Source organism: candidate division KSB1 bacterium, from assembly GCA_034506335.1.
Taxonomy (GTDB): domain Bacteria; phylum Zhuqueibacterota; class Zhuqueibacteria; order JANLFK01; family Oleimicrobiaceae; genus Oleimicrobium.
In genome coordinates this window covers 1-41662 of record JAPDPR010000033.1, presented here as the reverse complement: position 1 = coordinate 41662, position 41662 = coordinate 1, and the positions used below count along the sequence as shown (strand labels likewise).

26 protein-coding genes are annotated in these 41662 nt (G+C 59.7%); 3 read left to right on the top strand and 23 right to left on the bottom strand.

The annotated features are described in order from the left end of the window. The 3 genes from ONB25_10315 to ONB25_10305 form a co-directional block, all read right to left on the bottom strand. Positions 1 to 1579, bottom strand: a 1579-nt coding sequence (locus ONB25_10315; protein MDZ7393273.1) for a right-handed parallel beta-helix repeat-containing protein, incomplete at its 3' end; no start/stop codon positions are given. Positions 1580 to 1710: 131 nt separating this feature from the next. Beyond that, positions 1711 to 2205 carry a hypothetical protein gene (locus tag ONB25_10310; GenBank protein MDZ7393272.1) on the bottom strand — a complete coding sequence of 165 codons (495 nt, stop codon included), beginning with the start codon at positions 2203 to 2205 and terminating at the stop codon, positions 1711 to 1713. Beyond that, positions 2202 to 2846 (bottom strand): sigma-70 family RNA polymerase sigma factor, encoded by a 645-nt coding sequence (locus tag ONB25_10305; GenBank protein ID MDZ7393271.1) that lies wholly within the window; start codon positions 2844 to 2846, stop codon positions 2202 to 2204. The genes ONB25_10310 and ONB25_10305 overlap by 4 nt, the downstream gene beginning before the upstream one ends. A gap of 67 nt (positions 2847 to 2913) precedes the next feature. Here ONB25_10305 and ONB25_10300 point away from each other — a divergent pair, with 67 nt between their 5' ends. Then, positions 2914 to 3246: a hypothetical protein gene (locus tag ONB25_10300; GenBank protein MDZ7393270.1), complete on the top strand. Its 333-nt coding sequence runs from the start codon at positions 2914 to 2916 to the stop codon at positions 3244 to 3246. A gap of 75 nt (positions 3247 to 3321) precedes the next feature. On the opposite strand, the gene ONB25_10295 is transcribed toward ONB25_10300, so the two are convergent. From ONB25_10295 to ONB25_10270, 6 genes are all read right to left on the bottom strand, one after another. After that, positions 3322 to 5427 carry a sodium:solute symporter family protein gene (locus tag ONB25_10295; protein ID MDZ7393269.1) on the bottom strand — a complete coding sequence of 702 codons (2106 nt, stop codon included), beginning with the start codon at positions 5425 to 5427 and terminating at the stop codon, positions 3322 to 3324. A 444-nt stretch (positions 5428 to 5871) separates the two neighbouring features. Continuing rightward, positions 5872 to 6078, bottom strand: a complete 207-nt coding sequence (locus ONB25_10290) for a nucleotidyltransferase (protein ID MDZ7393268.1) — start codon at positions 6076 to 6078, stop codon at positions 5872 to 5874. Positions 6079 to 6378: 300 nt separating this feature from the next. Continuing rightward, a complete protein-coding gene (locus tag ONB25_10285) occupies positions 6379 to 6651 on the bottom strand; it encodes a hypothetical protein (protein MDZ7393267.1) in 273 nt (90 codons plus the stop codon). A 139-nt stretch (positions 6652 to 6790) separates the two neighbouring features. Then, positions 6791 to 10027: a S41 family peptidase gene (locus ONB25_10280; protein ID MDZ7393266.1), complete on the bottom strand. Its 3237-nt coding sequence runs from the start codon at positions 10025 to 10027 to the stop codon at positions 6791 to 6793. A gap of 320 nt (positions 10028 to 10347) precedes the next feature. Further along, positions 10348 to 11961 carry a D-aminoacylase gene (locus ONB25_10275; protein ID MDZ7393265.1) on the bottom strand — a complete coding sequence of 538 codons (1614 nt, stop codon included), beginning with the start codon at positions 11959 to 11961 and terminating at the stop codon, positions 10348 to 10350. Between the two features lie 33 nt (positions 11962 to 11994). Beyond that, entirely contained in the window at positions 11995 to 12741 is a 747-nt protein-coding gene (locus ONB25_10270) for a M48 family metallopeptidase (GenBank protein MDZ7393264.1), read from the bottom strand. A 351-nt stretch (positions 12742 to 13092) separates the two neighbouring features. Between ONB25_10270 and bfr the strand changes: the two genes are divergently transcribed. Beyond that, positions 13093 to 13560, top strand: coding sequence for a bacterioferritin (bfr, locus tag ONB25_10265; protein MDZ7393263.1), 468 nt, complete (start codon positions 13093 to 13095; stop codon positions 13558 to 13560). Between the two features lie 107 nt (positions 13561 to 13667). Further along, positions 13668 to 14909 carry a hypothetical protein gene (locus tag ONB25_10260; GenBank protein MDZ7393262.1) on the top strand — a complete coding sequence of 414 codons (1242 nt, stop codon included), beginning with the start codon at positions 13668 to 13670 and terminating at the stop codon, positions 14907 to 14909. A 305-nt stretch (positions 14910 to 15214) separates the two neighbouring features. Here the strand turns inward: ONB25_10260 and ONB25_10255 are convergent, their stop codons facing one another. The 14 genes from ONB25_10255 to ONB25_10190 all read right to left on the bottom strand — a co-directional run bounded on the left by ONB25_10255 (position 15215) and on the right by ONB25_10190 (position 41265). Beyond that, a complete protein-coding gene (locus tag ONB25_10255; GenBank protein MDZ7393261.1) occupies positions 15215 to 16567 on the bottom strand; it encodes an amino acid permease in 1353 nt (450 codons plus the stop codon). Between the two features lie 50 nt (positions 16568 to 16617). Beyond that, the gene (locus ONB25_10250; protein ID MDZ7393260.1) at positions 16618 to 19068 is read right to left on the bottom strand and encodes a DUF4968 domain-containing protein; all 2451 of its coding nucleotides are present in this window, start codon (positions 19066 to 19068) and stop codon (positions 16618 to 16620) included. A gap of 148 nt (positions 19069 to 19216) precedes the next feature. Then, positions 19217 to 20014: an energy transducer TonB gene (locus ONB25_10245; protein ID MDZ7393259.1), complete on the bottom strand. Its 798-nt coding sequence runs from the start codon at positions 20012 to 20014 to the stop codon at positions 19217 to 19219. After that, a complete protein-coding gene (locus ONB25_10240; protein MDZ7393258.1) occupies positions 19974 to 21197 on the bottom strand; it encodes a penicillin-binding protein in 1224 nt (407 codons plus the stop codon). The genes ONB25_10245 and ONB25_10240 overlap by 41 nt, the downstream gene beginning before the upstream one ends. Positions 21198 to 21235: 38 nt before the next feature. After that, on the bottom strand, positions 21236 to 22078 hold the full coding sequence (locus ONB25_10235; protein ID MDZ7393257.1) for an ABC transporter permease subunit: 843 nt from the start codon (positions 22076 to 22078) through the stop codon (positions 21236 to 21238). A gap of 4 nt (positions 22079 to 22082) precedes the next feature. Next, positions 22083 to 22970 (bottom strand): sugar ABC transporter permease, encoded by an 888-nt coding sequence (locus ONB25_10230; GenBank protein MDZ7393256.1) that lies wholly within the window; start codon positions 22968 to 22970, stop codon positions 22083 to 22085. Between the two features lie 4 nt (positions 22971 to 22974). Further along, the gene (locus ONB25_10225) at positions 22975 to 24201 is read right to left on the bottom strand and encodes an extracellular solute-binding protein (protein ID MDZ7393255.1); all 1227 of its coding nucleotides are present in this window, start codon (positions 24199 to 24201) and stop codon (positions 22975 to 22977) included. Between the two features lie 15 nt (positions 24202 to 24216). After that, positions 24217 to 26040 (bottom strand): sodium:solute symporter, encoded by a 1824-nt coding sequence (locus ONB25_10220; GenBank protein ID MDZ7393254.1) that lies wholly within the window; start codon positions 26038 to 26040, stop codon positions 24217 to 24219. A gap of 51 nt (positions 26041 to 26091) precedes the next feature. Further along, entirely contained in the window at positions 26092 to 28731 is a 2640-nt protein-coding gene (locus tag ONB25_10215) for an alpha/beta hydrolase-fold protein (GenBank protein MDZ7393253.1), read from the bottom strand. Beyond that, positions 28728 to 31781, bottom strand: coding sequence for an alpha-amylase family glycosyl hydrolase (locus tag ONB25_10210; GenBank protein ID MDZ7393252.1), 3054 nt, complete (start codon positions 31779 to 31781; stop codon positions 28728 to 28730). The genes ONB25_10215 and ONB25_10210 overlap by 4 nt, the downstream gene beginning before the upstream one ends. 111 nt (positions 31782 to 31892) lie before the next feature. After that, positions 31893 to 34721, bottom strand: a complete 2829-nt coding sequence (locus ONB25_10205) for a T9SS type A sorting domain-containing protein (GenBank protein ID MDZ7393251.1) — start codon at positions 34719 to 34721, stop codon at positions 31893 to 31895. 211 nt (positions 34722 to 34932) lie between these two features. Then, positions 34933 to 35943 (bottom strand): PorV/PorQ family protein, encoded by a 1011-nt coding sequence (locus ONB25_10200; protein ID MDZ7393250.1) that lies wholly within the window; start codon positions 35941 to 35943, stop codon positions 34933 to 34935. Positions 35944 to 35957: 14 nt separating this feature from the next. Further along, a complete protein-coding gene (locus ONB25_10195) occupies positions 35958 to 38753 on the bottom strand; it encodes a hypothetical protein (protein ID MDZ7393249.1) in 2796 nt (931 codons plus the stop codon). 46 nt (positions 38754 to 38799) lie between these two features. Further along, positions 38800 to 41265, bottom strand: coding sequence for a TonB-dependent receptor (locus ONB25_10190; protein MDZ7393248.1), 2466 nt, complete (start codon positions 41263 to 41265; stop codon positions 38800 to 38802). Between the last annotated feature and the right edge of the window lie 397 nt (positions 41266 to 41662).

Here is a 41662-nt window from a genome sequence, read left to right as displayed (position 1 = left end):
CGCCCATCACCCCAAACAAGCCGGGGCCAAGCAGGTGGTGGATAAAGTTGTAGCGCACCACCGTGCCACGCCAGGTATAATCTCGTCCCGAATAGATCGCCCCCGCGTCGCCGGTCTCTTTCACCACATCGAAGATTTCGTTATACTCGATCAGATGTTCGTTCCCCGAAAAGTAGATGGCCTCGTGGGGAGCGTCGTGGATCAAGTTGTGGGACACCACGTTGCCCACGCCCTCCACCTTCACCGCGGGGCGATAGGTTAGGTTGATCCTGCTAAAGCGGTAGATGTGGTTATTGGTGGCAAAATGGTTGGCAGGGACCAGCGCCATCCTATCCCCGCCCGTCAAGTAGATTCCCCCATCGCCTGTATCATGGATATCGCAGCTTTGTACGCCGTGGCGCGCGCCACCGGAGATGACCACTGCGGTGGTGCCGATGTTGCGCATCACGCAGCCGGCTACGAGGTTATCGTGCCCACCCTCGATGCGCACCGCCTCGCCCCGGGTACACTCGAAAACAAGCCCTTCCAGTGACACAAACGCCGTCCCGTTTAAGCGTACCATCTCCTCGGCGAGCGTGGAGACCCATAGGTCTCCCGGGCGAAGTTCATCCGGCGGCCAGAAGTAGAGCACCCCCCTATCTGCGTCAATGTAGTACTCGCCAGGTGTGTCAAGCTCTTCCAGGACACTGAGGAAATAGAAGGGCTGCTCTTTGGTGTAGCCGTAGTGGTAGTGGGGTTCGCTCGGGTAAATCTCATGGAGCACCGTATCGATGTGGCCTATGGGAAAGTAGGCATCGGCCCAGTCCCAGGACCAGAAGCCGTGCATCCAAATCTCCTGCGGCTGGTGCCAGCGGGAGGGACGGTTCCCTGGGTAGACGAAGCGGCCGTAGTGGCGGCCACGAGGCAGTCCATCCTTGGGCGTGTGCGCCACGCCCTCATAGATGAGGCGGGGCCCGTGCTGCGGCACTTCGACGATCCGCAACCAGCCCTCATTCGGATAGCGGGCCACCTCCATCCGCTGTCCCCGGAAGAAGAGCTCCGACGGGGCCGGTACTACCGGGAGTCCCAACCCCGAGCGCTGGCGTCTCCCCACCTCGGTTATTCCGTGCGCCCGGAGGTCGATTTCCACCACCTTGGCACGCGCATCCGCCCCCAGGCAGGCCGCGACCTGCGAGTCTTGAACAGGGCGCCATTCCCTCAGGTTTCTTCCCCCTACCAGGCGCGCGGTATCTCCCGGATAGCTTCTCCACACCACGCGCCCTGTCGCGCAGCCGGAATCCTTCGCTGTCAACTCAAAAGTCTTGGTCAAGCAGTAGTCGCCCCCGCGCAAAAATATGGTGACCCCTCCGGCGGGAGCCTTTCCTCCTTGGCGTAGCGTCCGCACCTCTTCACGGGCCCGCTCCAGCGTCGCAAAAGGCCCATCGTCCCCCGCACGGGATGCCTGCGCCCTGCGTCCAGACCAGGAATCGTTCCCCTCAGGCGACACATACAGCGCCAACGGCTGGCTCACCCGCTCATGACATCCGACCATCAGCATCCCCCACACAAACCAGACAAGACGACAGAACCCTCTGCGCATGGCACCTCCGCACGTGGCGTGCTCCCGACGGCACGGCCATCGAATGGCCTCCTACTACCTTCAGCGTAAATGGTACGCAATTGGTGGGCAAAAAGCAACCACTTTCTTTGCGGGACAGAACGACCCCGGCCTCACCGAGGCCGGAGCCGCTGCGCGAGGAAGTGGTCAAACACGGCGATGCACAGCAGAAGGAAACCGACACTTGCCAGGAACAGAGGCGACAACGCGGGAAAACTCGGCAGGGCTAACCGCTCCAAGGAGTCGACGACTCGGAGAACGCCCAGCCATAGGGGGGAAAAGGCTCGCCGCAAGAGCGCGAAAACGCCAAAATAGATCAGCACCCCGATCCCTGCGGCTGCATAGCTCGCAATTCCCCCAATGGTGGCAACCTGGACGAGCCAGTCTCGACGGCGCTGCGCCCGCACCCGGGCCGCAACCCTTTGCGCAAAGTGCGCACGCAGCACGACTTCCGGGGGACGAGCCAGAGTCTGCCACAGCTGGACATAACTCCTTGCCTCCCGCGCGCATTCCTCGCAGCGCCTCACGTGCTCGCCCACCTCCCCAGTCTGCGGGGCGCCGTCCTCTATCCACTGCTGAAGTTGCCAATCAGTGGGGTGACCCTTCATAGTTCCTCCCGCCCGTAGCGGCTCAGCAGCCTTTCCTTCAGTCTCCGTCTGGCGCGAAAAAGATAGCTTTTCACCGTCCCCTGCGGGAAACCCATCACTCGCCCAATCTCCTCGTAGCTCATCTCCTCCACATGGTACAAGGTCAGAATGGTCCGGTAAGGCAATGGCAAGGCCATAATCTCCTGCTCCAGGTGCGCGGCAAGATCCTGTCTGGTGGCGGTCTCTTCCGGGGAGGGCAAATGCCCGGGGAGCTCATCCAGCGACACATTGTCCTCTCCGTCCAGCCCATACACGTCCGGCCGCTTCTTCTGCAACCAGTTCAGGCAGGTGTTGTATGCGATCTGTGCGATCCAGGTCGATAACTTGCATTCGCCGCGAAAGTGCGGCAGGTGCCGGTACACGCGCAGGAAGACCTCCTGACACAAGTCCGCGCGGTCATCCGGCTCCTTCACCAAACGAAACACGATGTGCCCCACCAGTCCCTGGAAGCGCTCCACCAGCAGGCGGAAAGCATCCCAGTCGCCAGCCAGGACCGAAGAAAGCAGCTCTTTTTCGCTTGTGACGCTCTGCCTCCTCCTCACACCCTGTTTGACCGACAGCCCCTGAGGATGTTGCACGGCCGAGCCGGCGTGCTGCAACATTTTTGCCCCTTGCCAGTCTGATGGAATGTGTGGCTAAGCAGGCGTTCCAAACAGGGAGGAAACGCACATGGAATACCTCGTGCCAATGGTCGTCTCTGTGGCCTTCTTTGCCAGCATCGCTTGGATTGTGAAGGTGCTGGCCGAAAACAAGACTCGCCGGGTAGCTATTGAAAAGGGTCAGACTGGTGAGGATGTTGCTCGCCTCTTTCGCAGCGAGGCAGCAGCAAGCTCAGCGCTGAAGTGGGGCTTGGTGCTCATTGGTGCCGGCCTCGGCTTGGTCATCGGGCTGTTCATCGTGCCTGAGAACGTGCGACCAATGGTGACCTCAAGCCTCAGCCTCATCTTGGCGGGGGTCGGGCTTGTCATCTACTACGTGCTTGCGAAGAAAGGGCACGTGTAGCTTTTTCACGCGACCCGGGCGGACGCCAGCCGCGCAAGCCCCGGCTGGCGTCTGCCCTCGACCGACCGCCACCACTCAGGCCCCTATCCTCATCACCAGCAGATAGAGCCCAATAATCGCTCCCACCAAAAGCCAGCAGATGACAAAACCCCAAATGTCTTGTTTGGTGGGCCTCCAGAACTCCCAATTGGTGCCCGGGAAGAGCTTATTGCGCTCCACAATCTCCGGATGCTCGATGGCTTCGCGCACCCGCCGGGCATCCTCTTCCAGGTTCGCCACTGCCGGCGTGTGCACGCAGGCGTAGAACTCGCGCAAGACTTTCTCGGAGTTCGGCTTGGTGACAAGGCTGACCAAGAAAAGAACCACAAATGGAAAGATGATGTCGAAAACAAAGGAGAGTGTGGCCAACTGCGGCTTGGACAGACTGCGCAAGTCCACACCCAAGAGCGAGATCAGGTACAACTGCACGCGAAAGATCCCTTGCCCCACCAGCGGCGAGTTGGGGTCATCGGGATTCTGTCGCACCACCGTTTCGTAAAAGATGCCCACCGGCGGACTGACCTTCTGCTTTTCGATGACTTCTCCCACTTGTTGGGCCCGACCCGCCTCCACGTCCTCGGTCACCGCCTTGACCCGCATGGTCTCCACGCGTTCGTAGGTCTGCACCGTCAGGCGCGGATTGGTGCGGTTGTCGTTTATGGCAGGCACCACATTGGGCACCACCACCGTGAGGATGATGGACAACAGCATCTGCACCACCACTGCTTTGGTGGTCAGGCGCCGCCAGAAATAGACCAACCACAGGGCCGGCCCGATGATCGTCCCCACCGAGAGCACGTACTTGAACACGACGAAGATGTCGTCAACCATGCGCGCAAAGTAGATGGTCGACCCCAGCACGACAAAGATGACAATGCGGCCGACCACTACCTGCAGCTTCTCGGTTGCGCGGGGTACCAGGGGAAGGAAGATGTTCTTGGTGAAAGCGGCCGACCATTCCAGGCTACTGGCGCTGATGGAGGACATGTTCGCCGCCATGATGGAGGCAATCATGAGCCCAACAAAGCCGACGCCGAGGAGGTCGCGGGTCATGTGCCCCCAGATGTTCGTGGGGTCAGAAAGCTGTCCTCGGTACAATCCCACGGCGATGAGCCCGGTGAGCGCCCAGCCGATCATGGCAAAGCGCTTAATGAAGGCACCGGTGACCATGCCCATCCGCGCCGAAAAATCGTCCTTGGGCGAGCCGCCGTAGGTGAAGTTCCGCGGCGGCAAAATGATGAGGTTGATCGTGACCATTGCCAACACGAAGTACCACGTGTACTCGCTGGTGGCCGCGCTGCCAAAGATTTCAAACATATAGTCCGGGACCCGCGCGTGCAGACCCCGGAACCCGCCAAGAGCATGCAGACCCACCGGCAGCAACATAAATGACAGAATCAAGATCATCATGCTCTGGATCACGTCGTTGAGCACGGCGGCAAAGAGTCCACCCAGCACGGTGTAGCTGCCGACGATCAACGCGTAGATGACGAAGAAGACATCCAGGTCCAAATAGGAGATGTAGGCGTGCAGTTCTTTGCGCTTCATCTTCTCCTGCAAGACAGCCAGGCGCTCTTTCTCCTGATCACTCAGCTCGCCATAGCTTTGCTTCTGCTGCAGGGTCTGGAGCTCGTTGAACTCAGCAACACTCTGGCGCTCCTGGACGGTGTACTCGCTCTCCGGCTTGACCATCATCGCTTGCAGTGTCTTGCCGGTGAGGAGATAGCCGATGGAGCCGCCGTAGATGGCGCTCAAGAGGACGTAGAGGGCAAAAAGCCCTGCAAGGAATTTACTCTCAAAACGATGCAGGTAAATATCTCCGGGGCCCACGTACCGCGCTCGCCTCTGTAGAACCGATACAAACCAGTAGAACGGGGTGAACAGCAGGGGCAGATTCTGGAACCACATGCCCGAAAGACCCTGGCGGTAGATCTCGCGCGCCACGCCGGCCGCCTGATCGGCGCTGGTGATGGTGCCAAAGTGCATGGCGGTGGTCAAGAACTTGCCAAAGCTGCGGCCTCCCTGATAGAAATCGCGGGTATCCTTGACCCGGCGTCGTGTCCAGGTCCCAATGAAGACCATGGTGGCAAAGTACACGAGAATGATTGCCCAGTCGATGAGGTGCAGTCCGAGAAGATTCACGCATGCTCCTCCTGTCTTTAGATCCAGTCGATCCGCGTTACAGTCCTGCTCTCTTCACTTCGCTGGCCGCCCTCGTGCGCCCGGAGTTCGCAGGCGCGTGGAAAAGCAGCTCAGCTCATCACCTTATGCACTCCAACTCCCTTGTTGAACCCCTCCCCCACTGTTCGTGGCTGGCAAGCACCATCGCCCCACAAGAGTTCCTCCACATGGCAGATAGACCTCCCGTCTACCGCGTCTTCCCCTCCCTTAGCTTCCTGAGCACGCGCAGGTCCTCTCTGTCTTGCGGGCGCTCTGCTGCTTCCTTCATCCGGATCAAGTCATCAAGGCTGGCAAAGTTCTCGGCTGTATCACCGATGCGTTCGACAACTCGCCTCTTTCACACCCCCTCGAACGTTACACCTGCCACAAATGGATGAATCTCAGTTTCCAGCACGTATTGACGGATCAACACTTCGTCAAAAGATCGTCAACGCGCAGATGGCTTACATCATGGCCGACCTCTTCGAGGGCTGCAAGGGTCCGGCGGGCGCTTTCCGGCGTCGGGTCAACAAAAAGATCTACGTCCAAAGTAGCGCGGGCATAGACGTGGACGGGAAAAGCCGTAGCCCCGACTACCACGTAACGCACTTCATGAGCGCTTAACGACTTCAACAGGCTTTCGATGTCCGCGCCTCAACAACACCTCGGCAATCTCTCGCGACCTGCGCACCATCATCTCGAAACGCTACTGGGTGGTCAGAGACCGCTGATAGGCCAGTTCAAACTCCAGTTCCGCGTCCGCGTCACGAGTCTCCAGTTCAAGCACGGCGCACCTGTGGCAGTCGCTCCAAATGCTGCTCGGTCACGCCCTCGCAACCAGCCAGCAGCGGCTCGTCGGGTGCAGCGCCGTGTTGGACCGCCGGTCACCGATTTCACTCTCCCGGCGACGGACTCGTCGCGATGGACGCCAACCTAGTCGACAAGAGGCCGGGCTTTGAGTAGGGCACTCACCGTCATGACCGTCGTGATCAGGACCACGAAGGACGCGTACCTGCCGGCCCAGATCATAGGGCCAACAGTTGACAAGAACGACGGGAAAACCGCCGTCCCAGCCGCCATTAGAAGCAAGAACATGCCCACTCTTTGGAAAACAGGTGCCTGCCCACCCTTGACGCGCAGCGCAACAAAGCCTCCTGTGGCGAGCACGACAGCCGTGGCCACGAATATCCGCCAGACGGTTGCCATGATTCTCACCTCCCTTCTCCGAGCCTGCGCAGCGCGGCCCTCGCGTATGCCCACTGTGTCAGAGCAACACCTCGAATGAGCCCTTAGAAGCCAGGTCTGATCAACCCTTAGGTTACCAAGGCCCAGGTCATCGGCTTCTCTACCTCTTCGGATACGGCGGCTTCTCCGGGAAGACAAACGGCTCGGCCTTGATCTTCTCCAACAGGAATGCAATGGCTGTCTCGAGTTGCTTATCATGGCCGGCCATTTCTGAAGCAGGGTCATTCTCCACAAGGATGTCCGGATCTGCGCCGTGGTTCTCTACCCACCACTGACCTTCCCGCCCGTAGAAGGCGTTGTTCGACTGGTGCACTAGCCCGTTGTCGATGGTAGTCTGCCCATTGACGATGCCCACCAGACCACCCCAGGACGGCGTCCCGATCACTGTGCCCAACTTGCGCGCTTTGAAATGCTGCACAAAGGCCTCGCCATCCGACCCGTTGTACTCGTTGGTGAGCACCACGAGGTGGGCATTGGAAACGCTGCCTGGATAACGGAAGGGGACCATTTCCTTCAGACAGTTGTAGGCCACCATCTTTCGTTCCAGTTTATCGATGAGGAAATACTCGGTCCAGCCCCCGCCGTTGCCGCGCACGTCGATAATGAGCCCCTTTTTATAGCGGAAAGCACGCCAGAACTTGTCAAATTGCGCCGTGTTGGCCGAGCCCATCGCAGTGATGTGCATGTAGCCGATCTCACCCCCACTGGCAGCAAGCACCTTCTTGATGTTGTCAGCCAGCCAGCGATTGTAGCGCAAACTGCTCTCTGAGCGCACCGGTTCCACCTCGTAGGTGGCGGCCCCCTCTCTGGCGGGCCTGGAGTTGACCGTCACTTTGACCTTCTGCCCCTGCATCACCTGGAGGTACTGGTAAGGATTCTCCGGCACACGGACCTCTGTGCCGTTGATCGCGATGAGAAAGTCGCCTTCCTTGATCTTGATATCCGGCCGCACCAGCGGGCCTTTCAGGTCGCGGTCATAGTCGGTGGGACCATAGATGCGGGCAAACCGGTAGTAACCGCTAGCGGTGGGTTCCAGATCCGCCCCCAGCAGGCCGGTAAAGGTGGGGTCTTCCGGCATCTGCCTGGGGCCCATGTCGCCTCCTGAGATGTAGGTATGCGACACGCACAACTCGCCCACCATCTGGGAAAGGAGCCAATTCAGGTCCTCGCGCGACCGGAGCTGCGGCAAGTATCCCCGATAATAGTCCCCCATGCGTTTCCAGTCGTGGCCATGCATGCCGGGGTCGTAGAAAAAGTCACGATACCAGCGCCAGGTGTCGTTGAAAATCTGCTCCCACTCTTGGTGAGGCACGACGCGATAGGCCATTTGCTCCAGGTTGAGCTTCTGGCCGAGGTCCTTTGCCGAAAAGACCTTGGCCACGGTGCTCACATAGTACTCTTTGCCGGCCCTCACCAACATGTGCTCTCCGTGGGCCGAGAGGCGCCAATCACTCACCTTCTTGTCAAGTACCACCTCCTTGGCCGCGCCAACATCGAAGATGTGCAATTGCCAGCGCGCCTCACCCTTGGGCGTGAAGATCTGATCGTACTCCTCCTCGCCAAAGCCCTCGCTGGACACCCAGGTCACATACCCTTTACCCCCTTTCAGGTAGAAGTAATTGCCGGCAGCCAAGGGCACCGAAAAAATGCGCTCAGCCATCCCGTCCAAATCAATGCGAAATTGCTTTTCGCCCTTCGCCTCACCACCGCCTCCCTTCTCAAAGGGCGGCTTTTGCCCCGCCTTCAGTTGCACGACCATCACTTTCACGGGGTTGGGAATCACATGGTTGTCCTCGAACACATCCATGCGCACGTCGAAATTGCGGTAGGAGAGGAAGTACAAGTACTCGCCGTCCGCGTCGAAGGAAGGATTCAGGCAATCGTAGAAGTCGTCCGTCACGGGGAAACTTTTCTTCTGGTCGAGGCTGTAAAGGAAAATCTTGCTGTTGCGGTTGTACTGGACGAAGGAGTAAGCAATCCATTTGCTATCTGGGGACCACGCATAGTCGCTGATCTCCCAATAGAACTCGTCGTTCTTGAGCTGGTTGGAGCAGGCGATCTTGGTGAGCTGCCCAGTCTGTACGTCCACGTAGTAGAGGCAAAAGTCCTTGGTGCCGAACAGGATCTTGCCCCCGTCTGGCGACCATTCCAAGTGGTACAGGGTGGTGCGCAGGCCATTGGTAAGCTGCTTCCACGGCCCTTCCTTGTCCAAGTCAACCAGGTAGAGCTCGTACTCGCCCGAGCGATCGGAGAAAAATGCCAGCCTCTTGCCATCGGGTGACAGTTGCGGATAGCGCTCCCGGCTTCCAGGGGTATTGGTCACATTGCGAGGCGAAGCGCCCTCCTCTACCGGCACCAGGAACACATCGCCACGTGCCTCCAACACCGCGGTCTTGCCGTCGTCGCTAATGGACATTGAGTGGATATAGTCTCTGGGGTTGATGGTCCGTTCCGCCAGCTGCCAGCTGTCACTCGGAATCTGGACGTCCACCCGCTTGCTCTTGCCAGAAGACAGGTCAAGGACATAGAGATACCCGGCGTGCACATAGACTATGGAACGCCCATCCGTGGACGGCATCTGTACGTCAACGTCTGTGTAGTTGGTCACTTGTACGATCTTGCCGGTGGCAAAGTCGTAGCGGTAGATGTTGGCAATGCCTCTCTCGCCCTGGTCTGAGACATAGTACATGGCCTCGCCAACCCACATGGGGTACGCGTTCTTGCCCACGTAGGTGGTGAGCCGCTTGAACTCCTTGCTACCAAAGTCGTAGAGCCAGATATCAGGGTACTGGCCGCCTTTGTAGCGCTTCCAGTAGTACTCTTCCCGGCCACGCGGGTTGTACACCATCTTCTTGCCGTCCGGAGAAAACGAGCAGAGTATCCCTCTGGGAACCGGCAACTTCTCCGGGTACCCGCCTTCCACTGGCACGGCAAAGAGCTTGACGATCGGGCGGAAGGTGTTCTCAAAGCCAGCCCTGTAGACCACCTTCTTGCCATCAGGGGTCCAGGTGACCACCTGGGCCGGGCCACGGTAGGTGAGTCGTCGGGGCGGGCCACCGTCCACAGGCATCACATAAACATTGGTTCCCGAATGATAGCTGGCCGAGAAGGCGATCTGCGTCCCATCCGGCGAGATCTTGGCAGCGAATTCGTTGCCCGGATGGCTCGTCAACCGTACTGCCAGCCCGCCGGTAACCGGCACGGTCCACAAGTCACCCTCAAAAGTGAAGACGATCCGGTCGCCCCGAATGTCGGGGTACTGCATGAAGCGGCCTTCGATGGCGGCAAAGGCAACGGCCCAGCCAACCAGCATCATAACAACTGCGCCCCTCTTCATAGCACTCCTCCGATTGATCAATTCCTGATGTAGACCCTAAGCTTTCCTCTTCCTCAAGCGCCTTACCGGGGCAGCCGTGCGGGTTTCTCTGACTCGCCGCTTCTTTTCTTCTTTCCAAGCGCTGCCCACCGCGTTTGGCTTAGCCAACCGTCCTCCAGCCCGCACAGTCGGTCACGGGCATATGGAGTTGGACGCCTGGTGTCATGAGCCCCTACACTCACGGGCTCCCTAAACCCTCATCTGCAGGATGAACGGCCCTCCCTGCAAGCTGTGGTCCCCTCGTTCTCACCCGAGCCGGTAGTGCCCTCCCCGCAGGTACCTTATCGCGCCAACCGCCCTTTGCCATACAGCACATGTCCGGCATCGCGGATGAACACTTGCCCATCGCGGGCGGCAATTTTCCCGTTGACCACCACGTAGCGAATCCCCTGCGGATACTGATGCGGCTCGGCAAAGGTGGCGCAATCCCTTACCTCCTCTGGGCTAAAGATCACCAGATCAGCCCAGTACCCTTTTTTGATAGCGCCCCGTCCTGTAAAGCCCATGGCTTGGGCCGGGAGGCTGGTCATCTTTGCGATGGCCTCGGGCAAGCTGAGAACCCCCCGCTCCCGCACGTAGGTGCCTAGCACGCGGGGAAAGGTCCCGTAGGCACGAGGATGCGGCGACCCCTCGCCCGGCACCGCTATGCCCCCGTCCGAAGCGATCATGGTGTACGGAAGTTTCATCAGTGCAGTGACGTCCTCCTCTGCCATCTGGAAAAAGATCGCGCTGGGTTGGTCGTCGCGTTCCAGCTCGATGATGAGCGCCGCGGCGTTTTCCACTGTGGGCGCCTGTCCTCGTAGTTTCAGAATCTCCGCCAAGTTCTTGCCTTCATATTCCGGATGGTTCTTGGCGCGCGCGATCAAGATAGTGGCCACCTTGTCAATGCCTCGAGGGGAGGTCAGACGCTTCTGAATCAGCGCCTGCTTGATGCGCTGATACGTGGCAGGGTCTTGCAGGCGCTGGACAAACGCCTCATGGCCGCCGTCGACCGCCCAACCCGGGAAGCTGCTGGAAAAGCCGGAGCTAGTGGCGGTATACGGGTACTGGTCCAAATAGACGCTCATCCCCTCTGCGCGGGCGGCTTCCACCGGCTGGGTGATGAGCTGGTACTCCCCCCACACCGCTTCGTCGGCCAGCTTGATGTGGGAGATTTGCACTGGCACGCCCGCCTCGCGACCGATGCGCAACGCCTCTTCGATGGCCTGGCGAATTCCTTGGCCCTGGTCACGCAGGTGCGTAGCGTAGATGCCGCCATACGGTTTGACCGCGCGCGCCAGCTCGATGAGCTCCTCGGTGGTGGAATACCGCCCAGGCACGTAGGCCAAGCCAGTGCTCAAGCCGATAGCTCCGGCACGCATCTCCTGCTCCACCAGCGCCTTCATCATCGCCAACGCTTCAGGCGTCACCACCTTGTCGCTGTCGCCCAGCACCAAGTGGCGGATCGTGTTGTGGCCAACGAAGGAAGCAAAGTTGATGGCGATCCCTCTGCGCTCCAGGGTGCGGAAGAGCTCAGCCAGGGGGTATTCCGAGTCGCCGCAGTTCCCGCCCACCACGGTGGTGACCCCCTGCAGGAGGTAGTTGAGCACATCGGGGTGCTCCGCGATCTGGCGGTCAGTGTGGGTGTGGACGTCAATGAAGCCAGGGGCGACGTATAGGCCAGTGGCATCGATCACCCGCTCCGCGTAGGGACGTTCGATCTCGCCCACAACGGCGACGCGTCCGCCGATCACCCCGATGTCGGCGCGCAGCGGAGGCCCGCCTGTGCCGTCCACAATCGTCCCCCCGGTCACGATCAAGCTGTAGCGCCTGCTCAGAAGGGTGCAGGAGAGAGTCGTCATCGCCAGCGCGAATACGATCGCTGTCAGAGCAAGCAAGCGCTGCCTGTTGCCCATGTACAGACCTCCAGCAAACGATTCAGCATAGCGTCAACATTCGATAAACAACGCTTCAGGATAGCCCAGCCAGTGGTTGACGGAGGCAAGGTGCCGCCGGAGCTGGCGGTAGTTAGGACAGTACTTTGCCACCAGTGCCCAGAACCTGAAGGAGTGGTTTGGCTCTCGCAGGTGCGCCAGTTCATGCACCAACAAATAGTCGGCCAATTCCGGTGGCAAAAGCATGATGCGCCAATTAAAGTTCAGGCTCCCCCGGCGCGAGCAACTCCCCCACAGGGAATGCTGGTTCTTGACGGAGAGCCGCCCCGGCGAAAGGCCCATGAGCGCCGCCCAATACCCAATGCGGGCGCGCAAGAGCCGCCTGGCCATCGCCTTGTACCACCCCACTACGCAGCCACACACGATTGGCGCACTAAGCTCGCTGGCCGATACCACCACCTGTCCCTCCGCGCAGTGCCACCGCGGTGACAGCCCAGGCGCACCCTGCAGGTGTAGACGAAACACCTGCCCCCACAGTGGGAGCGCTGCCCCTTCTTCCAACCGGAAAGGGGGCTTGGCCAATTGCCGTTCGCGCAGTAAGCAGAGGCGGTGCAGAATCCACTCCTGATGCCTGTAGATGAGATTACGCGTTTCCTCGGTGGACAGGCCACGGGGCACACTCACGACCACGGTCCCATCGTTCCGCACGGAAAGACGAAAGTGCCTTGCGCGCCGCTGGCGTCGCATCCGGCAGCGAACCGCATGCCCGGCAAGGTGCAGTATGTACAGGTCTTCCTCCACGCCTCAATTGTCGCTTGAACCGACTGCTCGCGCAAACGCCCTATAGTCTACTGAATTGTAACGAAAAACGCAACACAAAAATCTTCCTTTGGCCCATCTTTCCCACTCCTGGAGCACGGCACCCCCGGAACCGAACATCTGCGAAGATGGCTCTGCCCTTCGGATGTACCTTTCCTCTTGGGGTAAGCGATGCCATATTTGTTCACCATGGGCCACAAATCTCTTGACCATTTGCGAACTATTTGCTAATATTTGCCAGCCAAACTGTACTTGCCAGCATTCCGGACTAACTCAAGAGAATGCGGGTACGGCACGAGCTCACGTTTCGGACGCAAGCAGGGAGGATTTGCCATGAAAGGCGACGAAAAGATGATTGCCAGTCTCAACGCGCGGCTCGCCGAGGAGCTCACCGCGATCAGCCAGTACATGGTGCACTCGGAGATGAACGATGACTGGGGCTACCAGAAACTGCATGAGGCAATAGAGAAGCGGGCCATCGAGGAGATGCGGCATGCGGAAAAACTCATTGGCCGCATCCTTTTCCTGGAAGGCACGCCTATCGTCAGCAAGCTCAACCCCATGCACATCGGTGCAGAGGTGGAAAAGCAACACCAGAACGACTGGCAGGCGGAAAAAGGTGCCATCGACGGCTACCGGGAGAGCATCAAGCTGGCAGGCGACATTGGGGATTTCGGAACGCGCGAGTTGCTGGAGTCCATCCTCAAGGACGAGGAGGCGCACATCGATTGGATTGAGAGTCAATTGGACCAAATCAAGCAAGTTGGCATCGAAAATTACCTGGCGGACAAGATCGGCTGAGACTCTACGCCGCTTTTTAATGTGGTGCTAGCTTTTTCGCCGCGGGGTGACAGCACATTTCTCCTCTGTCACCCCGTCTCTTTTGGACCGACGCTGTTGGAGGGCACATGGGAAGAAGGCGAATATTGGTTCTTCTTGTTGTGGCGCTGGGTGCAACGACGATTCTTGCCCCTGGACACGCGTGCACCACGGCAGTGGTCTCCGGCAAAGCCACCCCGGACGGCAGGCCCTTGCTGTTCAAGCATCGCGACAGCGACGCCCAAGAGAGTCGCCTTGTCTACCTCACCGACGGACGCTACCCGTACATCGGCCTGGTGAACGCCGGCGACAGCTCAGGTGCCGAGGTATGGGTCGGCTGCAACAGCGCGGGCTTTGCCATCATGAACTCGGCTTCCTACAACCTCAATGTGGGCGATACCACCAAGCTCAAGGACCAGGAGGGGGTGCTCATGAAGCGGGCCCTCCAGAGTTGCGCCACCGTGGATGACTTTGAACAGCTCCTTCGCACGTTGCCCAAACCGCTCGGAGTGGAAGCCAATTTCGGCGTCATTGACGCACAAGGCGGGGCAGCCTATTTTGAAACCGGCAACTATGGCTTTCGCAAGTTCGACGCCACCGACCCGGCGGTGGCCCCGTTCGGCTATTTGATTCGCACTAACTACTCGTTCACCGGTGAGCGCAAGCAGGACTATGGTCTCATCCGCTACACCGCCGCAGAGCAGCTTTTCTACAAAGCCGCCCTCAGCAACCAGCTTACCGTTGAGTTCTTGACCAAGACCGTGAGCCGCTGCCTGCGCCATGGGCTGACCGGGGTGGATCTGAGCAAAGACCTTCCGGAGACCGACGACCAGCCGACGTTTGTCAGTTTCGCCGATTTCATCCCTAGGTTTAGCTCTTCCGCTTCGGTGGTCGTTCAGGGGGTGAAGCCTGGAGAACCGGTGGCGCTCACCACGATGTGGACGATGCTGGGCTTTCCCCTCTGCGCAGTGGCCGTCCCCGTCTGGGTGGCGGCAGGACCGGATTTGCCCAAAGTGCTTGTTGCGGACGCCAAGGGCAAGGCGCCGCTATCAACGGCAGCGTTGACGTTGAAGGGACGCTGCTTCCCATTCACCAGGGACTCTGGGCGCAACTACTTGGACTTGGCGGCGGTGATGAACAGGCGGGGAACAGGCATCTTGCAGCGTGTGCTGCCGGTGGAGGAGAGTATAGCGGAAAGGGTACGGCGCAGCGTCCAGCAGTGGGAGCAGAAGGGGTTTGATGCCAAGGAGGCGCAGACACTGTATCGCTGGATTGATGCCACTGTGACTGCGGCCTATCGCCGGGAGTTCGGGCTCATTCTCCAAGACTGAGGCGCCACGGCCGCGGAGTCGAGGCCCAATCCGCAACAGCGTTGTACTTTTGGTGATGGGCTTGGCCCCTGAAGTGCGCCGGCGCCGGACCCGTGGTTAGGAGCCGAATGGCTACCTGGGAATCCCAGAACGCGCCGGTGGTGTTGCGCTCCGGAGTGCATCGGCTTCATGCGATGCAAGCCGACTTCCCCACCCCGCAACGCATAAAGGCGTTGCACTCCAGCCGCCCCCCCGAGGGGCAGGGCGCGTCTCCACCCGGCAGTGCATAAAGGCACTGCACTCCGGCCGCCCCGTTGCGGTCGCCCCTAAGGTGGTCCTTGGCGCTCCAGTTTCTGCCACGGATCGCGCCAGAGCCTGTTTATCCTCCGCAGCACCACAAACACAGGATAACCCGCGATACAGACCACCATGCCCGCCAGTGCAGTCCACGGCTGGGTCACGGCCACGGCGCCCGGGACGATGAGCATGCACAAGATAAAAACTACCGGAAGCACTGGGTAGCCCGGCACCTGGTAAGCGGCAGTGCCTCCTCTCCGGCGCAGCACGAACAGCGTCGATGCCACCACCGCGATGGTCAGGCAATCCAGGAACATGATGTAGCCCACCATCTTCTCGAACGTAGCCAGGAAGGCGATGGAAAGCAGGATGGTGGCCACAAAGAAGGTGAGGGTAAACTCTTGCACCTGCGTCCGCTGATTGACGCGCATGAAAATCGGCGGGAGCACGCCGTCGGCGGCCATGGCATAGTAGGCACGCGGGATCTGCATGAGGGTGACGTTGAGAAAGCCGAGGGCCGAAAGGACAATCGCCAAGGAGATGAACAGATGGCCCACTTCGCCAAAACAGCGCCGGGCCACTTCTGCCGCCACCAACTCTGCACCCGCCACCCCAGCTATTCCCAGCACCCGCACATAGGCGCCATTCAGCAAAAGGTAGCAGGCGAGGATGATCGCGATGCCCCAGAATATCCCCCTGGGCATGGTAGCGCGTGAGCTCTTGATGTCCGCGCCAAAGTTGATGGTGCACTGGTAGCCTCCATATGCGTAGAGAACCGAGATGAGACCAGTGCCAAGAGCAAGCGCCCAAGGTCTATCACCTGCGCCCGGTAGAGTACTCTGCTCCACCGCTCCCCTAAACCTGATTGCCGCTACTACGATTGCCGCTACCACGAGGAGCTTCAGCACTGTCAGCACATCCTGCGCCCACGCCCCAGTTCTAATGCCCGCGTAGTTGATGGCAAAAAGTACCAGAATGAGGCCGGCGGCAGTGAGTTGGGTGGCCTGGGGCGTACGCAAGTGAGCCGGCAGGAGAATGGGACAAAGGTACTCGGCCGCAGTGGTGGCCACGGCTGCAGCACCGACCCCGTTCACGAACAGCACGTTGATCCAGTTGAGCATGAAAGCCAGCCAGGAGCCATGGCATTCGGCCACCACCTTGTAGTAAGAACCCGCCTTCGGAAAGCGAGAACCTATCTCCGCGAACGTCAAAGCGCCGAGCAGACTGATGAGCCCTCCGGCCGTCCACGTGGCAAAAAAGAGCCGTGGCGTCTTGGTAGCGGCAGCGACCATGGGCGGCGTGCGAAAGATCCCCACGCCAATGACCAGGCTGACGACGATCATCGTGGTGTCAAATGTGTTCAACTTCGCCTTTATGCTCATGGCCGCCCTCTGCTGAAAACTCAGCCACTCTGATTCCGTGCCAAGGGAGCTTAGCGCAGCTCAACTCTTATCTCCTTACTGCTCTCCGGCACCTTGACCCACGCGATCTGTCGGCTCGCCTCGTAGCACCAGCCGCGCTCCGAAGCCTGCAAGGCGTCTGTGTTGTCCACTTGCGGCAGGAGCTGCCCCTGGAGCATCACCCGGCGCGGCGCTGCCTGAGAACCGTTCACTCTGAGTAGGAGATGCCTGCGCGGCGGCTGGTAGGTACCACGCCTTGGCCCCAAAACCAGGCGCATGGCCTGACGGTCCTCTGTCACCGCGACCACGCGCACAGCGAATTCACCTTCTTGGTATGCGAACCCATCGCCTGCATCTTCGTACACCGAGTCGACAAAGGCACCTTGTGCAGGGTACAGACTAAGGATCAGCGGCGCCGAGGGCTTCTCACCCACATAGTTCACCGGCTCCTGCATCGGGATGAGCGACCCTGCGCGCACAAACAAGGGTATTCTCTCCAGAGGTGCTTCCACCATCATGCGCACCGGACCCCGGTGAGTCCGATTGGTGTAAAAGTCGTACCAGTCGCCCTCCGGCAGATGGACCCAGCGCATGCGTGCCCCCTCGTGGAGCACGGGTGCCGCCAGGAGGGCGTCGCCCAGGAGGAATTCGTCATCTAGCTCCCAGGTCGCCGGGTCCTGCTGAAACTCCATTACCAGCGGCCTCATGACCGGCAGGCCGGTCAGCGAAGCCTCGCGAAACACATTGTAGAGGTACGGCAAGAGCTCATAACGGAGACAGATGGCCTGCCGGTTGAGCTCCTCAAAGTTTTCGCCAAAGGCCCAGGGCTCTTGATCGCGGGTACCATGGGAGGTGTGGTTACGGCACAGCGGCGTGAGCGCACCCAACTGGAGAAAGCGCGTGAACAGCTCGGGGCTCGGGCTCCCTTCGAAGCCGCCGATGTCGAAGCCGACAAACGGCACACCGGACAGCCCCAAGCCCAGGCACATGCTGAGCGCCAGGCGCAGGTGCTCCCAGTTGGCCACGTTGTCACCCGTCCACACGGCAGCATAGCGCTGCACGCCAGCAAATCCTGCCCGGGTGAGAACAAACGGGCGCCGGTCCGGACGCAGCGCACGTACCCCTTCATAGGTCCCGCGCGCCATGTCCAGACCATAGACGTTGTGGACCACCGGGTGATCCACCATCTGCCCATTGTGGGTATGCTGGACAATGTCCGGGAAGGTGCCACCCCACACACCAGGCTCGTTCATGTCGTTCCAAAAACCAGCCACTCCGTCTCTGACCAACCCCGCATAGAGTCCTCCCCACCATCTGCGCGTCTCGGGCCGGGTAAAGTCCGGAAAGTAACAGTCCCCAGGCCACACCTGACTGATGTGCAGGCTCCCATCTGGCAGGCGGCAGAAGTGATCGCCTGCCAACCCCTGCGCACACACCCAGTAGTTGGGGTCAACTTTGATGCCCGGGTCGATGATGACCACCACTTTGAAGCCCATTGCCTCAAGATCCCCCAGGAGCCGCCCGGGATCAGGGAAGCGAGTGGAGTCCCAGGTGAAACAGCGGTATCCATCCATGTAGTGGATGTCCAGGTAGAGGGCGTCGCAGGGGATACCCTTCTGCCGGAAGGTCTGCGCCAGCGTGCGCACCTCTGCCTCTGGATAGTAGCTCCAGCGGCACTGCTGGTAGCCCAAAGCCCACAGGGGTGGCAGAGGCATGCGCCCCACCAGCTCGGTATAGCGAGCAAGCACTTTCTTGATGCTAGGCCCGTAGAAAAAGTAGTAGTCCAGCTCACCACCGTCTGCACCAAAGGAGTAGTACGCCTGGGTCCCTGCGGCAAACTTGAACGTGCTGCGATGGGTATTGTGGAAAAAGATCCCGTAGGCGCTGCCGCGGCGCAGGGCGATGAAAAAGGGATGGGACTGGTAGAGCGGGTCGGTGGCGGCATTGTAGCCTGGGTAGTCGGTGTTCCACATAACCCAGGCGCGGCCGCGCTTGTTCAGGCGCCCGGTCTTTTCCCCCAGGCCGTAGTAGAGCTCATCCTGGGGCATCTTCTTGAAGCACTGCACGCGCGGGCCATCCCAAGCCATGCCCATCGCCCCCTCCTCAGTGCACACCTCCTTGCCATCACTCGTGTAGAACGCCACGCGACACGGCCTGCGCCGGACACGAACCTCCAGCTCCTCGGTGTGCAGGGCAATCTGCTCCGCATCCTCCGTCATGGTACAGATGACTCGGGGCCACTCGTTCCGAACCACGGCGTAGGAAAACTCTGGCGCACACTCGCCGGTGGGAGCAAGCCGCACGCGCACGAGGTCCCGGGCAAGCACCGAGATTTCCACCCGTGGGCCGCCGCAGTCGAGGGTTAGCCGGTTGTCCCGCCACTCGCTGGCGCGCACATCGCCCACGCTGCGGTAACCGCCAGCAGCCAGGTGCGAAGCAGTAAGGGCACACGCAGAGACTATGGCACAAAGCCGCTTGATCATCGAGGACTTCCTCCATGCAATCAGACACTACATGTTGCCTCTTTGGAACCTATGAAGAGGAGAAGCCCCTGGTCCTGCCTGACCGGGGGAGACCATCGTCCGAGGGAGCAGACATCGCTTGGGCGCAATGGCTAGCTTAAGGGCCTCCCTACCTTCGTTCTCCAGCTACTTGCACGAGTACCGTGGTCCCTGCGGGTACTCCTTGGACAAAAGCAGGAAAGAAGGGGCTGCGATATACCGCCTCTACCACCGCCTGGTCAATCAGTGGCTCCAGTGGTGCAACCACTCGGCAGTCGACCACACGCCCCTTGGCATCGACGGTCGCCTCCACGCCCACCGTCCCGGACCAGCTCTGCGCCCCGCGTGTCAGCTTCATCCGACGGCGGATGGCGGCAACACCACCCACCGGCACGCATGGGAAGACGCGGTTATCCTCCTTGAGCAGCGCCCCCATCTCCGCATCCACCACCGTCAGCTCGCCGGCAGCCCAGCGGTGACGTAGCATAGTCAGCCAGCCATCGAAGGCGCTCAGCGTGGCGTCCCGCTTTGCCCGGTCCCTCACACCAGTCGCGCGCCACCGGCCAAAATGCAACGCAGTGCAGGCAGTGTTGACCAATCCGGTCCGCACACCGCACTGGTACAGCAGCTGGTAGTCGTCGAGATAGATGAACGTGCTGTCCTGAAAGAGCATCTCTTGCAGGAGTGCGAAGGCCCCCATGTAGTCGCCCATTAGCATCATGTTGCCGACGGCGCGGTGAAACGTCTCCAGGCGCGCCTGATGATCCGCCTTTGCGTGCAGGTGCCGCGCCGAGGAGCACGCCGCAAACGTCAGCGTGCAGGCCAAAGCGACCAGGGCCAGATTCGCGACCGCGGCGCCGGGCTGGGATTTCCACCGTCTGCCTGGCTCATCGGCGCGCCCCAGGAGACGGCAAGAGCAACTCTTCATGGAACAAGTCCTCCGGGCTGATGACCTGGAGCACACAGTCGTGCAGTGGGTCCAGCTCGGACGCTGCAGACGAATCAACACCTGCCGCGGTCTCGAGCCCGCTCTCTTCTGCAGCCGCCATGACGGCTTGCGCCCGGGCAGAATCTGCACAGGCGACGGCTAAGACCCTGCCCTCTCGCCTGGCCAGCACAAGGAGCGGCCCTTCGCCCCCTGTGCGCGAGGAAAGGACCCTCTGCGCCTCTAAGTCGAGCGTGAGCAAAAGGGGTTGGCCCGACAGAAGCCTCCCCTCTCCGAGACGCCTCCGCAGGTAGCGCAGCAGCACGTCCTTGAAACAGTCCCCACCCCCAGCCAGGCCGCGCCTGAGGGCCTGTTGCCCCTCAGGATTCAACTCGACCGCTGCCTCCAGTGCGGCCTGGTATTCCTCGGCAGTGATCACCCCGTTATTGCGCATGAGATGGAGCACCCGCCGCTGATGCCCCATGACCTTTTCATAGCGCAGAAACGGGTTGCGGTACTTGGGGTTCGGCAGCATACCAGCCAACATCGCCGCCTCGGGCAAGGTGATGGCGCTGGCCGGCTTGGCGAAGTAGTAGCGCGCCGCTGCCTCCGCCCCGTACACGCCCTCACCCCACTCGACCACGTTGAGGTACAGTTCCAAAATGCGGTGCTTGGTCAGGACCTTTTCTATTCGCCGCGCAAGGACAATCTCCCGAAGCTTACGAGTGATGGTCTTCTCCTTGGTCAGGAAGGCATTCTTGGCCAGCTGCTGGGTGATGGTGCTTGCGCCGCGTGCCCATCTCCGGACCTTCCAGTCCCTGACCAAGGCCTCCTTGATCATCTCCGGGCGAATGCCTTCGTGCTGAAAAAAGGTGTCGTCCTCACTGGTGATCACCGCCTTGATGAGCCACGGAGAGATGCTGCCAAGCGGTCGCCAGATGCGGCTCACCCCACCGGTCACCGAAAAGATAAACCTACCCCCTGCGTCGCGCACCTCGGTAGCCAACGGAGGACGGTAAGCGCGAATCGTTTCCGCATCGGGTAGGTCATGGAGCAGCCACCACAAGGCGCCAGCGACCGCGCCTGCGACCACGACGCACGTTACCAGCAGGGCCACCAGGCAGCGCCACCACCACTTTGCGCCTGTGGAGCGTTGGGCGACAACGTCCTCCTGAGGTTCACACATCGAGTCGTAAACCCTTGCCCCGTGCAGCCATTGTTTCCCTAACCCTTCACGCTCCCCAACGTCAACCCCGACACAAGCCACCTGCTCAAGAAGAGGAACAGCGCCACGACCGGGATGCTCACCAGAATGGCGCCCGCCGAATAGAGCCCCCAGGCCACCTCCATATTGGACTGAAACATCTTCAGGCCAAGGGGCAGAGTAAAGAGCTCCTGGTCCTGAATGAGCACATTCGCCACTAAGTATTCGGACCACGCGGTCATGAACGAAAAGAGCGCCGTGATGACCAAGGCCGGTGCGGCCAGAGGGAGGACGATTTGCCAAAAAGTCCGGAACGGAGAGCAGCCGTCGATGGCTGCAGCCTCCTCCAAGCTGAACGGGATGGTGTCGTAGTAGCCTTTCATCTGCCAGGTGGTGAAAGGCAAGGCTGTGGCCGAGTAGGCAATGATCAGCGCCCAGTAGGAATCGTAGGCCCTCAGTTTGATCAGCATGATGAAGAGCGGCAGCAGGAGCATCGTCACGGGGAACATCTGCGTCATAATGAGCCCCACCATGGCCTGATCGCGACCGGCAAACCGGTAGCGCGAAAACGCATACCCTGCGGCAGCAGCAAGGCCCACGCCTGCCAGGGTGACCACCGCCGAAACCAGGCTGCTGTTAGCCATCCAGCGCAGAAACGGCTCCTCGAGCAGCAAGCGTCGATAGGACTCAAGCGTCGCATCCGCAGGGATGATGGCCAGCGACTTGCTGAGCAACCGGTCCCCTGGTCGCAAGGAGACCGAAAACACGCAAAGAATCGGATAAAGCGCAAAAAGAGCAAACAAGCTCAGCACCACATAGCTGACCGCCTTGCCGAGGGGCGACAGTGTGCGTGGCCCGCGCATCGGATCAGTACACCGCCTCCGTCGCTTTCGTCCGCCTGATAAAGCTCCAGCTAAAGGCCAGCAAAATGGCAAAGATGACCATGGAGAAAGCCGCCGCATAGCCCATGCGGAAATACGTGAACCCCGCCTTGTACACCCAGGAGACGAGGATGTGCGTCTTGTCCGAGGGCTCGCCCCCATTGCTCACCAGCCAGACAACGTTAAAGTTGTTGAACGTCCATATCACGCCCAAGGTCACCGCCGGTACCATCACCGGTTTGAGCAGCGGCACGGTGATGTGCCGCAGGCGATGCCACCACGAGCTGCCATCTATGGCCGCCGCCTCGTACAGCTCGTCCGGTATACTCTGGAGGCCACCCAAGGCGACCACCATCATGAACGGGAAGCCCAGCCAGATGTTGGTGAGCAGGCATGCAGCGAATGCGCCCCACTCGGTGGAAAGCCAAGGGATCTTCACGCCGAAGGCGCGCTCGAGAAGCAAACTTATGGCACCATACTCCGCATTGAACATGCCGCGCCAGGTCAAAGCGGTAATGTATTGCGGCACCGCCCAGGGGAGGATAAGGATGGTGCGAAAGACCGACCTGCCGCGCAGATCCTTGTCCAGGATCAACGCCAAGAACACGCCGATGACCACGTGGCAGACCACGTTGAGCACCGTCCAGAGGCAGGTCTTGGCGAGGAAGTACCAGAAGAGGCGGTCGCCCAGCACAGAAGCATAGTTGCCCAACCCCTTGAGGCGCCAGTCTCGGAAGTGGATCAAGTTCATGTTGGAGAAGGAGATGACCACGTTGTAGATAAACGGATAGGCGATCACCGCCGCCATGACCACCAAAGCGGGGAGTACGTACACGTACGCGAGACGGTTGACGTGCTTCTCGTAGGCGGCCATGACCTTACTCCTTCCCCTCCCGGATCAGGCGGAGCGCGCGCTGTTGCATCTCCGCCGCGGCACGTTCCGGCGACACCGCCCCGGTGAAGAGGCCCTGATAGCTGGGCCGCATAGCATCCCAGATCATGCGCAGCTCGGTGACCACCGGCATGGGGCGCCCTACCAGGAGCTGATCCAGAGAGTGCTGCAAGAGCTCATTGTCGCGCACCACTGGATGGGTAGAAGCATCGACCCGCGAGGGGATTGTCCCCGCAACCTTGCTGAACTCCAGCTCCACCTCCGTGGAGGTGAGAAACCGCATCAGCTCCACCGCCATCTGCAGGCGTTCGCCCTTGAGATTTGCGTTGAGCGAATAACCCAGCGGCGACACCATGGGGGTTGGCCACAAACCCGTCTCATCGATCATCGGGATGCGCGCTAAGCCGATATCGATGCCGCTCTCGATGTAGGTACCCCACGACCAGGGCCCGTTGATAATCATCGCAGAAAGCCCATCCTTGAACAGCGCATTGGCAATCTCATAGTCGCACTCCACCGGGATGATGCGATGTACATGCGCCAGTTCATAGATCAGCCTGCCCGCCTTGATCACCGCCGGGGTGTCCAGGGTGGGCTGGTTCTGCTCATCCATGATCCAGCCGCCATAGCCTCCAATGAACGGTACCACGAAGAAGGGCTCCGTGTAGTTCCAGGCCAGGGCGTAACGGTCCGGCCTCCCATCGCCATTCTCGTCTCGACAGAACCGCCGGCCGAACTCGATCAACTCCCTCATGGTCTTGGGCGGCTCCTTGACAAGAGCCTTGTTGTAGACCAGGCAGAGGTGATTGCCCAGCCGGTCGGCCACCTGGTAAAGGTGGCCACGGTACCAGGTATTAGCGACGATGGGCGCAGTCAAGAAGCTGTCCAGGAACGCCTGGCTGACCAACGGCTCGATGGGCTGAATCACCCCCAGCTCGACAAGCGGGCCCACGTTGTCGCTAGCACCATGCAGCAGAGCTGGCCCGCTCCCTCCTAAGGCGGAAATGATAAAGTTGGTGCGGCACTCCTCTGGCCCATAGAAAAGCTGCCCGAACTGCCAACCCGGGTGGCGTTCAGCGAAGCGAGCCAACTGGGCAGCCAAGACCTGCCGCTCCACCGGCCGCAACGAGGTCCACACCATGATGCGCCGCTCGTTGCGGGAGCAGCTCACCATTAGGACGGCAAGGACAGCTATGAGCAGCCTGTGCACCATACGCAGATTGGCCGACTAGCTCGTGTGCGCCCCCTGAGCCCTCGCCTCTTTGCCCAGATGGCGGAACCAGTTGAAGTACAGTCCCAGGGAGAGCACCACCAACAGCACCGCACCGTAAACAAATTGGTCCCAGCGACGCATGATGAGCATCATCCAGAGCAGGAACAGCACAAGTTGCCACGGCACGGCCATGAAGGTAGACGCGATGTCGCGGCGGTGCTCGCCGCGCAGTTCCTCGCGCGCCTGCGGAGGGAGCACCGACCGCACCGGGGCCCACCATCCGAACGGGCGCGTGATGCGGTAGAAGTTAGCCAGCACCTCCCGGTCTGTGGGCTTGGTCAAGAAAGTACCAACGACCGTTCCCACAAGAGAGCTACCGGTGGCGATGCTGAAGGCAACGTACTCGGGAACGTCAGGCAGCAACAGGCGCTGTAGAATTGCCGCCACCATACCCGCTAACGTGCCAGCAGCAAAGCCGTAGCCGTTCATCCGCCACCAGTACCAGCGCAGCAGAACCGGAAGGAATAACCCCGCGCTGATGCTCATTGTGATCCATCCCCAAATCTGGTTGATGTTCCTTACCACAACGCTGAACAGAAGCCCGATGAGCACCACGACGACCGACGCCACACGCCCGTGGATCATGAGGGCGCGCTGGCTGGCCTTGGGGTTGATGAAAGCCTGGTAGATGTCTTTGACCCAGTAAGCGGCGCCGGCATTCACGGTGGAGTCGAAGGTCGACATCGCTGCAGCCATGAGGCCTGCAACCATCAATCCGCGCACGCCGGTGTGCGTGAGATCCCGCACCACGACGGGGATGACGGTTTCCGGGTCGGTGATGAGCTGGTGGCTCGCGCTGTAGGAGATGCCCAACACCGCAATAGCGGCGATAAAGACCCAGCGGAACGACAGGAGGAATATCCAGAAAAGGCTCAGCAATCCTGCCTCGCGATCGCTGCGCGCCGCAAAGTAGCGCTGCACGATGAACCCACTACCTCCGCCGCACCCCTCGATGGTCACTTTGATGAGGTAGAAAAGAATGCTTATGCCAAACAGGTTGTAGATGGAGTAAGCTGAGTCGGCGGGAAAATCTACTTTCCACCTGGGGATCGCACTGGTCCATGTGGCGCGACTGGCCTCAATGGCCTGAAAGCCGCCGTCCTTGAGGGGTACGGAGATGGAGAAAACCTCTGGCAGCGACACCCGAAACGAGAGGATCGCAGTGTAAGCAATCACCACAAAGATGAGGACCCCCTGGAACAGGTCGGTCCACACCACGCCGTACAGCCCGCTGGCCACGGTGTAGATCATCGCCAGGACAATCATCAGCGTGGCGGCCCAGAATTCCGAGGACATGCCGAGAAATGGAGGGATGCCGAGAAAGGTGCCGATGAACTTGCCCGAGCCTACGGCAAAGTAGGTGAGCATGGCAATGGTCATGACGAGGGTCGAAATGGCGGCCACCAGGCGGGCCACGTCGCCCTGGCGGCCATTGCCGAAGCGGAAGCGCATCCACTCGGCCATGGTCATCACCTGCGCACGCCTTTGCCATTTGCCCGTGAAGATCATGAGAAAGGCCATGAGCAGGGTAACCCCGCCGCGAATTTCAACAAACAGGCCGCTGACGCCAAGGGCGAAGACCCAGGCGGTGTTGATCATCGTACCACTCACATCAAGACAGGAGGCCATGCCCGACGACCCCAAGAGCCACCACGGCAATCGCCGATTACCCAAAAAGTAGGAGTCGATGCCTGCAGAGGCCCGCCGTTGCAGCACTAGCCCAATGACGACCATGGCGATGAGATAGATGCCAACCACTCCGTAGTCAACCAAGCTCATCGTGTCTCCTCCGTTGCTTCTCCTTTCCGTTCCGGTCCGGTGCAAAACATTCTACCGCGCCAGCACTACCTTGGTGGTTGATACGCTTGGGCCCGCACGAACACGGATGAGATAAACGCCGCTGGGCACACGGTAGCCGCGGCTATCTGTGCCGTCCCAGGTGATGGCGTGACCCCTCTGGGCGCTCCCCTCGATGTCTATTTGCCTGACCTTTCTGCCCCGGAGGTCAAAGACGCCCGCCCTGAGTGGACCCCCGACGTATCCTGCACAAAGGATCACCACCGAGTCATTGAATGGATTTGGGTACGCGGAGACGGCGAACTCGGCCACCTGAACACCATTGTCCTCCACTGCCGTCCCGTTCCAGAATGGATTGAATTCGAAGACATCACGGGATGTGAAGGGCTTTTTGGTTTTCAGCACAAAAACATCTCCAGGCCTCGGGGGCTCGTCCCGGGGCAAGCCCGCGAAAGTGATCGCCCAGGTCAATTGGGGTCTGCCCTCGGCCTCGCGGGCAATCAGGAAAAGCTCGTCGCCCGCGGAAATCGTGGCATCGGCATCAGGGTCATTGTAAATGAACTCCACCGGACTATCGGTGATAACTTCGCGCACCCAAAACATAGTCGGTAGCGGCTCGGCTCCCCATAGATCGCTGGAAAGGGCCACGAGTTCATCGCAGACGGCGATCTCATAGTCAGCTGGCCACGGAACGCCGGAGAGCACCTCGGTACCCAGGTCCACAACGGGCAGGTAAACACGATACCGCAAGGTCGACGCGCCCACGACCCAACCGGTGCTGTCCTCATTCACCTCGGGGGCTGGCAGATCGCTGACCACCAGCCGCAAACCGTCAAACAATGGACCTTCGCATGTGCCGTCCACCTGGGTAGCTCCGCCTACCAGCTGAACGCCATCGCCCACCCTCCACACGTCGTAGCGTGTCGGACGCTCTTGGAAGGTCACGCGGTACAAAGCGTCCCTGACGTCTTCGTGGGAAACAACGTGCACCGCAACACTCCCGGAACCATTGCCTGCCACGTGCCTCACTGCGCCCGGACTTAGCTCAGTGCGTTCATTCTCTACCGCAAAAAGGCTCGATGTATCCGTAACCGTGACTGTGCCATCAAAGCAGCTCACCAAAAGGCGGTACCGTGTACTGTTCTCGTAGGCAGTGGTTTGCCATTGAAACGCCTCGTTCCCACTTCGTCGTTCGAACAGAGGGTACCAGTGGCGTCCATCGTCAGATGAGTATGCACCGCTCACAAGGAGCAGGTCGCCGTCAGCGTCCTCCGCGCTCCAGGCAATGAGCTTGGTCCCGGAGATCACCTCTCCTTCGGCCGGACCCCATACCACCAGATCCGGCGCGCCATTGCCAGGGTTATCCACGGTGAACTTCCCAGGGGTCTCTGCCAGTCCGACGAGAGAATCGGCCACGACCATCACGCGTAACCGGTAGCGCGTGCCATCTGGGACCTCGGCCGTATTCCACAGAAACGACGTGTCTGCCGAGGACATGGCCAAGAGGGATTGCCAATGGGTGCCGTTGTCGCGGCTAAAGGACACCAACGTCAAGCCCCCGTGCAGAGGTCGACCAGGAGACCACATGACCACAGTCTGCCCGTGTACGCGATCGCCGGGTGCAGGGAGCACCAAGCGCAGGGGGATGTTCGTCGCCGGGTTTTGGAACTTTTGCCAATGGAGCGGAAGCGTGACGCGCATATGCTCATCGGCAAAGTACCAGTTGTGTTCGGCATTGGGGCTGAGACGTATCTCCTCGAACTGGTTCTCCAGCCCCCGTGAGCGAAGCACCTCGACCATATGCTGGGCACGTCGAAGATTGCCCGCCTGTTCGCTGCCGGCACTGTGAATGAGAAACTGGCAGGTAGCCAACAGCACAAGCCGTTGCTCAGAGGCATCGCGCACGAGGTTGCAGGGGTTGTAACTCAACATGACCTGTACGTTCCGCGGCCTACCGAAGGCAGGGTCAAACAGCGATGAGCCCAGCCAGGTCTGGTCATCCAGGGTGCCCGGTGTGCGCGGATCGTCAAGGTCGAGCCACATCAGCGTCCCATCGTAGGATCCCGCCGAGCAGAAGAGCTCCGGATGCCTGGTGATTAGCATCATCGCAGTGTAGCCGCCAAGCGAGAAGCCGTCCACGCCGCGTTGCGTTCGGCTAGGAATTGTCCGATAGTGGCCGTCGATGTAGGGTATCACGTCCTGCACGAGAAAGTCTTCGAAACGGCCCGTGCCGATGCCAGCTTTGCCGCCAGCGGAGCTGACTTGCACGAAGTTGACCCCCAAGCCTGGCACAGTGTTGTCGTCGGATGCGAGGCCAGGCATGACCAATATCATCTTGCCGATCCTTCCCTCGGCGTAAAGCTGGTCTGCCACATCCTGGATGTTTCTGCCTCTCCGGCTGCTGTCCTCCTCGCGATTCACCCACTCCCGCTCGTGACCCCGAAACAGGTACACAACCGGGTAGTACTCATGTTCGGCGCCATAACCCGGAGGAAGGTAGACGTTCATGTTCTTGTAGATGCCAAGGGCCGAGCTGAAAAAGGTGATGCGCTCCACCCTCCCTTTCACCTGAGCGGGTGCGGCACGTAGGCCGAAGATGAGGAGACAGCCGACCAGAGGCAAGAGTTTGCCCACTGTTTCTCTGCCGATGGGGCTTGTTCGCCACGAGCTCATCGCACCCGTAGTACCTTCCGCACGTGAACCTCTCCAGCCGCTATCAGGCGCACAAAGTAGATGCCGCTGGGAGCCTGCGCGCCACCCTCGTCGGCGCCATCCCAGCACACTTCCTGCTCACCTGCTTGCTGGAGGCAGTCCACCAGCGTTTTCACCTTTCTGCCGCACACGTCGAGCACGTCCACCCGCACCGTGCCGTCCACAGGCAACCTGTAATGCAACACGGTAGCGCCGTTGAAGGGGTTCGGATAGTTCTGGGCGAGCTCCGCCCTGCGCAAGTCCTGTTCCAGGGTAAGCCGCGGCACTGCGACTGTGAGCTCCGGAAGCTGGAGTGGCTGCTCAAAAGTGCTAATGGTGAACACCGCCACCCCGTAGGGCGACAGACTCACCTGCAGAGTATCCAGCAGAGCGCCCGGCATCAACGCCGACCCGCCGTAGTAGAGATCGTTCAGGAAGTACGAAGCCGAAAGGCTAAAGTCCTGGCTAAACTCAGCCCATGAGGCAGGCTGTACCGCCACCGCACACGAGATCGGCGTCCCGGAAAAGTTCATGATTACCACGCCATTTTGGTCCTTCCAGGGGCGGCCAAAGGCGTAAACCTCCGGGGCAGTCGTAGACAACCGCACTTGCACAGAGCGGTCTGCGCCATCGATGCGGTAGTCGCCGTTGGTGTCTTCAAACTGGCGACTGAACGCGGGGAATTGGGCCCGGATGTGCGCCAGCTTTTGGTAGTGCCGGGCCAGCACCTGGCCCGCGGGATTCTGCCAGTTCACTGTGGAGCGCACCCTATAGTCTCGACTGCCGGACATCCCATAGCCCATGCCCACTTCCTGCCCCTGGTAAAGCAGCGGCAGCCCAGTCGCCAAGAAAATGGCTGTCGCAACGGGGACCGTCTTTTCGATGCTGTTGTAACGGTAGGCAACCCGGTCTTCGTCCTGATTTTCGAGAAAACGCAAGAAAAGCGAGTTGGGACCTGGGCGGTATCCGCCGTTGTACAGACGAGCGTCAAGCGTGGCAATGGCCGGGAAACGGTCGACGGCACCGCTGAGGATCCAATCGTAACCCACGTCCATCCCGCCGCCCAGGTCGGCATATTGCACCTCGGAGCCGCTGCCCGTGCCGTTCGTCTCGCCGAGGATCATGATATCGGCCTTGGCAGCCCGGAGAGCCCGCCGCAAGGGCTCGTCGAATGCACTACGCCCGTAGCGACGATGTGGCCCCCAATAGACATCAAGGCGAAAGCCATCGATGTCGTACGTGCGCAGCCAGTAGGTGTACACTTCCAGCATGTACCGCCTCGCCTCCTCGTCGGCCCAGTTCCAGTTGAGCAAGGCATCCGAGAAGCCGGAGTAGTACACGATCCCATCGGCGGACACACTCTGCCCAAGACCGTTGTCATCGTGGGGGATGATGGTGTGTTGGTAGAAATCGTAGTACCTGCTGAATCGCTTCTTGGTGCGCACGTCCAATGCAAATGGGTGTGACCTGCTGGTGTGGTTGGGGGTGACGTCCAGAATCACCCGTATCCCTAACTCATGGGCTCTCCGTACAAAGTATCGAAAATCGTCCTCAGTGCCGTACACCGGCTCAATGCGGTAGAAATCGACGATGTTGTACCCGATGTTGGTCCCTTGGTCAAGGGTACCTTCTACATCCATGACCGGCAGCACCCAGATGACATTGAAACCCATGCGTCGCACATGGTCCAAATTGTCTGCCGCGGCGCGCAAGGTCCCCTGTGGTGTAAATGAGCGCACGAACATGCAGTAGACCCGTCCGTGTGTCACCCAGCTGGGAACAGTCGACAGCGCTGGGATCACCACTTGCGAGTCGTTGAGCACAGTGAAAAAGTTGACTGTGGAGTTGGCATGTCCATCTGGGTCAGTTGCGGTCAGTTTCAGGGAATAATCGCCAGGGATCGGCGGAATGTCCAGATCGAACGTCGAATCGGTGCGCCCCTCCACGCCCGCCAATGTCGCGGGATTGGTGTCCTGGCAGGACCACAGATAACTCACGGGCGCCCCCTGGGGGTCGTTGCCCCTGCCTGCCACGCGCACCTTGCGCCCCACCTGGGCGAATACTATCTCTGGCTGCGGCACCTGCGGCAATGGGTAGCGAAGACGCAGGGTATCCGAGTTCGCGGTCAAGCCTGCCGTGTCTGTGACAGAAGCGACAAACTGGTTCTCCCCAGAGCGGAGGTTCACCGTCCATTGGTATTCGCCGGAGGCAGAGGGTTGAAACACCAGGGGGTGGCTGCCGATCTGATAGAGCGTGACCGACCGCGCCGCGACTCCCGGGGCAGTGCGCCAGCGTATGGTACGGGCTGCGGCCCAACAGCTGTCTGTGGATGGCGTCTCGAAGTACACCGCACCAGCTATATAAGTAAACGAAGTAGAATCACATGCTACACTGCCATCCCTGGTTCGCACAGTCACTAACACCGTATGCACCCCGCTCCCAAGCGAAGGCAGGGAACAGCGCAGCAGAGAGAGTCCCTCAACCATTTTCCCCGTAAAGTCGCTCCACACGCGCCCGTCGACGGTCACCGTAGATTGGTCAGCAAGAAGGGAGTCCCCTTCGCTCACGCATATGGCCGCAACAATGGTGGGCGCCTGACCACTCAAGACCGCACCCTCGGGCGGCCACAGCTCAAACACCATGGCCGGCTGCACGGGAAGAACGGAGTTGTTGTTGTCGGCATAGTTGATGCGTCGATTGAGAGGATCGGTGAACCATTGCCACTGTGCGCCCGATGGATCATAGTGCTCGTGGAACTTGTACTGCTGCGTGGTTCCTACGGTCAGGGCGATTCTCTTCACGTAGAAACCCAAGGAGTCCACGTATTCCATTTGGGAAGGCGCATTGGGGTAGATGCGACCATTGCTATTGGGGCCCCAATTGTTGAACGTTCCAGGCACAAAGGCCCGCACCACCCTCGCCGAAGTGGGGTAGTGGCGGAACGTAACGTTGACAATGCCCTGAGCCTCCACTTGCTGGGCGTAGAACGCCAAAGCGAACAAAAAGCCTATGGATCTCTTTGCCCTTTTCACGCCCGCTTCCGGTGAAATCCTCACCGCGCATGGTGCCATTGCGAAGAGGGGAGAAAGCAGCGAGGCTTTCTCCCCTCAGGTACCTCTACTTCTGTGCTGAGCAGCGGCCCCTTACCGCACCAACACCATCTTGGCCGTCCTCACCACCTGGCCCGCCTCCATCCGACACACATACACCCCACTCACCACCTGACGCCCCACCTCATCCCGACCATCCCACCTCACACGGTACACCCCTGGCACCTGCTCCTCATCCACCAATGTCGCTACCCGCACCCCCAACAGATTGTACACCTCCACCCGCACACGACCACCACGCACCACCTGGTACCGTACCTCCGTCTCCGGATTAAACGGATTCGGATAGTTCCCTAACCGATACTCCCTCGGCACCTCCCGGCTCACCACCTCCACCCCCGTCCGCGGCCGCTGATTGTCATAATCCCACGCACTGTAAAACACCGGATCGATGCTCCCAAACTGCGACGCAATCATGGACGCAGGCACACTGTCATCGATGTTCTCAATGTGGTTATTCCCATAACCACCCTCATTGTCTCCTCCGCCTACCCCAAACTTGAACTCCTGACCCACCACATCATTCGAATCCGGCGAATAAAAACACACCAACGTGTACACCGTGTCCCCCGCCACCAGGTCACCATGCGTCCCATCATCGTACATCCGATGCGCAGGATCCGCCATCAACCCCGCTCCCCAGGTGCCCCATCCTCCCGTGGCCGGCCCGTTCATCGCCACCCCCCACGCCACCACCTGATCCGGCGACGTCACATGCAACGTCCCCTGAATGTCACGCAACGTGCTCCCCGCCCTCACCTGGTACACCGCAGGACGCGCATCACACGTAAACGTCACCGTCACCGGCCGCGCCACCACCGCCGTGTTCCGGAACAACGGCATCCGGTGGATGTCCGACTTGCTCGCCACCACATCCTCTATCGTAATCGCCCCCCCACCAACCGGATCCTGCACCCGCCGCTCCGCCTCCCCCACCGTCTCACCCGCATAGTAAAAGTTATAGTATATCTCCCGATACTCCACCCCGTGCTTCACCTTGTAGTACTGGTAGTCCAACTTCCCCCCAATGGTCGTCACCACCGTGTCCGTGGCCGTGTACCGCGACGTAAACCCTATCCGCCGCATCTGCTTGGTCCGTACCCCCGCCGCCGTCCCAAAATACCCCGACCGCACCAACAACGTGTCCCCATGCGCAAAACCAAAATTCGCTATCGCCTGCCCCAAATCCGCAACCCACGTCACCACCACCTGATCCCGATGCTCCACCGCTCGAGGCCGCTTGTTGTCAAACCAAAACCAGTGCACCGTCGTGTCTACCCCACTCACATCCACATGATTCTGCAAACTCGGATTGTACACCAAATTGCCCCAATCCTCATCCAACGCCGCCCCCGCTCGATGCACCACCACCTTAAACTCTAACCCCTTGCCCGCATACTGATCCGGCACATGCACCGCCCCACTGTAAAAATACCCCCCACTGTACTGCCGCGACCCCATGTTCACATGGTCACTCTCCCGCACCAACGGGTACGTCCGTCCCCACGACAGCTCCCCCGTCTGTCCCCAATCCACAGTGTTCGAACCCCGCAACCCTATCACCTGCGCCCCAGGATTGAAATCCTCCCACCCCTGCACATTCACCCGCACCCACACCACAAAACTGTTCGGCTCATCCACCCACGGCCGCGCATACTGCTCCGCTCCCCACAACCACCCATTCACAAACTGCAACGGCAACGTCGTGTCCGCATTGCCCACCACCAACACCCGGTTCCCCGTCGCCACATCCCCCTCCCATCCCTGGTGCTCCCACTCCGCCCCCGCATACACCGTGTCGTGCGCATTCGTGTAAAACTTAAACTCCACCCGCTCCCCAGGCGTAAACTCCGCAGTCCCCTTCCAATAATCCCCACCCACATTCTGCAAAAACACCGGCGACGCCCCACTCCACGTCAACGGTCCCCCACTCCCTCGCACCTGCACCGTCGAACTCGCCCCCAACGTGTCCGGCACCGTCGCCGTGTTCGCTAAGAACGTAACCCGGACCTTCGACGGCGGAAATGCGGCACGATAACGTGCCCTCGCGGCCTGCACGTTGGCAAGGAGATCTGCTAATCCGTCGCCGTAGACTACCGCGTAGGTCAGCACCGCTGAGTCGCCAGGGGCAATGGTATAAGCACCGGCGTTCACGTTGTAGATGGCTCCGTCCGTGCCGAACGTCAGAGGGCCATCAAAGCCGGTCTCGCTCAGCATCTTGAATCGTGTGGAATCGTGCGCCTGGTCCGAATTGGGATCCGGCGAATAGTCGTGCCAGTCGAGAATCTTATAGGAGTAAGGATCCCCAGAAACCAGTGCAACACCCAGGTGGGGCAATTCCGTACCGCGGTAGTTGTAAGCGATCTGGTGGGTGGCATTCCACTCGCACGTGCCGTCATAGCCCGCGGAAATCATCGGCACTACCGTTGCGGCAAGGTAGAGCTTCATGGCTTCGGCGGCCATGTTGACCACAGCAAATCGCGCCAAGAAAAACTTGTCATTATTCCACCCATACAGGTGCACCCGCACATGCACATTGGGCGGAAGGTTGGAGTAGCTGTTATCAGCCACCGTGTAGAGCTCGACGTCGGCCTTGGTGGGCGTCGCCAGCTTATACGCGTTGATGACTTTGTTCGCGTCCTGAATGTAGTCGTAGACCGCGTCCTTCGAGAGACCAGCCGACATACTGATGCGGCCTACGTGGCGGGTACCCGAGTTGCTGGGGGCATAAAGTCGAATCTGACCCGCGTTGGTCAGATACATGCCCACCGCGCCGGTCTCTCCTCTGGCCTGTGCAAACAACTGAGACCCAATGCCCAGCACAGAAGCCAGAGCGACCACGAAAACGACAAGCTTCTTCATAGGCACCTCCCTCCTTCAATGCTCCGTTTGCCTCAATCCGCCCTGACAGCCCTTCCGCCTCAGCACTCTGCCCCTCTGGTCCCCCGAATCCCCTCAAGTTCCCCCTTACCGCTTTGTGCATCACCTCCTTTTGCCCTAATTCGTCGAAACGTGACCAGCAGTCCCTGTGCTCCTGGCCCGCGTTCGAGAGCCATGCTGTAAGAACCTTGACTTAGAACTCCAAACCCACGGAAAACCGTTGGACGTCCTCGAGAAGATCGAAGAAAGAGTAGGCATAGTCAATCCGCACCGAAGAACGAGCCAATGGAAGTCGCACCCCCGCGCCAAGGGTCCAGTTCTCCTGGTCATAGTTGTATCGGTACCCTGCCCGCAGGAAAGCGATCTGCCGAATCCCGACCTCTGTGCCGAAGTTAAGGCGTTCGTTGTTATCATTCGGGTGGGCCGCATCCACTGCCGCACGAACGGCCAAGAAGGGCGAGCGGTACACGTCGAAAGCGATGCCCACTTGGAAATGCAAAGGCAAAGGATACGTCTCGGTTTTCAGTCGGGCGGGGGTCAGGCGGTTGCGGGGGACCGACACGTTGAGGTCATGGACCACATCCAAATCGCGGCCGTCCAGCTTTAGGTCTGCGCCAAAGTTGGTCATGGCCATGGCGATTACCAGGTGCAGAAAGTCGAGCCGATACTGCGTCCCCACGTCAAACGCCATGCCGCTGGCGCTTTCATGCCAGATTCGCTGTCGCACGTACTTGGCGGTGACCCCCACAGACATTCGGTCGGTCAACGCCCGCGCGTAGGTGACCCCCAGCGATACGTCCTGGGCATCCCAAAACTCACCGCTGCCCTCCGGCTGGAGCTCTGTGGTGACCTCCATCTTGTCCATCCCTAAAGAGTTCACCGAGACACCAAGAACGCCCCACCGATCCAGATTCAGGACGTACCCAACCGAAGTCAAGTGGACAGTGGAAAACCACTGCAGGTGGGAGAAGTGAACTGCCTGACGCTGGACGTGGGTGATACCGGCAGGATTCCAAAACAGGGCCACGGCATCCTCTGCCATGCCCACATAGGCACCGGCCATCCCTACCGCCTGCGCGCCGACCGGAATCTGCAGGAATTGCGCGCCCGCGGTACCCACATTGGGGTTCTGGCCAAAGAGGACGCTAGTCCCTACCAGTACCGCAGCGATTATCGCGGCAATCGGAAGATGAGTCCTGTTCATGCGCCTGAGCTCCTTCACTTGATGACAGCAAAGCGGCTGAGGTGACGGGCTGTCTTGGTGCTCACTATGTAGAAGTAGACTCCAGGACTAATCTCTCGCCCGCCCTCTGCGCGCAAGTCCCAAGTCTCGGTGCCAGTCCCGCTCGTATGATGGATCGTCTTCACCAGATCGCCATCCAGAGTAAAGATTTGTATCGTACACTCTCCCGGCAAGTGGATGAACTGCATCTGACGAAGCGGTTCCCGGCGTAGCTCGCCGAACTCCGGCTCAAAAAGGGAAGAGACCACATAAGGGTTGGGGACCACCTTGACCGCGGCTAACTCATTGCTGCTCAGCCTTGGCAGAGTGAACCGCGTCTGGACCGCGAAAGTGTAGCGGTCCCCTGGACGAGGCGGATCGGGGATGTTCGTGTGAATGGAAAACACATTCCCTTCTCCGGGCGCGCTCTTCTCGTCGAACACGATGCGGAGAGCGATGCCACCGAAGGTCACCGTGCCGCCACTCGGCAGCGAATCGCTCCGGGCGACCATATTCCCCCCTTGATCCTTGACCTGGAACACCGCGCGCTGTTTCCCTCCCGGGCCCATGACCGGATTGGCGAAGGTGAGGGTATAAGTCATCTCCTGAATCTTGGACTTGTCGACGACCGAGGGGGTAATTTCCACCATTGCCGCGCCGCTCACGCGCGCCACCGGCTCCACGTACTCTGAAGGCACGACCTGGAGGAGTAAGCCGTCCCCAGTGGCCAGCCAACTTCTGTAACTCAGCACCCGCGGGGTGAGCACCAGGATACCGTCGGAGCGCCGGACGCTGATTCCTGTCTGGATCACTAGCGAGTCCCCTGCCTCCGGCAGCAGGGTTGGCGGCGCCGCAGGGTCAGGATCCGTGAGAGTCAGCGCCAGCCCCTCGAACTCAATGGTTTCACCTGACGCGTAAGGATGGCCGACGACAAGACTCTTGTTCGTTGTCTGATTGCGCACGTTTAGGCGACCAGCGGCGTCGAAACTGACGCCATATAGGTGACCGGTAGCCTCTTCCGGTTTGACCACCGCAACGTGCGCCTGTGTGTTGAGATTACCTCTGGCGACGAATGCCACTGGCGGGAACGTAACCTCATAGTGGTAACCGCCGCATTGTGCGTCATCCGCCACCCTCACGCTCAGAGAGAAATCCGAAGGCCCGGTGTGCTCGATTGACCCAACAGATCCACGTACCACGTCCAATGCCTCTGTCCGCGGGACTGCTGCCACGGTGTTTTTGGCGGCTACGGTGTTCCCCCGCGGCGACTCAAGGCTCTCTACCGTCGAGTCTCCCCGGTCATAGCTGGTGATCGTGTACCAATACTCAAATCCGTTTGTGACATTGGTGTCCACGTAGGAATACTGCAGGCCGGTGTCCTTGCCAATGCCATTGACAACATCAAACTCCGCCAGAGGCACGGGGTCTGGCCCAACGTGCGGATTCTCATTGCGGTCGATCTGGTCCCAGTGCACCCCGCCGTCGATGGACTTGTACAGACGGTACCCTTCAAGATCGAACTCATTGGAGAAGGGGTCCCTCTCGCTTTCAGGGACATTATCCCAAAACAGGGTCACACGGCCGTCACCGGCAACGGCCGTGAGAGTAGGTGCTGACGGCGGCTTTGCCATTTCAAAGTCTAGCTCTGCTGCCCTCAGCGCCATCAAGGTGTTTGACAACAGCTGCCCCAGATTACTCCCGGCCACAATGGCCGTTACAAACCTCAGTGTATCTCCCACCGGCAAAGTATATGGTCCAGAGCTCATTATCGCCACGACATCCAGTCCGGTGACCGGGATGGTGTTGGGGTCATCGTAGTGGAGGGTGGGCAAATTCCCAACGTGGAAATACCGATTGCCCAAAGGAGACTCGAATAGCCGGCGATCTGAGCTCATGATGCGATACTGAACCGTATCGAGGTCCATATCGTCATCATAAAGGTTGTAGTGCCAATCGGTCACCCCCATCTCCTGACCGTTCACTAAGGGCGTCTTCAAGAAGGCACAGCCAAAGTAACCCGTAGTGTTGCCTACCCACTCGGAGGTATAACCATCATCGTAAAAATAGAGCAGATTGAGTTGTTTCTCGAAGCCAATACGGTCGTCGGCATACTCCGGGTCGCCGCCCGACACATTCCCCACGTCAATGTCCACATAGAGCGCAAAGTACAGAGAGTCAAGATCCTTTTCGCCCTTGTTTATCACGTCAAATATGAAGAAAAGCATATCCTCGAGGCTCTTAAGGCCATAAGCGTAGCTGGTTTGAGCGATGTGGATTCCAAGGCGTTTGACCGTATTATTGCTGTCGCTGTACACGCAGAAGGCGTCTTGATCCGATTTGAAAATGGGGTTGCCGGAGGCATCGCGCACTGGCCACCCTGTTGCCGGCCATGTGGACGGGTCATCGCTCATCGCCACCTTCGCCAGAGCGGGATTATGGTAGCCACCCACCGCTTCCCATTCCTCGTTGGTGGTGAAACGCCCCTGAATCACATTTCCGGGAATCCCCACGAACGGGTTGATACGGTAGATGTAGTGCCGACCGCTGCCGTACGGGTATTCACCACTAGGCCCCTGACTAAGACGCCGGGGATAGAGCTTGCCCCGGTTTTCAAAGAACAGACCGATATTGCTGGCATTGTGAATGCCGGCGGCTCTGTCCTTGATGCCTGCGGGCTTGTCGAGCTGGCCCACTTTCTCCTTGTCATCTTCCCAGCCGGTGGGAGCCGTTTGCGCGCCCGCCGTGGAAAGGCTCGCAGCTATTATGCACAGAAAGAGGAGCTTCTTTCCCATGGTATCATTCCTCGCAAGGACCAATGTTGGTCACCACGTGGCACCTTTACAAGCGCACTCCCAGTCCCACTCTCACGCGGCGCGGCGGACCGTAATTGCTCGGGTCACGCATGTATTCGCGAGAATGGTTGCCTTGGCGTGTAAAATCCGGCTCCCCAGTGTCAGGGTAAACATACACAACGTTCTTGAAATTGGTCAAATTCAGCACTTCAACAAAAAGGCGGATCTTTGTGCCCCCCACGCGAACCGTGCGCCCCACCTCACAGTCCAAAGTGTAATTGGAAGGCATGCGCGCTGAATTCTTGATCACAAAGCCCACATCGCGTCCCGAGGGGGTGTAAGGGAAGCCGCTGCTGGCGCTGAACATAAAACTCCAGTCGGTGTGCGCCATGGGATAGAAACCAAATAGTTCAGGGCCCTCTTTTGCACCGAAACGAGCGCTAAGAGAAGCGTTGAGCACGTGCGTCTTGTCAAAGTCCAAATAGTAGAGGAGGGTCGACTCCTGCGTGCCGGGGTATTGCTCGGTCTCCGAGGAGGCGCTCCCCTTGGCCACCGAATAGGTATAGGTCAACGACCCCTGCACTGCCGCCCTTGGCCGGTAGTCAAGGTTTACCTCAAATCCCTTAATGTTAGCATAGTCTTCGTTCACATAGAGCGTATAGCCCACGTACCGTCCTGAGAAGTAGGGCATGTAGTAGTGAGTGCCTATCAGACCGGTCACGTCTTTGTAGTAAGCCGTTACATGCGCAGCCAAGGAGTTGCTGAACTGGTGGGCAAGCCCCGTCTCATAGGCGACCGTCTTCTCCGCATCCAGGTCCGGCTGTCCAAATAGGGGTTCCCTCACATTGAGGTCATACTGCCGGTTCTCATAAAAATACTGGTACTCTGGGTTCTGGAAGAAGTGACCATAGGCAAAGTGCAACTTGGTCCGCTCGCTTACCGGATGCGCAATGCCAATTCGAGGGCTGAGCTGCCACTTTGGCTTGACGCTCCGTTCGCTCGCCAGGTCCAAAGGGTTTGCGCGGAACTTGGTTCGCGCATTCGCATAATCAAACCTAAGACCGATGTTCACTGTAAGATAGGCGTACTCTATCTTGTCCTGGAGATACGCGGAGGCCTCTAGCGGCTTTTGATCGTAGTCGTTGATGTAGGGGAAGTCGCGCGTGGGATCGTATATGTCGAACAAACGGAGGCGGTGCTGCTTGACTTCAAACCCTGACTTTAGCTCATTCTGTCTGCCGATTTGCCACACGAGGTCGGCTTTCAGATCCACGGTGTGCGTCTTGCTCTTGGTTAGTTGAAGCGGGTCAGCCTTGCTGTAGAACTCATAGCCATTGCCGGCCCAGGGAACATACTGGCGAGTTGCGGGCGGCACATACTCTGAGGTGTCTTTGTCCACACCGCTGTAGTAATCCTGGCTGAATACCGACACGCGCACGTCGTAGAACATTCGCGGCGAGACCGTATGCGTTGCGGTGAGAATCGCCTGCCTGCTATGCGATCGGGTACGCGTGTACTGATCTGGGATGTACTTCCAGAGGTGATTGTACGGTTGACTTTTGGTCTCGCTGTACCGGCCACTCATGGTGACCTTGAGCCAAGGAGCGGGCCGAGAGGTGAGCTTGGCGAAGGCGGTCGCCTCCCGCCGGTATCCAAAGGGGAGCCAGCTTTCCCGCTGATTCTGTTCACCCGAGACAAAATAGGATAGACGATTCTTGAAGATGGGGCCGCTCACATATCCATTTGTTCGCCACTCGCCATAGTCATGGTACGGGGCCAGGCCAAACTGGCTAGTGCGGGTTTCAAGGCTGCCGGAGAGCAGGTCTGTGCCCTCCCTTGTGACAATGTTTACAATACCACTCAGGGCGTCGCCGTACTCGGCACTAAAGGTTCCGCTTAAAAGCGTCAGCTCTTTGATAGCATCGTTGTTGACTCTGGTGCCGAGGCCTCCGAAAAGCGGGTCCTCCACGTACATGCCGTCAATCAGATACCCCACTTCGTTCCCGCGCCCGCCGCGAATATGGAGTGTACTTCCTCGCGCGACAACCCCTGCCTGCGTAGCCAGCACCTCAGTGAAACTCTGGACTGGCAAGGCGTCGATGCGCTCCTGGTCCACCACCGCTATGGTGCTCGTAACATCCTTCTGAATGAATGGCCTCTCGGCCGTGACTACCACCTCCTGGAGATCAATGGTGGTCTCTTGGAGCGCAAAATCGACCCTTGTGGTCAAGTCAGCGGTGACCCTCACGCCTGCAACTGTAGTCCGGCTGTAGCCCATCATTTGCGCCGTCAGGGAATAGGTGCCCGGTGGTATATTCACGATGAAGAAGCTTCCGTCCGCGCCGGTGGCAGCGCCCAGAGTTGTACCCTCGATAAAGACGTTTGCCCCCGGTATCGGGGCCCCTGTAGCCCTGTCCTTGACTACGCCAGTGATCTTTCCCGTGGTGCCGGCTATCAGTTGGCATGCTATTGCAAGCCACGGGAAGTAGAATAAACGCCTATGCCACCTCATGACACCTCCGCAGGCAAATGAAACACGAATTGGACGCACAGGCGAAGTAGAACCTCATGCCCCTCGAAGGACATACATTCCGTGCACTCTATCGGAACACAATACACTGCCGCCCTGCGAATTCCCTCCCAGCGAGAAGGGCCCCCCACGTCCCGCACTGGCATCCGGTTGCACTTTTTCCCCCTGTTCCAGAACCCGATTGCCATCAATGCCCCCTTTCCCCCTGAGGGGAGAAAGCAGCGAGGCTTTCTCCCCTCAGGTACCTCTACCTCTGTGCTGAGCAGCGGCCCCTTACCGCACCAACACCATCTTGGCCGTCCTCACCACCTGGCCCGCCTCCATCCGACACACATACACCCCACTCACCACCTGACGCCCCACCTCATCCCGACCATCC

Bases quoted from the DNA above. Each gene is read 5' to 3' on its own strand.
- ONB25_10310 (MDZ7393272.1), bottom strand. From the start codon at position 2,205: ATGAAGGGTCACCCCACTGATTGGCAACTTCAGCAGTGGATAGAGGAC.
- ONB25_10305 (MDZ7393271.1), bottom strand. From the start codon at position 2,846: ATGTTGCAGCACGCCGGCTCGGCCGTGCAACATCCTCAGGGGCTGTCG.
- ONB25_10300 (MDZ7393270.1), top strand. From the start codon at position 2,914: ATGGAATACCTCGTGCCAATGGTCGTCTCTGTGGCCTTCTTTGCCAGC.
- ONB25_10285 (MDZ7393267.1), bottom strand. From the start codon at position 6,651: ATGGCAACCGTCTGGCGGATATTCGTGGCCACGGCTGTCGTGCTCGCC.
- ONB25_10280 (MDZ7393266.1), bottom strand. From the start codon at position 10,027: ATGAAGAGGGGCGCAGTTGTTATGATGCTGGTTGGCTGGGCCGTTGCC.
- ONB25_10275 (MDZ7393265.1), bottom strand. From the start codon at position 11,961: ATGGGCAACAGGCAGCGCTTGCTTGCTCTGACAGCGATCGTATTCGCG.
- bfr (MDZ7393263.1), top strand. From the start codon at position 13,093: ATGAAAGGCGACGAAAAGATGATTGCCAGTCTCAACGCGCGGCTCGCC.
- ONB25_10260 (MDZ7393262.1), top strand. From the start codon at position 13,668: ATGGGAAGAAGGCGAATATTGGTTCTTCTTGTTGTGGCGCTGGGTGCA.
- ONB25_10255 (MDZ7393261.1), bottom strand. From the start codon at position 16,567: ATGAGCATAAAGGCGAAGTTGAACACATTTGACACCACGATGATCGTC.
- ONB25_10250 (MDZ7393260.1), bottom strand. From the start codon at position 19,068: ATGATCAAGCGGCTTTGTGCCATAGTCTCTGCGTGTGCCCTTACTGCT.
- ONB25_10245 (MDZ7393259.1), bottom strand. From the start codon at position 20,014: ATGAAGAGTTGCTCTTGCCGTCTCCTGGGGCGCGCCGATGAGCCAGGC.
- ONB25_10240 (MDZ7393258.1), bottom strand. From the start codon at position 21,197: ATGTGTGAACCTCAGGAGGACGTTGTCGCCCAACGCTCCACAGGCGCA.
- ONB25_10235 (MDZ7393257.1), bottom strand. From the start codon at position 22,078: ATGCGCGGGCCACGCACACTGTCGCCCCTCGGCAAGGCGGTCAGCTAT.
- ONB25_10230 (MDZ7393256.1), bottom strand. From the start codon at position 22,970: ATGGCCGCCTACGAGAAGCACGTCAACCGTCTCGCGTACGTGTACGTA.
- ONB25_10225 (MDZ7393255.1), bottom strand. From the start codon at position 24,201: ATGGTGCACAGGCTGCTCATAGCTGTCCTTGCCGTCCTAATGGTGAGC.
- ONB25_10220 (MDZ7393254.1), bottom strand. From the start codon at position 26,040: ATGAGCTTGGTTGACTACGGAGTGGTTGGCATCTATCTCATCGCCATG.
- ONB25_10215 (MDZ7393253.1), bottom strand. From the start codon at position 28,731: ATGAGCTCGTGGCGAACAAGCCCCATCGGCAGAGAAACAGTGGGCAAA.
- ONB25_10205 (MDZ7393251.1), bottom strand. From the start codon at position 34,721: ATGAAGAAGCTTGTCGTTTTCGTGGTCGCTCTGGCTTCTGTGCTGGGC.
- ONB25_10200 (MDZ7393250.1), bottom strand. From the start codon at position 35,943: ATGAACAGGACTCATCTTCCGATTGCCGCGATAATCGCTGCGGTACTG.
- ONB25_10195 (MDZ7393249.1), bottom strand. From the start codon at position 38,753: ATGGGAAAGAAGCTCCTCTTTCTGTGCATAATAGCTGCGAGCCTTTCC.
- ONB25_10190 (MDZ7393248.1), bottom strand. From the start codon at position 41,265: ATGAGGTGGCATAGGCGTTTATTCTACTTCCCGTGGCTTGCAATAGCA.